This window comes from Phreatobacter sp. GW821-FHT04C01, from assembly GCF_059420385.1.
Map to the genome: position 1 here is coordinate 841,968 of NZ_JBWKTP010000002.1, position 56,322 is coordinate 898,289.

General features: G+C 67.4%; 50 protein-coding genes (2 of these 50 running past the window's edge). 31 read left to right on the forward strand and 19 right to left on the reverse strand.

The window, feature by feature from the left end:
• From AC07WJ_RS11025 to AC07WJ_RS11035, 3 genes are all read left to right on the forward strand, one after another.
• Positions 1-259: the 3' end of a long-chain-fatty-acid--CoA ligase gene (locus AC07WJ_RS11025; protein ID WP_494934607.1), read on the forward strand. 1,298 nt of this gene lie to the left of the window's left edge; 259 of the gene's 1,557 nt are visible here — the last part of the coding sequence; its start codon lies off the left edge, out of view; the stop codon is at positions 257-259.
• 17 nt (positions 260-276) lie between these two features.
• Entirely contained in the window at positions 277-1,812 is a 1,536-nt protein-coding gene (locus AC07WJ_RS11030; RefSeq protein WP_494934608.1) for an acyl-CoA synthetase, read from the forward strand.
• A gap of 174 nt (positions 1,813-1,986) precedes the next feature.
• On the forward strand, positions 1,987-2,340 hold the full coding sequence (locus tag AC07WJ_RS11035; RefSeq protein ID WP_494934609.1) for a DUF1428 domain-containing protein: 354 nt from the start codon (positions 1,987-1,989) through the stop codon (positions 2,338-2,340).
• A gap of 71 nt (positions 2,341-2,411) precedes the next feature.
• Here the strand turns inward: AC07WJ_RS11035 and AC07WJ_RS11040 are convergent, their stop codons facing one another.
• Positions 2,412-3,497 (reverse strand): IclR family transcriptional regulator, encoded by a 1,086-nt coding sequence (locus AC07WJ_RS11040; protein ID WP_494934610.1) that lies wholly within the window; start codon positions 3,495-3,497, stop codon positions 2,412-2,414.
• A 291-nt stretch (positions 3,498-3,788) separates the two neighbouring features.
• Here AC07WJ_RS11040 and AC07WJ_RS11045 point away from each other — a divergent pair, with 291 nt between their 5' ends.
• A complete protein-coding gene (locus AC07WJ_RS11045; RefSeq protein WP_494934611.1) occupies positions 3,789-4,649 on the forward strand; it encodes a MaoC/PaaZ C-terminal domain-containing protein in 861 nt (286 codons plus the stop codon).
• A 294-nt stretch (positions 4,650-4,943) separates the two neighbouring features.
• Positions 4,944-6,080, forward strand: coding sequence for a hypothetical protein (locus AC07WJ_RS11050; RefSeq protein ID WP_494934612.1), 1,137 nt, complete (start codon positions 4,944-4,946; stop codon positions 6,078-6,080).
• A 15-nt stretch (positions 6,081-6,095) separates the two neighbouring features.
• Here AC07WJ_RS11050 and AC07WJ_RS11055 read toward each other — a convergent pair whose 3' ends face one another.
• Complete coding sequence (locus AC07WJ_RS11055; protein ID WP_494934613.1) at positions 6,096-6,701, reverse strand: class I SAM-dependent methyltransferase; 606 nt, start codon at positions 6,699-6,701, stop codon at positions 6,096-6,098.
• Between the two features lie 168 nt (positions 6,702-6,869).
• Between AC07WJ_RS11055 and AC07WJ_RS11060 the strand changes: the two genes are divergently transcribed.
• Complete coding sequence (locus tag AC07WJ_RS11060; protein WP_494934614.1) at positions 6,870-7,364, forward strand: GNAT family N-acetyltransferase; 495 nt, start codon at positions 6,870-6,872, stop codon at positions 7,362-7,364.
• A gap of 4 nt (positions 7,365-7,368) precedes the next feature.
• Here AC07WJ_RS11060 and AC07WJ_RS11065 read toward each other — a convergent pair whose 3' ends face one another.
• The gene (locus tag AC07WJ_RS11065; protein ID WP_494934615.1) at positions 7,369-8,757 is read right to left on the reverse strand and encodes a hypothetical protein; all 1,389 of its coding nucleotides are present in this window, start codon (positions 8,755-8,757) and stop codon (positions 7,369-7,371) included.
• 264 nt (positions 8,758-9,021) lie between these two features.
• Between AC07WJ_RS11065 and AC07WJ_RS11070 the strand changes: the two genes are divergently transcribed.
• The 8 genes from AC07WJ_RS11070 (at position 9,022) to AC07WJ_RS11105 (ending at position 16,175) form a co-directional block, all read left to right on the forward strand.
• On the forward strand, positions 9,022-10,122 hold the full coding sequence (locus AC07WJ_RS11070; RefSeq protein ID WP_494934616.1) for a CaiB/BaiF CoA transferase family protein: 1,101 nt from the start codon (positions 9,022-9,024) through the stop codon (positions 10,120-10,122).
• Between the two features lie 26 nt (positions 10,123-10,148).
• Positions 10,149-11,405, forward strand: a complete 1,257-nt coding sequence (locus AC07WJ_RS11075) for an ABC transporter substrate-binding protein (RefSeq protein ID WP_494934617.1) — start codon at positions 10,149-10,151, stop codon at positions 11,403-11,405.
• A gap of 67 nt (positions 11,406-11,472) precedes the next feature.
• Positions 11,473-12,192 (forward strand): ABC transporter ATP-binding protein, encoded by a 720-nt coding sequence (locus AC07WJ_RS11080; protein WP_494934618.1) that lies wholly within the window; start codon positions 11,473-11,475, stop codon positions 12,190-12,192.
• The gene (locus tag AC07WJ_RS11085; protein WP_494934619.1) at positions 12,185-12,889 is read left to right on the forward strand and encodes an ABC transporter ATP-binding protein; all 705 of its coding nucleotides are present in this window, start codon (positions 12,185-12,187) and stop codon (positions 12,887-12,889) included. Before AC07WJ_RS11080 ends, AC07WJ_RS11085 begins: the two co-directional genes overlap by 8 nt.
• A 14-nt stretch (positions 12,890-12,903) precedes the next feature.
• The gene (locus AC07WJ_RS11090; protein ID WP_494934620.1) at positions 12,904-13,770 is read left to right on the forward strand and encodes a branched-chain amino acid ABC transporter permease; all 867 of its coding nucleotides are present in this window, start codon (positions 12,904-12,906) and stop codon (positions 13,768-13,770) included.
• A gap of 1 nt (position 13,771) precedes the next feature.
• The gene (locus AC07WJ_RS11095; protein ID WP_494934621.1) at positions 13,772-14,800 is read left to right on the forward strand and encodes a branched-chain amino acid ABC transporter permease; all 1,029 of its coding nucleotides are present in this window, start codon (positions 13,772-13,774) and stop codon (positions 14,798-14,800) included.
• A gap of 74 nt (positions 14,801-14,874) precedes the next feature.
• Positions 14,875-15,564, forward strand: coding sequence for a glutathione S-transferase N-terminal domain-containing protein (locus AC07WJ_RS11100; protein ID WP_494934622.1), 690 nt, complete (start codon positions 14,875-14,877; stop codon positions 15,562-15,564).
• Complete coding sequence (locus AC07WJ_RS11105; protein WP_494934623.1) at positions 15,561-16,175, forward strand: 2-hydroxychromene-2-carboxylate isomerase; 615 nt, start codon at positions 15,561-15,563, stop codon at positions 16,173-16,175. Before AC07WJ_RS11100 ends, AC07WJ_RS11105 begins: the two co-directional genes overlap by 4 nt.
• A 282-nt stretch (positions 16,176-16,457) precedes the next feature.
• Here AC07WJ_RS11105 and AC07WJ_RS11110 read toward each other — a convergent pair whose 3' ends face one another.
• Together AC07WJ_RS11110 and AC07WJ_RS11115 are read right to left on the reverse strand one after the other, a co-directional pair.
• The gene (locus tag AC07WJ_RS11110) at positions 16,458-17,618 is read right to left on the reverse strand and encodes an acyl-CoA dehydrogenase family protein (RefSeq protein WP_494934624.1); all 1,161 of its coding nucleotides are present in this window, start codon (positions 17,616-17,618) and stop codon (positions 16,458-16,460) included.
• A 138-nt stretch (positions 17,619-17,756) separates the two neighbouring features.
• A complete protein-coding gene (locus tag AC07WJ_RS11115; RefSeq protein ID WP_494934625.1) occupies positions 17,757-18,893 on the reverse strand; it encodes an acyl-CoA dehydrogenase family protein in 1,137 nt (378 codons plus the stop codon).
• A gap of 154 nt (positions 18,894-19,047) precedes the next feature.
• On the opposite strand from AC07WJ_RS11115, the gene AC07WJ_RS11120 reads away from it, so the two are divergent.
• Genes AC07WJ_RS11120 through AC07WJ_RS11130 form a run of 3 tightly spaced genes read left to right on the forward strand, consistent with a single transcriptional unit; the run spans position 19,048 to position 22,657 of the window.
• Positions 19,048-19,968 (forward strand): SDR family NAD(P)-dependent oxidoreductase, encoded by a 921-nt coding sequence (locus AC07WJ_RS11120; RefSeq protein WP_494934626.1) that lies wholly within the window; start codon positions 19,048-19,050, stop codon positions 19,966-19,968.
• Positions 19,969-19,978: 10 nt separating this feature from the next.
• Positions 19,979-21,439 carry a hydroxymethylglutaryl-CoA synthase family protein gene (locus AC07WJ_RS11125; protein WP_494934627.1) on the forward strand — a complete coding sequence of 487 codons (1,461 nt, stop codon included), beginning with the start codon at positions 19,979-19,981 and terminating at the stop codon, positions 21,437-21,439.
• 12 nt (positions 21,440-21,451) lie between these two features.
• The gene (locus AC07WJ_RS11130; protein ID WP_136958782.1) at positions 21,452-22,657 is read left to right on the forward strand and encodes an acetyl-CoA acetyltransferase; all 1,206 of its coding nucleotides are present in this window, start codon (positions 21,452-21,454) and stop codon (positions 22,655-22,657) included.
• 205 nt (positions 22,658-22,862) lie between these two features.
• Here the strand turns inward: AC07WJ_RS11130 and AC07WJ_RS11135 are convergent, their stop codons facing one another.
• Positions 22,863-23,711, reverse strand: coding sequence for an HTD2 family dehydratase (locus AC07WJ_RS11135; RefSeq protein WP_494934628.1), 849 nt, complete (start codon positions 23,709-23,711; stop codon positions 22,863-22,865).
• Positions 23,712-24,002: 291 nt separating this feature from the next.
• Between AC07WJ_RS11135 and AC07WJ_RS11140 the strand changes: the two genes are divergently transcribed.
• Positions 24,003-24,980 carry an MBL fold metallo-hydrolase gene (locus tag AC07WJ_RS11140; protein ID WP_494934629.1) on the forward strand — a complete coding sequence of 326 codons (978 nt, stop codon included), beginning with the start codon at positions 24,003-24,005 and terminating at the stop codon, positions 24,978-24,980.
• 264 nt (positions 24,981-25,244) lie between these two features.
• Here AC07WJ_RS11140 and AC07WJ_RS11145 read toward each other — a convergent pair whose 3' ends face one another.
• The 3 genes from AC07WJ_RS11145 to AC07WJ_RS11155 form a co-directional block, all read right to left on the reverse strand.
• Positions 25,245-26,582: an ABC transporter ATP-binding protein gene (locus AC07WJ_RS11145; RefSeq protein WP_494934630.1), complete on the reverse strand. Its 1,338-nt coding sequence runs from the start codon at positions 26,580-26,582 to the stop codon at positions 25,245-25,247.
• A gap of 11 nt (positions 26,583-26,593) precedes the next feature.
• Positions 26,594-28,318, reverse strand: a complete 1,725-nt coding sequence (locus tag AC07WJ_RS11150; RefSeq protein WP_494934771.1) for an ABC transporter permease — start codon at positions 28,316-28,318, stop codon at positions 26,594-26,596.
• A gap of 266 nt (positions 28,319-28,584) precedes the next feature.
• Positions 28,585-29,283 (reverse strand): TetR/AcrR family transcriptional regulator, encoded by a 699-nt coding sequence (locus AC07WJ_RS11155; RefSeq protein WP_494934631.1) that lies wholly within the window; start codon positions 29,281-29,283, stop codon positions 28,585-28,587.
• Positions 29,284-29,439: 156 nt separating this feature from the next.
• Here AC07WJ_RS11155 and AC07WJ_RS11160 point away from each other — a divergent pair, with 156 nt between their 5' ends.
• Entirely contained in the window at positions 29,440-30,651 is a 1,212-nt protein-coding gene (locus AC07WJ_RS11160; RefSeq protein WP_494934632.1) for an acyl-CoA dehydrogenase family protein, read from the forward strand.
• A gap of 16 nt (positions 30,652-30,667) precedes the next feature.
• Positions 30,668-31,684 (forward strand): phosphotransferase family protein, encoded by a 1,017-nt coding sequence (locus AC07WJ_RS11165; protein WP_494934633.1) that lies wholly within the window; start codon positions 30,668-30,670, stop codon positions 31,682-31,684.
• Here AC07WJ_RS11165 and AC07WJ_RS11170 read toward each other — a convergent pair.
• Positions 31,674-32,612, reverse strand: coding sequence for a LysR family transcriptional regulator (locus AC07WJ_RS11170; protein WP_494934634.1), 939 nt, complete (start codon positions 32,610-32,612; stop codon positions 31,674-31,676). The two genes, AC07WJ_RS11165 and AC07WJ_RS11170, sit on opposite strands and share 11 nt — an antisense overlap.
• Positions 32,613-32,743: 131 nt before the next feature.
• Between AC07WJ_RS11170 and AC07WJ_RS11175 the strand changes: the two genes are divergently transcribed.
• The 7 genes from AC07WJ_RS11175 (at position 32,744) to AC07WJ_RS11205 (ending at position 39,361) form a co-directional block, all read left to right on the forward strand.
• Entirely contained in the window at positions 32,744-33,271 is a 528-nt protein-coding gene (locus AC07WJ_RS11175) for a flavin reductase family protein (protein ID WP_494934635.1), read from the forward strand.
• Between the two features lie 94 nt (positions 33,272-33,365).
• Positions 33,366-34,589, forward strand: coding sequence for an LLM class flavin-dependent oxidoreductase (locus AC07WJ_RS11180; RefSeq protein WP_494934636.1), 1,224 nt, complete (start codon positions 33,366-33,368; stop codon positions 34,587-34,589).
• 163 nt (positions 34,590-34,752) lie between these two features.
• Positions 34,753-35,895, forward strand: coding sequence for an ABC transporter substrate-binding protein (locus tag AC07WJ_RS11185; protein WP_494934637.1), 1,143 nt, complete (start codon positions 34,753-34,755; stop codon positions 35,893-35,895).
• A gap of 73 nt (positions 35,896-35,968) precedes the next feature.
• Positions 35,969-36,856 carry a branched-chain amino acid ABC transporter permease gene (locus AC07WJ_RS11190; protein ID WP_494934638.1) on the forward strand — a complete coding sequence of 296 codons (888 nt, stop codon included), beginning with the start codon at positions 35,969-35,971 and terminating at the stop codon, positions 36,854-36,856.
• The gene (locus AC07WJ_RS11195; protein ID WP_494934639.1) at positions 36,853-37,863 is read left to right on the forward strand and encodes a branched-chain amino acid ABC transporter permease; all 1,011 of its coding nucleotides are present in this window, start codon (positions 36,853-36,855) and stop codon (positions 37,861-37,863) included. Before AC07WJ_RS11190 ends, AC07WJ_RS11195 begins: the two co-directional genes overlap by 4 nt.
• Positions 37,860-38,636 (forward strand): ABC transporter ATP-binding protein, encoded by a 777-nt coding sequence (locus AC07WJ_RS11200; RefSeq protein ID WP_494934640.1) that lies wholly within the window; start codon positions 37,860-37,862, stop codon positions 38,634-38,636. Before AC07WJ_RS11195 ends, AC07WJ_RS11200 begins: the two co-directional genes overlap by 4 nt.
• Before the next feature lie 5 nt (positions 38,637-38,641).
• Positions 38,642-39,361 (forward strand): ABC transporter ATP-binding protein, encoded by a 720-nt coding sequence (locus tag AC07WJ_RS11205; RefSeq protein WP_494934641.1) that lies wholly within the window; start codon positions 38,642-38,644, stop codon positions 39,359-39,361.
• Positions 39,362-39,382: 21 nt separating this feature from the next.
• On the opposite strand, the gene AC07WJ_RS11210 is transcribed toward AC07WJ_RS11205, so the two are convergent.
• The 6 genes from AC07WJ_RS11210 to AC07WJ_RS11235 all read right to left on the reverse strand — a co-directional run bounded on the left by AC07WJ_RS11210 (position 39,383) and on the right by AC07WJ_RS11235 (position 46,434).
• Complete coding sequence (locus tag AC07WJ_RS11210) at positions 39,383-41,065, reverse strand: omptin family outer membrane protease (protein WP_494934642.1); 1,683 nt, start codon at positions 41,063-41,065, stop codon at positions 39,383-39,385.
• Between the two features lie 446 nt (positions 41,066-41,511).
• On the reverse strand, positions 41,512-42,435 hold the full coding sequence (locus AC07WJ_RS11215; protein ID WP_494934643.1) for an arginase family protein: 924 nt from the start codon (positions 42,433-42,435) through the stop codon (positions 41,512-41,514).
• Positions 42,436-42,508: 73 nt separating this feature from the next.
• Positions 42,509-43,633, reverse strand: coding sequence for an ABC transporter substrate-binding protein (locus AC07WJ_RS11220; RefSeq protein ID WP_494934644.1), 1,125 nt, complete (start codon positions 43,631-43,633; stop codon positions 42,509-42,511).
• 33 nt (positions 43,634-43,666) lie between these two features.
• A complete protein-coding gene (locus AC07WJ_RS11225) occupies positions 43,667-44,461 on the reverse strand; it encodes an ABC transporter permease (protein WP_494934645.1) in 795 nt (264 codons plus the stop codon).
• 12 nt (positions 44,462-44,473) lie between these two features.
• Positions 44,474-45,346: an ABC transporter permease gene (locus AC07WJ_RS11230; RefSeq protein WP_494934646.1), complete on the reverse strand. Its 873-nt coding sequence runs from the start codon at positions 45,344-45,346 to the stop codon at positions 44,474-44,476.
• Positions 45,346-46,434, reverse strand: coding sequence for an ABC transporter ATP-binding protein (locus AC07WJ_RS11235; RefSeq protein ID WP_494934647.1), 1,089 nt, complete (start codon positions 46,432-46,434; stop codon positions 45,346-45,348). The genes AC07WJ_RS11230 and AC07WJ_RS11235 overlap by 1 nt, the downstream gene beginning before the upstream one ends.
• Positions 46,435-46,862: 428 nt before the next feature.
• Here AC07WJ_RS11235 and AC07WJ_RS11240 point away from each other — a divergent pair, with 428 nt between their 5' ends.
• Entirely contained in the window at positions 46,863-47,750 is an 888-nt protein-coding gene (locus AC07WJ_RS11240) for a LysR family transcriptional regulator (RefSeq protein WP_494934648.1), read from the forward strand.
• Between the two features lie 90 nt (positions 47,751-47,840).
• Here AC07WJ_RS11240 and AC07WJ_RS11245 read toward each other — a convergent pair whose 3' ends face one another.
• Together AC07WJ_RS11245 and AC07WJ_RS11250 are read right to left on the reverse strand one after the other, a co-directional pair.
• Complete coding sequence (locus tag AC07WJ_RS11245) at positions 47,841-51,308, reverse strand: AAA family ATPase (protein WP_494934649.1); 3,468 nt, start codon at positions 51,306-51,308, stop codon at positions 47,841-47,843.
• Positions 51,305-52,564: a metallophosphoesterase family protein gene (locus tag AC07WJ_RS11250; protein ID WP_494934650.1), complete on the reverse strand. Its 1,260-nt coding sequence runs from the start codon at positions 52,562-52,564 to the stop codon at positions 51,305-51,307. Before AC07WJ_RS11250 ends, AC07WJ_RS11245 begins: the two co-directional genes overlap by 4 nt.
• Positions 52,565-53,146: 582 nt before the next feature.
• On the opposite strand from AC07WJ_RS11250, the gene AC07WJ_RS11255 reads away from it, so the two are divergent.
• The 3 genes from AC07WJ_RS11255 to AC07WJ_RS11265 are packed head-to-tail and all read left to right on the forward strand — an operon-like array spanning position 53,147 to position 56,228.
• Entirely contained in the window at positions 53,147-54,472 is a 1,326-nt protein-coding gene (locus tag AC07WJ_RS11255) for an ABC transporter substrate-binding protein (protein WP_494934651.1), read from the forward strand.
• Positions 54,469-55,407 carry a carbohydrate ABC transporter permease gene (locus AC07WJ_RS11260; protein WP_494934652.1) on the forward strand — a complete coding sequence of 313 codons (939 nt, stop codon included), beginning with the start codon at positions 54,469-54,471 and terminating at the stop codon, positions 55,405-55,407. The genes AC07WJ_RS11255 and AC07WJ_RS11260 overlap by 4 nt, the downstream gene beginning before the upstream one ends.
• Positions 55,404-56,228 (forward strand): carbohydrate ABC transporter permease, encoded by an 825-nt coding sequence (locus AC07WJ_RS11265; RefSeq protein ID WP_494934653.1) that lies wholly within the window; start codon positions 55,404-55,406, stop codon positions 56,226-56,228. Before AC07WJ_RS11260 ends, AC07WJ_RS11265 begins: the two co-directional genes overlap by 4 nt.
• Before the next feature lie 67 nt (positions 56,229-56,295).
• Here the strand turns inward: AC07WJ_RS11265 and AC07WJ_RS11270 are convergent, their stop codons facing one another.
• Positions 56,296-56,322, reverse strand: the 3' end of a protein-coding gene (locus AC07WJ_RS11270; protein ID WP_494934654.1) for an NAD(P)-binding domain-containing protein. The gene runs 1,776 nt beyond the window's last position; 27 of the gene's 1,803 nt are visible here — the last part of the coding sequence; its start codon lies beyond the right edge, outside the window; it ends in the stop codon at positions 56,296-56,298.

The window sequence follows — 56,322 nt, forward strand, 5'->3', positions numbered from 1 at the left end:
GGTGGCGCAATGCGCCGTCATCGGCATTCCCGACGCCAAATGGGGCGAGGCGGTGCATGCCATCGTCGTGCCGCGCGCCGGCAAGGAGGTCGACGCGGCGTCGGTGATGCGCCACTGCCGCGAGCTGATCGCGGCCTATAAATGCCCGCGCAGTGTCGACGTGCAGCGCGATCCTCTGCCGCTGTCGAGCGTCAACAAGATCAACAAGGCCGTGTTGCGGGCGCCGTTCTGGGCCGGCCGCGACCGGCAAGTGAACTGACGGGCAGGGGGAGCGTCATGAAACTGAGGACAGGCCTGGTCAGCGGCGACCGTCACGTGCCGGTTGCCGAACTCGACGAGCGGGTGCGCCGCGCGGCCGTCGGTTTCGCAGGCCTCGGGATCGGCGCGGGCGATACAGTCGCGCTGATGCTGCGCAACGATTTCGCCTTCATCGAAGCGACCAGCGCGGCCCAGCGGCTCGGCGCCTACGCGGTGCCGATCAACTGGCATTTCAAGGCCGAGGAGGTGCGCCACATCCTGGACGACAGCGCCGCGCGCGTGCTGGTCGTCCATGCCGACCTGCTGGCCGAGATCGCGAGCGGCGTGTCCGCCGGCGTGAAGGTACTGGTGGTCGAGACGCCGCCCGAGATCATCGAGGCCTATCGCATCGCGCCGGCCAGGGCCGCCATGCCCGATGGCGTCGAGCGCTGGGAGCAATGGCTGACGGCGCAGGATCCGGCGCTGGCGCAGCCAACACGCTCGAGCGAGAGCATGATCTATACCTCGGGCACGACGGGGCGGCCCAAGGCCGTCCGGCGCCAGTTGCCGACTCCCGAACAGGCCGCCAAGGTCATCGCCATGCGCACGCTGGTCTACGGCCTGGAGCCGGGCATGCGTACCGCGATGAGCGCGCCGATGTACCATTCCGCGCCCAACAGCTATTCGATGAACGCCGTGCGCCAGGGTGGGCTGGTGATCCTCTTGCCGCGCTTCGATCCCGAGCAATTGCTCGAGACCATCGAGCGCGAGCGGCTGACCCACATGTTCATGGTGCCGACCATGTTCGTGCGGCTCACCAAGCTGCCGGCGGCGGTCAGGGCCCGCTACGACATCTCGTCGATGCGCTTCATCATCCATGCCGGCTCGCCATGCCCGCCCGATGTCAAGGATGCCATGATCGACTGGTTCGGTCCGATCGTTCACGAGTTCTACGGCGGCACCGAATCCGGGCCGGCGGTCTATTGCACGGCAGACGAATGGCTCGCCCATCGCGGTACGGTCGGCAAGGCGATCGACGAGACCACGGTCGAGGTGATCACCGATGACGGGCGGGTGGCGAAGACCGGCGAGACCGGCGAAATCTTCATGCGCATCCACTATTATCCCGAGTTCACCTATCACAACCAGGATGAGAAGCGCCGCGAGATCGATCGGGACGGGCTGATCACCTGCGGCGACGTCGGCTATTTCGACGAGGACGGCTTTCTCTACATTTGCGACCGCAAGCGCGACATGGTCATTGTCGGCGGGGTCAATGTCTATCCGGCGGAGATCGAGGCGGCGCTCGCCGCCATGCCCGGGGTGCGCGACTGCGCGGTGTTCGGGGTGCCCGATGCCGAATATGGCGAGGCGCTGATGGCGCTGGTGCAGCCCTTGGAGGCGGGCACGGTCGCCGTCGATGCGGTGCGGGCCTATCTCAAGGAACGGATCGCCGACTACAAGGTGCCGCGGCTGATCGAGTTCCGCGACGAGCTGCCGCGCGAGGATTCCGGCAAGATCTTCAAGCGGGTGCTGCGCGAACCCTATTGGCGCGACGCCAAGCGGGCGGTGTAGGGGGCAGGACAGGGCGGAATTGACCCTCTCCCTTTGGGAGAGGGTTGATTTCGCAGCGCTTTTCGAAGTCGCGTGGTTGCCTGAAACCAGCCGCCCCAAAAAAATCTCGTCCACCCTGTCGGTTCACCTCCCGCCCGTTCGTCCTCTGGCCAGTGCCAACCAGAGGAGACGTGCATGCCCTATGTCGATGGTTTCGTGGTTCCCGTGCCGAAGCAGAATATCGAGAGCTATAAGGAGCTGGCGCGCCTGGCCGGCAAGGTCTGGAAGGAACATGGCGCACTCGCCTATGTCGAATGCATCGGCGACGACGTTCCCTATGGCCAACTGACGTCGTTCCCGCGCGCGGTGCAGGCCAAGGACGACGAAGTGGTGGTGTTTTCCTGGGTCGTCTACGAAACGCGCGCCAGGCGCGACGAGATCATGGCCAAGGTGATGGCCGATCCGCGCCTGAAGGAGAGCATGACGAACGCGCCGTTCGACGGCAAACGCGCGATCTTCGGCGGTTTCGAGAGCTTCCTGCAGCTGTAGCGGTGCATGGAGCCCGGCTGGCCATCAAGGCCGGCCGGGGACCGGCCCCTGGTTCCGGGCCGGCTCGTGTCCTATTTGCGCGGGCTGCGGGCCGTCATGTCGCCGCCGAGCAGGGCGATGATCTTGCGCGCGGCATCGGCGACCATCGGGCCGACTTCCGCGGTGATATATTCGGGCGAGGCGAGATAGGCCGGCCCGCCGATGCTGAGCGCGTAGAAGCCACGGCCGTCGGGGATCGGGATCGCGGCCGCGGCGCCATTGATGTCCTTCTGCCCGCCGATCGAGATGCAGAAGCCCCGGTCCTCGATCTCCTTGATGCTGCGCTCGATCGAGCGGCGCATGCTCGGCCATTCATCGCCGAACTGGCCGCGCAGGTCCTCGAAGATGGCGGCGCGTTCGCCCTCGCTCACCACGGCGAGATAGGCCCGGCCCATGGCGGTATTGGCGATCGGCATGCGCGCGCCGGGCGATAGCCTGAGGCCGACCAGCGCCTGACCTTCGCAGGTCTCGATATTCAGCATCATCAGCTTGTCGCGCAGCGCCAGGGCCGCGGTCAGGTTGGTCGCGTTGGCGAGCTCCTGCATGAAGGGGCGGGCGACGCGCCGGACGTCGAGATTGGAGAGTGCGGCATAACCGAGCGACAGGGTGGCGCCGCCGAGTTCGTACTGGCTGAGCCGCTGGTTGTAGTTGAGATAGCCGAGCTGGGTCAGGGTGTGGGTGATGCGCGAAATGGTCGGCTTGGGCAGGCCGGTGCGCTCCGCCAGTTCCTGGTTGCCGAGGCGGCCTTCGCCGCGCCGGAACGCGGCGAGCACGTCGAGGCCGCGGGCGAGCGCGGTGACGAACTGGCGGTCGCCGGTTTCCGGTCCGTCGAGGTCGTCCTCGGCACGGGCGCGCGGCCGCCGGATGGCGTGGCGCGAGGCGGCGCGCGCCGGCGCGGCGGCGACCTCGGCAAGCGCCGGCACGGCCTGGACGACCTTGGCCTTGGGGCCGGCCTTGGCGGCCTGCGCGGCGCGCGCGGCCGGCTTTTCCTTGGCGGGAGCCTTGGCCTTCACCCGATCCTTGGCTTTCGCCCGATCCTGGGCCCGATCTTTGGCCGGCGCCTGGGCCAGCGCTTTGGCCGGAGACGGGGAGCGCGGCTTGGAGCTTGGGCGCGGCATCTCAGTTCTTCCTCATGTTGGCGCGGTGCCTGGGCGTCCGGATGGTCATGCGAAGCCTCATGTCGCCATGAGCGAAATTGCCGTGGATCGATGGCGAGACCGTCGTTTCAGACAGATCTCGCCGCGAGATCTATTGACTTCGACGCCATGCCACAAGTCCGCCCATTGTCTCATTGGCCACATTCGCATTTCGTATTGCAGAAATCAATTCCGCATGTCTTAGCTTGGTGAAGGGCGCGACCGGCCGGCCCGGGCAGGCGCCGACGCCAATCACAAGACAAGGGAGCAAGCATGCCGATCGATCGCGAACAGCTGTTGAACTGGCCGTTCAAGGATGTCGAACAGACCTATAGCGAGCGCGACACCATGCTCTACGCGCTGGGTGTCGGCCTCGGCGCCGATCCGCTGGACGAGGCGCAGCTGCCCTTCGTCTACGAGGGCGGGCTGAAGGCCCTGCCGACCATGTCGGTGGTGCTCGGCTATCCCGGCTTCTGGCTGAGCGACCCGGCGACCGGCGTCGACTGGAAGCGCCTGCTGCATGGCGAGCAGGAGCTGGAGGTGTTCAAGCCGCTGCCCGCCGCGGGCACGGTGATCGGCCGCACCCGGGTGGTCGATGTCATTGACAAGGGCAAGGACAAGGGCGCGCTCGTCATCAGCGAGCGCGACATCGTCGACAAGGCGAGCGGCAAGCTCCTGACCCGCCTGTCGTCGACCTCGTTCCTGCGCGGCGACGGCGGCTTCGGCGGGCCCTCGGGGCCGGTCACGGCCCCCCATGTCCTGCCCGAGCGGGCACCGGACCAGACGGTCAGCCTTGCGACCCTGCCGCAGGCCGCCCTGATCTACCGCCTGTCGGGCGACTACAACCCGCTGCATGCCGATCCGAAAGTGGCGCGCGCCGGCGGCTTCGACCGGCCGATCCTGCACGGGCTCTGCACCTTCGGGGTCGCCGGCCACGCGCTGCTCAAGGCGGTCTGCAACTATCAACCGGATCTCCTGCGCAAGCTCCGGGTCCGTTTCACCGCGCCGGTCTATCCGGGCGAGACGATCCGCACCGAGATCTGGCGCGACGGCCCAGTCGTGTCGTTCCGCTGCCTGGTGGAAGAGCGCAATCTCGTGGTGCTGAGCAACGGCCGCGCGGACCTCGCGGTCTGAGCCGGCCGCGGGCCGGCTCAACCGATGCCTTCGCGCGGCCCGCAGCGCGGCGCGAAGGCCGGGCGAACGGCTTGCCGCGGGGCGGCGTCCGCATCGGCGGTGCCGGCTCGTGGCGACGGACCCATTCGGGTCTTTACCGGATTTTATTCCTCTTCGAGATGCGGCAAGGCTTGAGACGGTGAAGTCTCGGGTCCCGCCGTCGTCGGCGGCCCGCTTCTCGAGGGTGGTGCGCCGTTATGCTCCACTTCGCCATGGCCTGTCTTTCGACCTGCAAGCATGGGAAGGGGTGGGCCAGTGAGCGATGCCGCGCCAGATTTCATGGCAGCCCTGGGGGCGCTCGCGGCGCGCTGGGTATCGCCTGATCTGGCGGGCGATTTTGGAGGGCTTGTCACCCTCATTCGCAAAATGCCCTATCCAGGTCAGATCGGCGATGCCCAGCGATTGTCCGCTGTGTACCAGATCCTGGGGCGGTACATGACCTACACGCCGCCGCGTGGTCTTGCACGACCTTCGGTCCATGACGCGGAGCAGTGGGTTCGAACGAGCATCGCCGCACGCATCGAGTCCACTTTTCATTACTTGCCGGAGGATTTCGACTTCCCGCTGGCACGGGATGATCTGGAACGGCTGCTCGGCCCTTATCTCACGTGGCTCGGATCGGAAGCCGAGGATTACCACGTCGATGAGATCCTTCATGGGGCGGCCATAACCGGCAATGTGGTCGGTTCGGTGCTGAAGACCGTCGGCAAGCACCTGGAAGTCGTCGGCAGGCGCGACGAGGGCTGGACCGACGGAATCGACGAGGCATTCGGGCTTCATTACCGCTTCGACCCGCAGTGGCTTTGGGGCTGGGCCGAGCGGGGGCCGGAACTGACCAGGCTGCTGGAACACCGTCATGAAATGGTGCGCGCGAACGCGGCCAGATTCTTCGGGATCAAGATCGCCGACGCCATCGAGGCGCCGGATGCAGAGGAAAACAAGGGCGTTCCCTCATTGGCCGATGCTTTCGAGCTGATTGCACGCCAGGAGGCGAGCCTTGGAAACGTTGCCTGCGGTTTCATTGATGGATTGGGTAGCTTCGAAGAAAATCGCAGGCCATTCGGACCGGGCCCGGACGTGAAGGGGCGAATGGAGAAGCTCGGGTTCGATTTTCGCGCCTGGGCCCTGGAGATCTGCAGAACGGATCCGGAGGCGCGGCGTAGTGCGCCCAATGCGTTCCCATGGTCGACGCACGTTCGAGAATTCTTCCGCGCCGATCCGGATGCGGTCAGGCAGTTGATCGCCATGGGCCAGGGGCGACTCGCATTCATGACGGCCAGCGTCGAGCCGTCCGAGGCGATGATGCCGATGATCGTGCGGCTCGCCATTGGCGATGATCCGGAGCTTGCTCGCGACGCCCGGAATTTCCTGCGCCAGCTCCAGAACGGTTGAGCGCTGCCTGGGCCCCTATCGAAGCCGGGCGAGCCAGATCGTATGGCCGCCGCAGGTCGGATCCTCGGCGACATGCGTGACGACATCGAAGCCGTTGTCGTCGAGCAATTGCCGGTATTCGGCAGGGTCCAGGCTGCCGTGATAGAGCGGCTTGCCTTGGAACGAACCGATAGCCTCGCCATGGGCCGGGCCGCTGGTGAACATCAGCGCCGCGTTTTCGGCGGCGTGAGCCCGGAACACTGGGAACATGCGGCGCTGGTCGTCATAAGCGAGGTGAAAGAAGCTGTCCCAGGCGAGCAAACCGTGGAAGCGCCGGCCGAGTGCCATGGCGCGCATATCCGACGTCAGCCAGTCATGGTCCGGGAAGCGGCTCCGGCACATCTCGATCAAGGACGGCGAAGCGTCGATGCCCGTGACGCGGTGGCCCTTCTCGATGCAGTAGCGCGCCATGGGTTCGGCGGCACCGCAGCCGATGTCGAGGATGGCGGCGGGTGTCGCGGGCAGGGCCGCGAGAAAGCGGTCGAGCCAGGCGGCTTCGAGCAAGCCGCGTCCGCGGCCTCGATCCCAGTCCAGCGCGTGATGCTCGTAGAGTTCTATGATCTGGTCGGCAGGTGAGGGCACGGTGGAACTCTCAAGCTACGGCACGGCGCGACTTGTGCTCCGCGCATCGAAACAGTCATCCTTGGGCACCGGCTTAGAGAGCGACGCGGTCGATTTTGCGGCGGCGCGCGTTGACGCCGGCACGCGCCGGGAGGCCACGCTTCGCCGGCGCAACAGGAGAGAACGACCATGCCGCCTGCCGCGCCGGTTCACCCGATCGATCCGGATTTCGACCGCTTCGATGAGCTGAAGGCGCTCATCCACGAGGCCTTCGCCTCTATGGAGGGCGTCGTCGATCCTCCGGCATCCGGGCTGCGGCTTACCGTTGAGGAATTGCGCGCCAAGGCCCGGGCCGAGACCGGATTGATCGTCTATGACGGCGACCGCATCGTCGGCTGCGCCTTCCTCGCCGAGAGGCATGACCATCTCTATCTCGGCAAGCTAGCCGTCGCGCCCGACCAGCAAGGCCGCGGGATCGGCCGGGCGCTGGTGCGCCATGCCGAGGGGCTGGCGATAGCGGCCGGAAAGCCGGCGATCCAGCTGCAGACGCGCATTGAACTGACGGGCAATCACGCTGCTTTCAGCCGCATGGGTTTCGTCAGGACGGGCGAGACCGCGCATCCCGGTTACGACCGCCCGACCTCGGTCACCATGCGCAAGACGCTTGCGGCCGGCGCCGGTTGAGCCGCTATGACAGCACCAGCCCCAGGCTGAGCAGGCCGAGCGCGATGACGCTGAACACGCCGTTCCAGCGCGGGCCGACCTCCATCGGCGACCGCTCGATCAGCGGCGCGACCATCAGCACGGAATTGCTCAGGGGCGCGACGCCGACCGACAGGGCCCAGCCGCCGGCGAGCGCCACGGCGACGCGGATCGGTTCGAGGCCTGGCAGGCTCGCCTGGCCGAGCGCGGAGGCGAACAGCGCGACCGTCACCATCGGAGTGAGGCCGACAAGGGCGAGGCCGACGACCAGCCAGAGCAGAACGACGAGGAACAGCCCGGAATGGCCGGCGAACTGGCCGACCAGCCAGGGTGCGGCGCCGGCCGGGATCAGGTCGAGCGCGGCGGCGCTGATGAGGCCGGAGGCGGCGAACAGCACGGTCTCGTTGCGCGCCGCAGGGAAGCTGCGACGGGCGGCTCCGGCGATCCGGTCGACCGCGCCGACGACGGCCTTGAGCCCGCGTACGCCGCGGCCTCGCCACTGCACCGAAGCCCAGGCGAAAGTATAGAGCGGGATCACCAGCATGGTGGCGAGCTGCAGGCTCGAGCCGATCAGCCAGGCGGTGCCGACACAGAGCACGGTCAGGCCGAGGATGAGCAGGCCGAGGCCGAGAACCGCCGTCCAGGGGCCGGGATCGGTCTCCGCCGCCAAGGTCGTGCGCGGCCGGAACTGCACGCGGTCGACCACCCAGCCGAGCACGATGAAGGCGGAGGCGAGCGCCAGGCCGACCGGGGCGACGTCGATCCAGTGCAAGGCCGGGTTCGATTGCAGGATGGCGATCAGCGCGATCGAGGTCGGCGACCACAGGGGCATGGTGATGAAGCCGCGCATGACGGCGGTCACCATGCGCCGCTCGCGAATGTCGTGGACGCGCGCGTCGGTCGTGGTGTTCGACTGCTTGATCATGGTGGTCAGCAGGGTCAGCGCGCCGAAGCTCAGCAGCAATCCGATGAGATGGCCGCCCCAGGTCAGCGCCCAGTAGCGCCGGCCGGGCGGCTGGTTGACCAGGTAGCGGCTCGCCCGCAGCATCAGCGGCGAGGTCACGGCGGCCTCGCGCAGCAGCGCCATGGCGACCGGAAAGGCCGAGAAGAACGCGGCGCGGCCGACGGCCTCGACCGCCGGCTGGGCGTTGCCGCGGCTGATCACGGCCGCCACGACGGTCAACACGCCGATGCCGATGAGCAGGCGGGGCATGGCGCGGATGCCGGGCCATTCCCAGGCCGCATAGAGCGCAAGGGCGAGGCCCGCCGGGATGAGCCAAAGGGTCTGGCCGGTCAGCCCCTGCGCCACCACCGCGACCAGCACCAGGGCGAGCGCCGTGGCCGGGACCGGGCTCGGTGCGGGAAGGGCCGTCAAGCTGCCGTCAATCGCCATTCCGAGGTCAGGGCTCCCGCCGTCTTGCATGGTTTCGGCGGATCTTCCCCGACCAGGGACAACAACCGGTTGACGGCGCGACATTGCGTCGCTGCCATGGGGGCGTCAAGTTTGCGAAATCGCGTTTCGCATATTCCCAACGGCCTATTGCGGAGGCTCCGGGCGCTCTGTAGCATCGGTAAAAATAGCGATGGCGAAAAGCCGTTTCGCGGCGTGAGGCGCGGCGGGGGTCGCGACCGGGAGGACATGATGCATTCACCGCTCGCCGACGTGCGCGTCGTCGATCTCTCCGAGCTTTTGCCGGGTCCCTATGCAACGCAGTTGCTCGGCGACCTGGGCGCGACCGTGATCAAGGTCGAGCGGCCGGCGGGCGACAATGCGCGGGCCATGCTTCCCGGCCTGTTCGCGGCGGTCAATCGCGGCAAGCAGAGCGTCGTCATCGACCTGAAGTCGGAAGCCGGACGTCGGCAGTTCCGCGAGCTGGTCGCCGGCGCCGACGTGATGGTGGAGGGCTTCCGGCCGGGCGTCGCGCAGCGCCTCGGCGTCGATTATGCAAGCCTTGCCGAGCTCAACCCGCGGCTGATCTACGCGTCCCTGACCGGTTATGGCCAGGTCGGCGCCATGGCCGACCAGCCGGGCCACGACCTCAACTATCTCGCCGCCAGCGGCGTGCTCGGCCTGATGCCGCCGCCGGAGCCCGGGCGCCCGCACGGCATCGGCCTGCCGGTCGGCGATCTCGCCGGCAGCATGTTCGCCGTCGTCTCGGTGCTGGCCGCCCTGATGCAGCGCCAGCGCAGCGGGCGGGGCCAATATCTCGACGTGTCGATCACCGATGCGCTCAGCCACTGGATGACGCCGAGGCTCGGCATGATCCTGCATGACGGCGCCGGCCAGATGCACCAGCGGCCGGGCTATGGCCTGTTCGCCTGCGCCGACGGCCGCATCCTGGTGCTCGCCGCCATGGAGGATCACTTCTGGAAGCGCCTGGTCGACCTGCTCGACCTCGCCGAATTCGCCGGTCCGGACTTCGCCACCTACCGGCAAAGGCAGGCGCGCTTCGAGACGATCAAGGCCAGGCTCGACCAGGAGTTCCTGGCGCAGCCGCTCGCCGGCTGGCTGCGGCAGCTGCAGGCACACGATATTCCGGCCAATGGCCTGACCATGCCCGAAGAGGCGCTCGACGACCCCGCGGGACGGGTGATCGGGCGCGCCGGCAAGGACCTGATCGCACGGTTTCCGGTGCCCATGCAGGCCTTGCCGCCGGACGAACGCCGGTCGCCGGCTCTCGGCGCGCATGATCTGAAGATCGACAGGGCCATGGCGGCCGAGGTTGAGGCGCGGTCGTGACGCGCGGCGAGGGTGGAGTGATCGACATGAGCGGTTCGAAAATGCCGGGCGTGCAACGCCGGACCTTCCTCGGTGGTGCCGCGGCGACCGCCGCCGCCCTGTCGCTGCCGGCGATCGTCCGGGCCCAGGGCACGCCGACCATCAAGGTCGGCATGATCCAGCCGATGAGCGGCAACCTCTCGGCCTATGCCACCGAAGGACAGCCGGTGTTCGACTACGTGATCCGCAAGATCAACGAGGAGGGCGGCATCAAGAGCCTGGGCGGCGCGAAAATCGAGATCGTGCTGGCCGACGACGCCAGCCAGCCGGCCCGCACCGCGGCGGAAGCGCGGCGCCTGGTCACCGAGCGGCAGGTGTCCATGCTGGTCGGCAGCATCCTGTCGGCGCAAATGCTGGCGCTGACGCCGGTCGTCGACGAATTGCAGATCCCGACCTTGTCGATCTGGGCGGGGGCGGCCCGCTCGAACCACATGTTCTCGCTCGGTTTTCCCTATGACAAGGGTTATGCCGAGACGCTCGCGGCCTTCATCCGGCAATTGGCCAAGGAGCCGGCTTTCCGGGTCAAGACCGCGGTCATGGCCTATTCGAATTACGAGGCCGGCCAGCAGGTCAACAATTTCCTGAAACCCAAGCTCCTGGCCGCCGGCCTGCAGATCATCGGCGACGTGCCGCTGGATACCAAGGCGCAGGACCAGACCGCGGCGATGGTGCGCATCCGCTCGTTCAAGCCGGACGTGGTCACCGGCCTGGTCACGCCGCGCGACGGCATCCTGCTGCACCAGGCCCGGTTCAACCTGAACTATCACGACAGCCTGTTCATCGGCGGCACCGGCGGCTATTCCGACTTCTCGTTGTGGAAGGAGCTCGGCCAGGACATCGGCGCCTCCGTGCTCACCCGCAACACCTTCGGCATGACCGGCTTCAGCCCGGGCGCCAAGCTCGAGTCCATGCAGCAGATCGTCCGCGAATTGCGCGCGGCGGAGCTGAAGGTCGAGATCGGCCAGTCGGCGATCCAGGCGGCACAGGCGGCCCGCGTGCTGCAGCATGCGTTGGAGGCGGCCGGCAGCCTCGACCGCGCGGCGCTGATCAAGGGCCTGAAGGCGGTCGATATCCCCTTCGGCCACCCGCACCTCTATCTGGCGCGGCCCCAGGGCCTGAAATTCGGCGAAGACCGCATGCCGGCCGACAGCACCGCGCTGATGATCCAGTGGCTCGCCAACCAGCAGCAGCAAGTGGTGTTCCCGGCGCAGTTCGGCGACGTCACGCCGCGCGCCCGCGCCTGACCGGACGCGCCGGCGGCCCGGTCGCGGGCCGCTTGCCCGCCTCCTCTCTCCAGCAACAGGCTTCCTCGTGGCTATCCTAGACGTTGACAATGTCAGCAAGCGGTTCGGCGGCCTGAAGGCCGTTTCGGATGTCAGCTTCTCCGTCGAGCCGGCGGAAATCCTCGGCATTATCGGCCCGAACGGCGCCGGCAAGACCACCCTGTTCGGCCTGATCTCGGGTTTCCTGCCGCCGAGCGCCGGCGACGTGCGCTTCAAGGGCGAGTCCATCGTCGGCCTGCCGCCGCATCGCGTGGCCAGGCTCGGCCTGTCGCGCAGCTTCCAGATCGTCCAGGTCTTCGCCGCGATGAGCGTGCTCGACGTGGTGACCACGGCGGCGCTGCTGCGTCATCCCATGCGCGAGGCGATCAAGCGCGCCACCGCCGTGCTCGAACGGGTCGGCCTGAAGGAAAAGGCCGAGGAGACGCCGGGCTCGCTGTCGCTGCAGGACAAGAAGCTGCTCGAGCTCGCCAAGTGCCTGGCCACCGAACCGCAGATGATCCTGCTTGACGAGGTGATGGCCGGGCTGACGCTCGGCGAGGCGCAGGTACCGCTCGCCATCATCCGTGACCTGCGCTCGTCGGGCATCACCTTCGTCATGGTCGAGCATGTCATGCCTGTGATCATGAACACGGCCGACCGGCTGGTGGTGCTGAATTTCGGCGAGCAGGTGGCCGCCGGCACCCCCGACGAGATCGTCGCCAACGAGCGTGTCCGCGAGGCCTATTTCGGTGACGATTCCCATGCTTGAGGTCCGTTCCATCACCGCCGGCTATGACGGCAGCACCGCGCTCGACGATGTCTCGATCGAGATCAGGGACGGCGAGCTGGTCGGCCTGCTCGGCGCCAACAATGCCGGCAAGAGCACGCTGATCAATTGCCTGTCCGGCATCGTCAAGCCGCGCTCCGGCTCGATCCATTTCGAGGGCGAGGACATTTCCGGCCTCGCCCCGCACGAGGTGGTCGAGCGCGGCATCATCCAGGTGCCCGAGGGGCGGCTGGTGTTTCCGCAGATGAGCGTGCGCGAGAACCTGCTGATGGGCGGCGTCGGCCGCCAGGCGCGCGCCCTGCGTGGCGAACGCATGGACAAGGTGCTGGCCACCTTTCCGCGCCTGCAGGAGCGGCTTGCCCAGGATGCCGGCACCTTGTCGGGCGGCGAGCAGCAGATGCTGGCGATCGGCCGCGGCATGATGGCCGGCGCCCGGGTGCTGATGCTCGACGAGCCCTCGCTCGGCCTGTCGCCTTTGTTCGTCCAATATATCTTCGAGACGATCCGCGCGCTGCATGACGGCGGGCTGACCATCCTGCTGGTCGAGCAGAACTCCAACCTGACATTCCGCCACGCCTCGCGCTGCTACGTCCTGGAGCGCGGCCGGGTCGCCATTCACGGCCCGAGCAGCGTGGTCAAGGACGACCCCGCCACTCGCAAGGCCTATCTCGGTCTCTGAACGGAAACCGCACCATGGATACGGACATTCTCCTGCAAGCCATCGTTCAGGGCCTGTTGATCGGCAGCACCTATGGCACCGTCGCCCTGGGTCTCGGCCTGATCTACAGCGTGTCGGGCGTGGTCAACTTCTCCCATGGCGACTTTCTCTCGCTCGCCATGTTCATCAGCTACGCGCTTTACGCCGCCTTCGCGCTCGACCCCTATGTCTCGGTCCTCATCACCTTCCCGGTGCTGGCGATCTCGGGCGGCCTCGTCTACTGGACGCTGATCCGGCCGGTGATCTCGGGCCATCTCCTGATGATCATCCAGCTCACCCTCGGCCTCAACCTGATGCTGCAGAACGGCATGCTGATGGTGTTCGGCGGCCAGCCCCTGCGCGTGCCCTCGATCATGGAAACCAAGCTCCTGATCATGGGCGACGTGATCATGCGCTGGCCGCTGGTGATTGCCTTCTGCGCCTCCATCGTGCTGGCCGGCCTGTTGTTCCTGATGCTCAGCCGCACCGATTTCGGCCGCAGCATCCGCGCCGTGCACCAGAATCCCAAGGCGGCGGCGCTGATGGGCGTCAACGTGGCGCGCGTGCGGATCCTGGTCTTCGCGCTGGGCATCGGCTTGCTCGCCATCGCCGGCGCGCTGCTGTTGCCGGGCACGCCTCTGCATCCGAGCATGGGGCTGCGCTACACGGTCATCACGCTCCTGACGCTGGTGCTCGGCGGCATGACCAATTTCGTCGGCATCCTGCTCGGCGGCCTGGTCATCGGCCTCTCCGAGGCGATCGGCACGATCTATGTCTCGGGCATTCTCGGCATGATCCTGCCCTACCTGATCCTGGTGCTCATCCTTCTGTTCCGCCCTGCCGGCCTGCTCGGGAAAGCCTGACATGAGACCGAATTTCTTCCATGTCGTCTTCTCGCCCCTCTGGTGGCTGGCGATTGCCGCGCTGGCGACCCTGCCGCTCTGGCTGCCGAGCTACTACCTGCATATCGCGACCCTGGCGCTGATCTATGCCGGGCTGGCGGCCGCCTGGAACATCGTCGGCGGGCTGACCGGGCAGATCTCGCTCGCCCATTCGATCTTCGTCGGCATGGGCGCGGTGTTCGCCAGCGCGCTGCTGCTGCAGCTCGGCATCAACCTGTGGGTCGCGGCCGGCATCGCCGCGGCGCTGTCGGCGGCCATGGGGGCGGCGATCGCCTGGATCGACCATCGCTTCCGCCTCGGCCATCTCTCGTTTGCGCTGATCACGCTGGCCTTCGCCGAAATGGCCGAACTGGTCGTGCTCGGCTGGGATTTCGTGGGCGGGGCATCCGGCCAATCGCTGCCGCGCGACGAGGGGCATTTCCTCCTGTTCCAGTTTGGCGGCTCGCATGGCTATTTCTGGCTGGTCATGGCGCTGGCGACGCTGGCGCTGGTGGTCAATCTCGCCATCATCAACGCGCCGCTCGGCTATTTCCTGCGCGCCATCCGCGACAACGAGAATGCCGCCCAGGCGCTCGGCGTCGGCTTGTTGCGCAACAAGATGATGGCCATGGCGATCAGCGCGGTGCTGACCTCGATGATCGGCACGGCCTATGCGCGCTATTCCACCTTCATCGATCCGCACATGTTCGCCTCCCCCGTGCTGACCATCGAGATCGTGCTGTTCGCCACCATTGGCGGGCTCGGCACCGCCTTCGGGCCGATCATCGGCGCCATCCTGCTGGTGCCGCTCGGCGAGATCCTGCGCGGCCATCTCGGCGGCGTGCTGCCGGGCCTGCATTATTTCATCTACGGCACCATCGTCGTGGTGGTCATCCTGGCGCTGCCGCAGGGCATCGGCCCGGCGATCGCCAGGATGGCGCGGCGGTTCAGGGGGGCAAAGCCTGCCGCCGCTCCGCGCGCCAAGACCCTGGCCGAAGGGCAGGGGAGCTGAGGCTTTCCGTCGGGCCGCGGCCCTGAGACAATGCCATGCGCGATACGGCATCGCGCATGGCGGAGGAGTCACGCATGATCGATCTCCATTACTGGCCGACACCCAATGGCTGGAAGATCTCCATCATGCTGGAGGAATGCGGGCTGCCCTACCGGGTGCTGCCGGTGAACATTGGCGCCGGCGACCAGTTCAAGCCGGATTTCCTTGATATCAGCCCGAACAACCGCATGCCGGCCATTGTCGATCATGATCCGCCCGGCGGCGGTGATCCCGTCAGCGTGTTCGAAAGCGGCGCGATCCTCATCTATCTCGCCGAGAAGACCGGCCGGTTCTGCCCCGGCGATCTGCGCGGCCGCCTCAAGGTGACGGAGTGGCTGATGTGGCAAATGGGCGGGCTCGGGCCCATGCTCGGCCAGAACGGCCATTTCAAGCTCTATGCGCCGGACAAGATCGCCTACGCCATCGACCGCTACGGCCGCGAGGCGAATCGCCTCTACGGCGTGCTCGATGCCCAGCTGGCCCGAACCGGGGCTTGCGTCGCCGGCGCTTATTCGATCGCCGACATGGCGATCTTTCCCTGGGTGGTGACGCATAAGCGCCAGGAGATCGCCTTGGAGAGCTTTCCGCATGTCCAGCGCTGGTTCGCCGAACTGCGCGAGCGGCCGGGCGTCAAGGCCGGCATGGCGGTCCGGCGCGATCTCGTTTCCAATGCCGCCGTGGACGATGAAAAAGCGCGCGCGATCCTGTTCGGGAGGCCGTCATGAGCAAGGTTGAGTTCTTCTTCGATCTGTCCAGTCCCTGGACCTATCTCGGCTTTACCAATGTCCAGCCGATCGTCGAGCGATTGGGGGTTCCCATCGTCTGGCGGCCGATCCTGGTCGGTGGCGTGTTCAACGCGGTCAATCAGGAGCTGTACAAGACGCGCGAGAACATGGACACGCCGCGCATGCGCCACGGCACCAAGGTGCTGAAGGACTGGGCGGCCTTCACCGGCGTGACGATGAATTTCCCTTCCGCCCATCACCCCGCCAAGAGCATCCATGCCATGCGCATGGCCTGCGCGCTGGAGGCCGACCAGCCGGCGCTGCAGACTTTCGCCAAGGCCGCCTTCGAGGCCTATTTCGGCCGGGCGGAAAATCTCGACGATCCCGAGGTGCTGATCGCGGCGGCCAATGGCGCGGGGCTGGACGGGGCGGCGATCCGCGCGCGGTCGGTGACCGACGAGATCAAGGCGCGGCTCAGGACCAATACCGACGAGCTGATCGCCCGCGGCGGCTTCGGCTCACCGACGATCTTCGTCGACGGTACCGACATGTATTTCGGCAATGACCAATTGCCGCTGGTCGAGTTCGCGCTGAAGGGTGGGGGAAGGTAGGGACGAAAGTCCCTCCAAGCTTGGCGTCGCCACCGAAAGCGCAGCAAAATCAACCCTCTCCCAAAGGGAGAGGGTGGCGCCGTCAGGCGCCGGGTGAGGGGTCGTCCATCTCCGGATGCGGCGGTGAGCCCGACGCCAGGTCTTGGAATGCGCGTCGTCGGTGGCTGTCGTTCTCGACGCCTACGCCCCTCACCCGGCAGCTGACGCTGCCACCCTCTCCCTTTGGGAGAGGGTTGATTCATCGGCGCTTCTTCTATCGAGGCGCAGCCGCCTCGTACCTCCTCACCCCCTTTGATTGAACCGCCGGCCGACCAGCGCGGAGGCGATGTTGATCTTCTGGATGTCGATGGCGCCGCCCGCGATGCCCCAGCCCCAGGCGTCGCGCATGCGCCGCTCCATGCCGTATTCGCAGGCATAACCGTAGCCGCCCATCAGTTGCATGGCGTCGCCGCAGACGCCGCGCACCATCTCGTTGGCGAAACATTTGGCCATCGAGGCCTCGCGCGAGGAGGGCAGGCCGCTGGAGGCATTGGCAACCGCGCGGTGGATCAGCAGGCGCGCGGCATCGACCCGGATCGCCATGTCGGCGAGCTTGATCTGCACGGCCTGGAAATCGACGATCGCCTTGCCGAACTGGCGCCGGTCCTGGACATAGGCCAGCGCCTGGTCGAGCGCGCTCTGGGCGAGCGCCAGGCTCATGGTGGCATTGCCGCAGCGCTCCAGGTCGAAGGCGGTCATCAGCTTCGAGAAGCCGCCGGCGGGCGCGACGATATTGTCTGTGGGCACCGTGACATTGTCGAGGAAGATGTCGGCGCTGGTGACGCCGCGAAAGCCCATCAGCCGCTCACGCTTGCCGAAGCTCAGGCCCGCCGCGTCCTTGTCGACATAGACGGCGCCGATGCCGCGCGCGCCCGGCTCGTCCGACAGCCGGCAATAAACGACATAGCCGTCGGCATGGCCGGCGCCCGAGCACCAGCGCTTCTGGCCGTTCAGCACGAGCATGTCGCCCTGGCGCACGGCGCGGGTCCTGAGATCGGTCAGCGCCGTGCCGGCATCCGGCTCCGACATGCTGGCGGCGATGATCATGTCGCCCGAACAGACCTTCGGGACCAGCCGCTGCTTCAGGGCATCGGAGGCGAAATGCTGAATGGTCAGGACCGGGCCGAAGCAGGATTCGAAGATCGGGAAGGCGACCGAAGGCGAGATCTTGGCGATTTCCTCGAGCACCAGCACGGCCTCGACATGGCTGGCGCCGCCGCCGCCCAGCGCCGGATCGAGATTGATGCCGAGATAGCCGAGTTCGGCGAAACGCTTGACCAGGGCGTGCGACGGCGGCTGGTCGTTGTCCTCGATCTCGCGTGCCGGCTGAACCAGTTCGCGGGTGGCGAACTGGCGGGCGCTGTGCTGGAGGGCGAGCTGTTCTTCGTTGAGCGTGAAATCCATCGCGAGGGGCTGCCTTTCGGGCAAGCCGGATCGAACGCGCTCGCGATTGCCGCCGCGCGGGATCCGGAGCTGATGACGGGATAAGGTCCCGGGAGCGGCGGAAGGCGGGCAGGGGCGCCGCCTTCCGCCACCGGGGTCTTAGAGATTGCGGGCGATCAGCTCGCGCATGATCTCATTGGCGCCGCCGAAGATGCGGCGCACGCGCGCATCGGCATAGGCCCGTGCGATCGGGTATTCGGTCATGTAGCCATAACCGCCATGCATCTGCAGGCACTGGTCGACGACCCGGCCCTCGAGCTCGGTGATCCAGTATTTGCACATGGCGGCGGTCTCGACATCGAGCTTGCCCTCCAGGTGCAATTCCAGGCAGCGGTCGACGAAAGTCCGGCCGATGGTGACCTCGGTCTTCATCTCTGCCAGTTTGAAGCGGTTGTGCTGGAAATCGGCGATGGCCTGGCCGAAGGCCTTGCGGTTGCGGGTATATTCGAGCGTGACCTCGAGCGCGCCTTCGGCGCCGGCCATGGAGGACATGGCGACCAGCAGGCGCTCCTGCGGCAGTTCCGACATCAGATAGCGGAAGCCACGGCCTTCCTCGCCGAGAATGTTGGAGACCGGCACGCGCACGTCGTCGAAGAACAGTTCCGAGGTGTCCTGCGCCTTCATGCCGAGCTTGTCGAGATTGCGGCCGCGGCGGAAACCGGGGCGGTTGGCCTCGACCAGCAGCAGGCTGACGCCCTTGGCGCCCTCGCGCGGATCGGTCTTGCAGGCCAGGATCACCACGTCGGCGAGCTGGCCATTGGTGATGAAGGTCTTCGAGCCGTTGACGACATAATGATCGCCGTCGCGGATGGCGGTGGTGCGGATGCCCTGCAGGTCGCTGCCGGCGCCGGGTTCGGTCATGGCCAGCGCGAAGATGACCTCGGCCTTGGCCATTTTCGGAAGCCATTTCCGCTTCTGCTCCTCGGTGCCCTGGCGCAGGATGTAGAAGGCGGCGATGTCGGAATGCAGGCGGAAGCCCGGGCCGCTATACATGCGGCGGGCGAATTCCTCGGTCATGATCGCGCTGTGGCGGAAATCGCCGTCGCCGCCGCCATATTCGCTGGGTATGGAGGTGCAGAGAAGCCCGAGCTCGCCGGCCTTCTGCCACAGTTCGCGGCTGACCTGGCCGTCCTTTTCCCACTGGCTGTGATAGGGAGCCACTTCGCGCTCGATGAAGCGGCAGACGCTGTCGCGGAACATCTCGTGATCCGACGTGTAGATCGTCCTCGGCACCATGGCCATGTCCTCCTGAAGTCCGGTTTCTTGCGTGATGACCTATTCCGTAAGGCGGAATTGATTTTCGCACAAGTTTGACTTTTGATAGACCCGTGTACAGGTTCGCCGCGACCAAGCGCGGCCATCATCCGTGTGCCCCAGGAGAGGAAATCAAATGAGCCAGACAACCAGTCTCGACGGCAAGGTGGTCATCGTCACGGGCGCCGGCCGCGGCATCGGTCGCGAGATCGCGCTGCTGGCAGCGGCCGAAGGCGCCCGCGTGGTGGTCAACGATCTCGGCGGCAGTCCGGAAGGCGAGGGCGCAAGCGCCGCGCCGGCCGAAGAGGTGGTGGAAGAGATCCGCAAGCGCGGCGGCACCGCGGTCGCCAATTTCGACAGCGTCGCCGAGCCGGCCGAAGCCAACGCCATCATCAAGACCGCACTCGACACCTATGGCCGGCTCGACGGCATCGTGAACAATGCCGGCATCCTGCGCGATGCCATTTTCCACAAGATGAGCGTCGCCGATTTCGAACTGGTGATCAAAGTCCACCTGCTTGGCAGCTTCTATGTCTCGCATGCGGCCGCCCGGCTGTTCCGCGACCAGAACAGCGGATCGATGGTGCATTTCACCTCGACCTCCGGCCTCATCGGCAATTTCGGCCAGGCCAATTACGCCGCCGCCAAGCTCGGCATTGTCGGCATGTCCAAGTCGATCGCGCTCGACATGGCGCGCTTCAACGTCCGTTCGAACTGCGTCTCGCCTTTTGCCTGGAGCCGGCTGATCGGCACGATTCCGACCGAGACCGAGGCGCAGAAGGCGCGCGTCGCCAAGATCCAGGCCATGGGGCCGGAGAAGATCGCGCCTTTGTCGGTCTTCCTGCTCGGCGATGCCGCCAAGGACGTCACCGGCCAGATCTTCGCCGTGCGCATGAACGAGATCTTCCTGATGGGCCAGTCGCGCCCCATTCGCTCGATCCACCGCTCCGAGGGCTGGACCTGCCAGTCGCTTGCCGAACACGGCATTCCGGCGCTGAAATCGTCGTTCTATCCGCTGGAGCGGTCGGGCGAGGTGTTTTCCTGGGACCCGGTCTGAGGAGCGCGCGATGTCGATCGGAATTCTGGCTTATGGCGCGCATGTGCCGCGCCTGCGCCTGCAACGAAAGGCGGCGGCGGAAGCCAATGCCTGGTTCAATCCCGGCCTGAAGGCCCAGGGCAAGGGCGAACGCGCCATGGCCGGTTGGGACGAGGACCCGATCACCATGGCGGTGGAGGCGGCGCGCGACTGCCTCGCCGACCTGCCGCGCGAGACGATCCAGGCGGTGCATCTGGCCTCCACCACCTTGCCTTTCGCCGACCGCTCGAACAGCGCGGTGGTGGCTGCCGCGCTCAACCTGCCGCAGGCGGTCCGCACGCTCGACCTTTCCGGTTCGCGCCGGGCGGCGACCTCGGGATTGATCGCGGCGCTGCAGGCGGTGGCCGGCGGCGCCGGCGAGACGCTGCTGCTGGCGGCCGACAAGCGCAAGGCCAAGGCCGGCAGCCCGCAGGAAATGCATTATGGCGACGGGGCCGCGGCCCTGATCGTCGGCGCGGGCCGGCCGATCGCCAAACTGATCGCCTCGCATACCGAGACCGTCGATTTCGTCGACCAGTTCCGCGCCTATGACCGTGACTTCGATTACGGCTGGGAAGAGCGCTGGATCCGCGAGGAAGGCTATCTGAAGATCGTGCCGCCGGCGGTCAAGGCGGCGCTCGCCAAGGCCGGTATCGGGGCGGACGGCATCAGCCATTTCTGCATGCCCGGCACCTTGCCGCGCATCGCCGCCCTGGTGGCGCAGAAATGCGGGCTCGGCGAAACCGCCGTGCGCGACAATCTCGCAGGCGTCTGCGGCGATACCGGTGCGGCGCACGCCATCGTCATGCTGGTGCACGCCTTGGAAAGCGCCAAGGCGGGCGACCGCATCGTGGTTGCCGGTTTCGGCCAGGGCTGCGACGTGCTGGTGCTCGAGGTGACCGAGGCGATTACGTCATTGGCGCCCCGGCGCGGCGTGACCGGCAGCCTGGCGCGCCGGCGCGAGGAGACGAGTTATGCCAAGTTCCTCGCCTTCAACGACCTGATCCCGCTCGATCGCGGCATGCGCGCGGAGCTCGACAAAGCCACCGCCATGACCGCGCTCTATCGCAACAACGAGATGGTCCACGGCCTGGTCGGCGGCCGCTGCACCGAATGCGGCACGCTGCAATTCCCCAAGAGCAAGATCTGCGTCGGGCCGAATTGCCATGCGTTCCACACGCAGGTCGACCACCCCTTCGCCGAAATGACCGGCGAGGTGATGTCCTATACCGCCGACATGCTGACCTACAGCCCGGAACCGCCGCAGCATTTCGGCATGGTGCAGTTTCGCGACGGCGGCCGCATGATGATGGACTTCACCGATGTCGATGTCGGCAAGGTCGCGGTCGGCATGCCCATGCGCATGGTGTTCCGCATCAAGGATCAGGACCAGCAGCGCGGTTTCACGCGCTATTTCTGGAAGGCGGCGCCGGTCGGCGCGGCTCAGGGCTAGAGGAGAGGCACCATGGCTACTGGCATTCGTGACAAGGTCGCAATCCTCGGCATGGGCTGCTCCAAGTTCGGAGAGCGCTGGGATTGCAACGCCGAAGACCTGATGGTCGAGGCCTATGAGGAAGCGCTCGGCGACGCCGGCATCGAGACGAAGCAGATCGAGGCGGCGTGGTTCGCCACCGGCATCGAGGAGCAGCATGTCGGCAAGTCCGGCGTGCCGCTCGCGGTGGCGCTGCGCCTCGGCTACATCCCGGTGACGCGGGTCGAGAACTATTGCGCCTCCGGTTCTGAAGCCTTCCGCGGCGCGGCCTATGCGGTCGCCTCCGGGGCCTGCGACATCGCGCTGGCGCTCGGCTGCGAGAAGCTGAAGGACACCGGTTATGGCGGCCTGCCGCAGCGCGGCCGGGGCGTGGTCAATTCGATGTATTGGCCGAACCTGTCGGCGCCCGGCGTGTTCGCCCAGCTCGGCGCCGCCTATCGCGCCAAGCACGGCGTCGATGCCGGCGACTTCAAGCGGGCGCTCGCCCATATCTCGGTGAAGAGCCATGACAACGGCTCGCGCAATCCGAAGGCGCATCTGCGCAACAAGATCACCGAGGACACGGTGATGAACGCGCCAATGGTGGCCGAGCCACTCGGCCTGTTCGACTGCTGCGGCGTGTCGGATGGGGCGGCCTGCGCCATCGTCACCACGCCTGAAATCGCCCGCAGCCTCGGCAAGCACGACCTCGTCACCATCAAGGCGCTGCAGCTTTCGGTGTCGAACGGCACCGAGGCCCAGCATAATTCCTGGGACAGCACCTATTTCGCCACCACCCGGATCGCCTCGAAGCGGGCCTATGCCGAAGCCGGCATCACCAATCCACGCGAGCAGATCTCCCTGGTCGAGGTGCATGACTGCTTCTCGGTGACCGAATTCGTCACCATGGAAGACCTGCACATCTCGCCCGAGGGTGGCGCGCTGCGCGACGTCATGGACGGCTTCTTCGACGCCGACGGCAAGGTGCCGTGCCAGATCGACGGCGGCCTGAAGTGTTTCGGTCATCCGATCGGCGCCTCGGGCCTCAGGATGATCTACGAGATGTACCTGCAGATGCAGGGCCGGGCCGGCGAGCGCCAGCGCAAGACCCAGCCGGTCTTCGGCGTCACCCATAATCTCGGTGGCTTCCCGCACCAGAACGTCTGTTCGGTGGTCGTCGTCGGTCTCGACGGCGCGTGAGCAAGGGGATTTGGGGATTGATCGACAGGCCTGCTCCCTTCCGAGGGGGCAGGCTTTTTTGTGGGTCCGAGTTTGAGTGCCCTTCGAATTAAGCTTGGCCAGCGTCAGGCCGATGGCTTCAGGCTGAACGATGCGCTCGCCGGGGGTGACGTCGGTGCTTCTCGCGCGTGCTCACGTCGGAGCAGCACTGCGACGTCGCTCCGCCTCAGGCGAAAATCGCAGACGCACTCATTGCCGTTGCCCCGCCAGGCCCGATCGCCTTCAACTGCGCCCCGGCCTGGCCATCCGCCCGCCCCATGACCTCGAAAGGCGCCGAAACGAACAGCGGTGCCTCGGCGCGGAACTTGAAGGCCTTCAGGTTCTTGCCGGCTTCGACCCGCAGGATGTCGGCGAGGCAGACCGCGATCAGTGGGCCATGCACGACAAGGTCGGGATAATGCTCGACCTCGGTCGCATAGGGCCGGTCGTAATGGATCCGATGGCTGTTGAAGGTCAGCGCCGAAAAGCGGAACAGGAGGACCGGGTCGGGTGTGATCCGGCGCGACCATGTGATGTCGAGCGGCGGCGCCTTGACCTCGCCTGCCGCGGCTTGCGGCCGGCCGGCGTCCTTGTAGACGATCGACTGGCGCTCGGTCAGGCAATGCCGGCCGTCCTGGTGGAATTCATAATCGACGGTGACGAAGACCAGGGCTCCGCTCTTGCCGGTCTTCGGCGTGACGTCGCGGATGATGCCGCGGCGCGTGGCGTCGAGACCGAAGCGCAGGGGCGCATGCACGGTCATCTCCGAGCCGGCGAACATGCGCTGCGGCAGGTCGACCGGCGGCAGGAAGCCGCCACGCTTCGGATGGCCGTCCGGCCCGATCTCGCCTTGCGGCGCGCCGGGCAGAAAATAGAGCCATTGCCAGCAGGCCGGCAGCGCATCGCCGGCGGCGAAGCGGGCTTGCCGGTCGTCGAGCGTCGCCGCCAGCAATCGTGCCGGGGTCAGCCCGAGGTGGTCATGGCTCGTCTCTTCACGGCCGATCCAGGCCTTCAGGTGGTCGTTGGCATCGCTCATCGAAGAAGGCCTTTCAGCGGGTCGCCACCTGCCGGCGCGGGGTGAGCCAGGAAATCGCCTGGAACCGCATCAAAGTCCATCCTGGCCGAAGGGACCCGAAAAGCGGGGCAGGGGTGCATGGCCGGCGTAGCGGATCGGTCGAAAGGATGATGTTATTTCCGCTGTGCGGAAATATATTTCATATTCCGATGGTGCGTCCCCATGCGCGGTGCATCGGTTGTTCAATCGGGAGATTCGGTCTTGTTGGCGCAGGCGGCTCAGGCTCCTTCAACGGCGGCGGCACCAGGCATCGTGCCGCAGCCGATCGCCGCCGGCCTGTTTTCGGTCAAGCTGCCGGTGCCCTTCGCGCCCTGGCACGTCAATGCCTGGCTGATGGAGGATGGCGACGGCTGGACCGTGGTCGATACCGGCACGGGTGACACCGCCACCAAGGCCGTGTGGGAACAGGTCTTCGCCCATCACCTGGCCGGCCGGCCGGTGACCCGGGTCATCGTCACCCATTTCCATCTCGACCATGTCGGGCTTGCCGGCTGGCTCTGCGCGCGTTTCGGCGCGCCGCTCTGGATGGCCAGGACCGAATGGCTGCAGGTGCGCGGCGCGCTCGGCGAGGACGCCGGGCAGGCGTTGGCGCAGCAGCAGAAGCTGCACCGCATGGCCGGCTGTTCCCAGGCGTTTCTGGGTTATCTCGCCGAGAACAACGGCTTCTACAGGCGCGGCGTCGGGCCTCTGCCGGCTTCGTTCATCCGTCTGCGCGACGGCGACGACGTGATGATCGGCGAGACCCGGTGGCGGGTGCTGGTCGGCGCCGGCCATGCGCCCGAACAGATCTGCCTGTTCGATGCCGAACGAAACCTGCTGATCGCGGCCGATCACGTGCTGGAGACGATTTCGCCCTATATCGGGGTCGTCGCATCCGAACCGGAGGGCGACCCGCTCGGCGACTATCTGATGGCGCTCGAGCGGTTCAAGGCGCTGCCGGTGGAGACGCTGGTGCTGCCCTCCCATGGCGCGCCGTTCCATGGGCTGCATGAGCGCATCGAGGCGCTGCTCGCGGGCCACAAGCGGCGGCTGGAGCAGGTCGTCGGGTTTTGCGAGGAACCGCGCACGGCGGCCGATATCGCGGGCCGGCTGTTCCGCCGCGCGCTGGAACATCGCCAGATGAAATTCGCTGTCGGCGAGACCCTGGCCCATCTGAACCTGCTGGTCCGGCAGAAGCGGGTGGTGCGCAGCGGGATGGGCGAGGGGGCGTATTTTTACGCGGCAGTTTGAGCGCGGCGCGCAACGCGACGAGAACCCTCTCCCAAAGGGAGAGGGTGGCGCCGTCAGGCGCCGGGTGAGGGGGCGTCCATCTCCGGATGGGGCTGCATGCTCGACGCGCGCGGGTGTCAGTCCTGAACGCCTACGCCCCTCACCCGGCAGCTGACGCTGCCACCCTCTCCCTTTGGGAGAGGGTTGATCGCGTTGAGGTTTTGGCCTTGAGGGCGGCCTGCGTGAAGGTTCAGCTCCGTCCCTTGCAACTCTATTTCTTAGGCCTCAATCCGGGTTCTCCAGGCTGAACATGCCAGTGGCCTGGTCGAAGGCGAAGGCCTCGGCGTAGCGGGCCCAGGAGGTGACGCCGCCGAGCGTCTGTTCGGCGAAGCTCTCCGACATGTGGTCCTCCAGCTCGTCCTGGAAACGGGCGGCGGGAGCCCGATGGCTCGGGCGTTCGTCGAGCACGCGGCGGATATGGGCGGCGAGCGGCACATAGGCGATGAGGTGCTGGGCGAACAGGTTCTTGCGCGCGTCGACCTCGCCGGCGGCGAAGCGCTGGCCCTCGTCGGTCAACCGCACGACGCCGGAATCGAGTTCGGCGAAGCGCAGCAGCTGCAGCGTTTCGGCGATCGGGAACAGCTCGTCGACCTCCAGCTGCAATTCGGAGGCGAGCACCTGCAGCGTCGCGCGGCCATGGTGCGGCGGCCCAGAGACCGCCTCCATCAGGCCGGACAGCACGTTGGTCGAGACATGCGGCAGCACCATGCCGAGGCCGCTGCCGAGGAAGGTGCCGCCACGCTGGGCCGGCGACGTCGTCCTGGCTGTCATGCGGGCATAGATGTCGTCGACGATCTGGCGGAACGCCGGGTCGAGGCGGTTGCGCGGTTGCGGCAGATCGACCTTGATCTCGGCGATGACCCGGCCGGGATTGGACGAGAACACCAGGATGCGGTCGGACATCAGCACCGCCTCCTCGATATTGTGGGTGACCAGCAGGATGGCGCGGATCGGCATGCGGCCTTCGGCCCAGAGATCGAGCAGGTCGGTGCGCAGGGTCTCGGCGGTCAGGACGTCGAGCGCCGAGAAGGGCTCGTCCATCAAGAGCACCTTGGGGTGGACGACCAGGGCGCGGGCCAGCCCGACCCGCTGGCGCATGCCGCCGGACAATTCCTTCGGGTAGGCGCTCTCGAAGCCGTCGAGGCCGATCAGGTCGATGGCGGCGAGCGCGCGCTTGCGCCGCTCGGCCCGTGCGATGCCCTGGGCCTCCAGGCCGATCTCGACGTTCTCCAGGACGGTCAGCCAGGGAAACAGGGCAAAGGACTGGAACACCATGGCAACCTGGCTCGCCGGCCCCTTGACCGGCTGGCCGTCGATGGTGACCGTGCCGGCGCTCGCCGGCATCAGGCCGGCGATGATGCGCAGAAGCGTCGATTTGCCCGAGCCGGAGCGGCCGAGCAGCGAGACGATCTCGTTGTCGTGCAGCGCGACCTGCACGTCGTCGAGCACCAGGAGGTCGCTGGCCGAGCCCTTCCGGTAGAGGTGGCGCAGGTTCTCGACCGAGACCAGGGCGTTGCGGTCGGCGGCCGGCGCGGGCGGGGCCATCACGGTGTGGTTCAGCATCGGTGCCTCCGTCAGTTCAGGGTGAGACGACGCTCGGCAAAGCGATAGAGCGGCCGCCAGAGCACCTGGTTGAAGATCACGACGAACAGCGACATGACCGCGACGCCGAGCACGACGCGCGGATAGTCGCCCGCCGTGGTGGCGTCGGCGATATAGGAGCCGAGCCCGGCGGCCTTGAGCCTGGTGTCGCCCCAGGTCGCGACCTCGGCGACGATGCTGGCGTTCCAGGAGCCGCCCGAGGCGGTCAGCGCGCCGGTGACGTAATAGGGGAAGATGCCGGGCAGGATGACCCGGCGCCACCATTGCCAGGTCCTGAGCCGGAACAAGGTGGAAACCTCGCGCAGGTCGGTCGGAAAGGCGCTGGCGCCGGCGATGACGTTGAACAGGATGTACCACTGGGTGCCGAGCACCATCAGCGGCGACAGCCAGATATTGGCGTCGAGCCCGAACGAGACGATCAGCACGACCGCGAAGGGGAACAGCACATTGGCCGGGAAGGCGGCGAGAAACTGGGCGATCGGCTGGATCTTCTGGGCCACCGCCGGCCTGAGCCCGATCCAGACGCCGACCGGCACCCAGACGAGGGAGGCCAGCGCGATCAGCACCAGCACCCGGGCCAGCGTGATCAGGCCATAGCCGACCGCGGTGACGAGATCGGTGACGGCGAGCGTCGCCGAGAGATAGCCGACCATGTGCCAGAGGCCATAGACGACCGCGGCGCCGACGAGCGCGAACCAGGCGCCGCCGGCGATTGGTCCGGCGAGCCGGGGCATGGCGACGGGGGCGCGGCCGCCGGTCCTCGCCGCCAACCGGGTGACCTGGCCGATCAGCCAGGCGGCCGGCTGGAACATCCGCTTCATCAGCCGGGTCTTGCGCACGAGGTCGAAGACCCAGGATTGGGGCCGCTGCTGGGCGGCGGTCGTCTCGAAGCGGAACTTGTCGGCCCAGGCGACGATCGGCCGGAATACCAGCTGATCATAGATCAGGATGGTGACGGCGATCGCCACGACGGCGAGCGCCACCGCGGTCATGTCGCGCTTGTCGATGGCCAGCGCCAGCCAGGAGCCGATGCCGGGCAGCGCGACCGTGACGTCGCCGACCGAGATCGCTTCGGAGGCGACCACGAAGAACCAGGCGCCCGACATGGACATCATGGCGTTCCAGACCAGGCCCGGTACCGCGAAGGGGGCTTCCAGGCGCCAGAAGCGCAGCCAGGGCGAGAACTGGAACTGCCGGCTGACCTCCTTGAGATCGCCGGGCACGGTGCGCAGCGACTGGTAGAAGGAAAAGGCCATGTTCCAGGCCTGGGCGGTGAAGATGGCGAAGATCGCCGCGCATTCGGCGCCGAGCTGGCTGCCCGGGAACAGGCGCAGGAAGAACACCACGGTGAAGGTCAGGAAGCCGAGCACCGGCACCGACTGGAGAATGTCCAGCGTCGGGATGATCACCATGGCCGCTCGGCGGCTCTTGGCGGCCAGCGTCGCGACGATGAAGGTGAAGACCAGCGAGGCGGCCATGGCGGCGAACAGGCGCAGGGTCGTGCGCGCGGCATATTCCGGCAGCAGCCATGGATCGAGGCGGACCGGCGTGATGTCGAGGGCAGCCAGCGGCGCCCGCATGTCCTGCACCGAATGGGCGATCAGGCTCAGGACGCCGATCACCAGGATGAAGGCGACGAGATCGAACAGATTGGGGGCATAGGCCCCGAGACGCAGACCGAGCGGCGCCTGCCGCATGGCCTCGAAGATCGGGCGGGAAGTCATGGCTCACCTTGTCGGCGTGATCGTCGGCCGCGACGGTCACGGGTGAGCCGATCTCAGGAGATCAGGCCGGCACCTGCGCCGCCGACGGCTTGGACAATCGACTGCTACTGTCGCTGGGCATCGTCGTTGAAGTCTCTGAGGTCCGGCGCCGAACAGGACAGGCGCGCCGTTGCGCGCCCAATGCTCCCGCCCGGCGTCCAAGTCAAATAAAAATCCGGTAAGGGGCGAGGTTGCCGGGTTCAGGCGCCTGGACGCTTCAGGATCGTGGTTTCGACGAAACCGATAAGCGAGGCCGCGAAGGCTTCCGGACCGACATTGCGCTTCCGGTATTTGGCGCGCTTGACATACCAGTCCTGGATCATCGGCTTGATCAGGGCCGCCGTCATTTCGACGTCGCCGACGCTGAAACGCCCCTCGGCACGGCCAGCCTCGAGCGCTGTCGCGATCATCGCCTCGGTGCGCTGTTCGCTGGCGGTCGCCTTCCTGCGCTCCCTGGGCGGAAAGGCCTTGGCCTCCATATAGGAGAACACGAACCAGGGCAGCATGGTCTCCGACAGGAAGACATGGCTGCGGATGAACCAGGCGAGGCGCGCTGCGGGGTCCGCCGCGACGGCCGATGGCGGCTGCTCCAGGACCTCGGTGACGACATCCGAGACGGTGTCGAGGATCATCGCCAGCAGCGTGTCCTTGGTGTCGAAATAGGCATAGAGCGCGCCCATGCTGAGCCCGGTCTCGCCGACCAGGTCGCGTACCGTCATCGAGTGGAACGAGGTGCGGTTGGCAAGCTTCAGCGTCGCGTCGATGATGCGGGCGAGATTGGCGGTGGCGACATGCGGCTTCTTGACCCGGATGGCGTCGCGGTGGCGCGCCAGGATGCGGGTGCAGAGCGCCTCGGTGGTCAGGTCGTGGCGTGCCTGAAAGGTCGAGAGCCGGTCCAATGCCAATCCTTCCGCCGCAAGATTATCAGCATGTTCCAGAGTCTTGCACTGCGGTTGGCCGTGCCGCAGGACCCGCCATTCGTACCATTGCCCGACAACAAACCGCAATTTATAAAGCGAGCGCTCGCTCGGAATTTGACGGAAAGAGGTTGGCTGATGGATTTCACGATTTCGCCTGAACTCGAGGCGCTGCGCTCGCGCATCGCCGCTTTCGTCGACAAGGAGATCCTGCCGCTGGAGGCCGATCCCACCTCCTATGACGCCCATGAGAATATCGAGCTCGGACTGCTCGACCGGGTCAGGGCCAAGGCGCGCGCGCAGGGGCTGTGGTGCCTCCAGCTGAAGCCGGAGACCGGCGGGCTCGGTGTCGGGCGCATGGGCATGGCGGTCTGCTACGAGGCGATGAACCGTTCGATCTTCGGGCCGGCGGTGTTCAATTCCGCCGCCCCCGACGACGGCAACATGATGGTGCTGGAGGCGATCGCCACGCCCGACCAGAAGAAGCGCTGGCTCGACCCGATCGTCGACGGCCAGGTCCGCTCGGCCTTCGCCATGACCGAGCCTAATCCGGGCGGCGGCTCCGATCCCTCGATGATCCAGACCACGGCGGAAAGGCAGCCCGACGGCTCCTACCGCATCCGCGGCCGCAAATGGTTCATCACCGGCGCCGAGACGGCGGCCCATTTCATCCTGGTGGCACGCACCTCCGACAATCCGCGCAGCGGCCTCACCGCCTTCCTGTTCCACCGCGACCAGCCGGGCTGGAGCATCGTCCGGCGCATCGGCATCATGGGGCCGGAGGAACATGGCGGCCATTGCGAGCTCGAATTCGACGGCCTGACCGTCCAGCCCGAGGACGTGCTGATGGGCGAGGGGCAGGGCATGAAGATCACCCAGATCCGGCTCGGCCCGGCCCGCCTGACCCATTGCATGCGCTGGCTCGGTCTCGCCAAGCGCTGCGTCGAGATCGCCAACGACTATGCCGCGGTGCGCCACGGCTTCGGCGTCAGGCTCGCCGACCGGGAAAGCGTGCAGCTGATGCTCGGCGGGCTGGCCATGAATATCGAGATCGGCCGGTTGTTGGTGATGAAGGCCGCCTGGGAGCTCGATCGCGGCAATTTTGCCCGCAAGGAGGTCTCGATGGCCAAGATTCAGGCCGCCAATACCTTGCACCAGGCGGCCGACGTGGCGATCCAGATCAACGGTGCGCGTGGCTATTCCAAGGATACCGTGCTGGAATGGATCTATCGCTACGCGCGCCAGGCCAGACTCGTCGACGGTGCCGACGAGGTGCATCGCATGGTGCTGAGCCGGGCGCTGAGCGGCGAGGGTTCCGACTTCTGGCGCTGGCCGGTGGCGCAGGCGTGAACGGACAGGGCAGGCCATGACGGACGACAAGACGGTCGAGTTCGATGCCAACCGGCTGGATGGCTATCTGAGGCAGGCGCTCGGCGTATCGGGCGGCCGGCCGGAGATCGCGAGGATCTCCGGCGGCCAGTCGAACCCGACCTTTTTCGTGAGCTATGACACGCGGCGCCTGGTGCTGCGCAAGCAGCCGCCGGGCGATCTCCTGCCCTCGGCCCATGCGATCGACCGGGAATACCGGGTCATTTCGGCGCTGGCCGGCACCGATGTGCCGGTGCCGCCGGCGCTTCTCTATTGCGACGACCGCAGCATCGTCGGCACGCCCTTCTACGTGATGGAGCGGCTCGAGGGCCGGGTGTTCCACGATTGCGCGCTCGACGGCGTCGCGCCGGACGAGCGCCGGGCCATGTACCGTTCCATGGCCGAGACGCTGGCGGCCCTGCACAATGTCGATCCGGCGGCGCGTGGGCTTGGCGATTTCGGCCGGCCCGGCGACTATTTCGCCCGCCAGATCGGCCGCTGGTCGAAGCAGCTGCTGGCGGCTGGCAGCGACAAGGATCCGCATTTCGCCCGGCTGATGGCCTGGCTCCCGGCCCATATCCCGCCGGACGACACCTCGGCGATCGCCCATGGCGATTATCGGCTGGGCAATCTGATGTTCCATCCGAGCGAACCGCGGATCATCGCGGTGCTCGACTGGGAGCTTTCGACCCTTGGTCATCCGCTCGGCGATCTCAGCCATTGCTGCATGACCTGGCAAACCGCGCCGGACGAGTATGGCGGGCTGGCGGGTCTCGATCTCGCCGCCCTGGGCATCCCGACCCAGGCGGGCTTCGAGGCCGACTACTACGCCCTGGCCGGGCATGCCGCGCGGCTTCAGCCCTTCCACATGGCCTATGCCATGTTCCGCTGGGCAGCGATCTTCGAGGGCATCGCGGTGCGCGCAAAGGCCGGCACCGCGGCCGCCGACAATGCCGAGGCGGTCGGCCGGCTGGCCGGAGTGTTTGCCAAGCGGGCGGCCGAATTCACCGGATGACCGGAGCCGCCGTTTCCCCGGCGACCAGAGGGGCCCACTCGTCCTGGCATTCGGCGAAGGCCTGTTCCAGACGCTGGACGAACAGGGCCGCCGCCGCCGACAAGGCGCGGCGGGCCGGGTGGATCAGATAGAATTCCAGGTCGACCGGCGGGTCGGTGCGGCGGGCCGCCAGCTCGCCGCGTTCGAGCTCCCTGAGGATCGAGGTGATCGACAGCAACGTCACCCAGTCGCTGCGCTTCACCACCTCCAGAATGCCATGCAGGCTGTCGATCTCGATCAATCGCTCGATCGGCAGGTTCGCGGCGTGAATGTAGCGATCGAGCATGGTGCGCAAGCCGTTGCGCGGCGAGGGCAGCACCAGCTTCAGGGGCGGCATGGCGGAGAGCGGCCCCGATGAGGTGGCGGCCAGGCCGTCGGCCGCCGAGATCAGGAAGATCGGATCGGGAGCAAGCCGGCGGATCACCAGACGGCGGTCGGCCGGCGGCACGGCGACCACGGCGAAATCGACGTCGCCCGACAGCGTCCATTCGGCGAGCGGGCCGGAAAAGGCTTCGGCGACGCGCAGCTGGACATCGGGATAGTCGGCGAGATAGCCGGCGATGAAGCGCGGCAGCAAGCCCTTGGCCACCGTCGGCGCGAGCCCGATATGGACCGGCCCGGCGATCCGGTCGACGCCGCTCATCACCGATTTGCGCGCGGCATCGACCTCGGCCAGCACACGCAGGCAATGTTTGTAGAAGGTGTCGCCGGCACTGGTCGGGCGGGCGCCGCGCGCCAGGCGCTCGAACAAGGGACCACCGATCTCGACCTCGAGGTCGCGCAGGATGCCGCTGACGCTCGGCTGGGCCAGGTTCAGCCGCTGGGCCGCCCGGTTGATGCTGCCCTCCTCATAGGCCGCGACGAAAGCCGTGATGTGACGGAGGTCCAAAGGGTTATATCTCCAGCCTATAACTGGCATCGTCCCTTATCGCATTCTCAACAGGAGTGGAACCTCTAGCCTTCGATCGTCGCCGCGGCCCCGGGCTTTGTCCGGGACCGGGCCGTCGGCCGGAGGTCGCCATGGGATATGCCGTTTTGAAGGACGAGACGCTCGCCCAGCCCTTGGACCAGCGCGCCTTCCGCGATGCGCTCGGCCGTTTCGTCACCGGGGTGACCGTGGTGACCAGCCGGACCGGCGCGGGCAAGCCCTGCGGGGTCACGGTCAACTCGTTCAGCTCGCTGTCGCTCGACCCGCCGCTGGTGCTCTGGAGCCTGGCGGCGAGTTCATCGAGCCATGCCGCCTTCGACGCGGCGAGCCATTTCGTCGTCCATGTCCTGGCCGAAGGCCAGGAGGCGCTCGCCCGTCAGTTCGCCCGCTCGGGCATCGATCGCTTCGCCGGCATCGAGACCGTGGAGGGACCGCAGGGCATTCCCATGCTGGCCGATGTGGCGGCGCGCTTCGAATGCCGCACGCTCTACCGCTATTGGGGCGGCGACCACGTGATTTTCGTCGGCCGGGTCGACGGCTTCGCGCAGGCCCCCGAGCGCGCGCCGCTGGTGTTTCATGCCGGCGCCATGCGGCGGCTGGAGGCCGGCGAACGCCTATAGCTCCAGCCGATAACAGCCATAGCCCCACCCTTGATCTCATGCTGGGAGGGGCGGGCTAAGCTTCTTTGAAAAACAGATGGAAAGGGAGGCTCGCATGGCGCGGCCGAAGGTCATTCTCCAGCTTTATCCGATGTTTCCGAGCGACGGTTTCGACGATCGCGTCAAGCAGCGGCCAATGGGCGTCGATCGCGACATGTACCAGCAGATCGTCCATGAATGGACCGAGGTGGTGCTGGCGGCGGAAGCCATGGGCGTCTGGGGCGCGTCCACCATCGAGCATCATTTCCATTCGGAAGGGTATGAGGTCGGGCCCAATCCGGGCATCCTGAACGCCTATTGGGCGGCCAAGACCTCGACCATCAATGTCGGCGCCATCGGCTACGTCATGGCGACCCAGGACCCGATCCGGGTGGCCGAGGAAACCGCCATCATCGACCACCTGAGCAAGGGCCGCTACTGGGTCGGGCTTGCCCGTGGCTATCAGTCGCGCTGGGCCAACGTGCTGGGCCAATGGGCCGGTTCGGTCGCCACCGTCTCGGACGGCAGCGCCTCCGACCAGAAGAACCGCGACGTGTTCGAGGAACGGGTCGACCAGCTCATCGCCTGCTGGACCCAGGACGCCGTGGTGCTGGACGGCCCGACCTACAAGGCGCCCTATCCGATCACCGGTATCGAGGGCTATCCGGCCGCCCATACCGCGCGCGCCGCCGGCGTCGAGGGCGAGGTCGACGACCAGGGCCGGGTCGCCAAGATCGCCGTCGTGCCGAAGCCCTATCAGCGGCCGCATCCGCCCTTGTTCGTCGCCACCACCAAGAGCCGCGAGAGCGTCGAATTCTGCGCGCGGCGCGGTTTCCACCCGACCTATTTCTCGCCGCTCGCCCAGGTCGCCGAGGGGGTCCGGCTCTATCACGACGTCGCCCGCCGCTCGGGCTTCGACTTTCAGCTCGGCGAGCGCCAGAACATCGTGCGCTTTCCGCATGTGACCAGCTCGCGCGCGCAGTTCGACGAGCGTCTGAGGGCTTACGACCTCGACATCTACCGGAACTTCTACGGACCGTTCTTCCCGCAATTGCCGCAGGGCGACGACGCCACCCTGGTCGAGGGCATGAAGAAGAGCGAATTGTTCATCGGCGGCACGGTGCAGGACAACCGCGATGTCTGGGGCCGGATCTACGACCAGGCGCCCTGCGAATATATCACCCTGATCTGGCATTGGGCGCAGTGCCCGAAGGAGGTGATGCTCGAGGAGCTCGACCTGTTCATGCGCGAGGTGCTGCCGCAGCTCGAGACGCCGGAATATCGCGCCGCCGCCGAGTGAGCCGCTTTCGAGGCGATGCGGCCGGACCCCGCGCGGGCCCGGCCTCGCATGGCATCCATACCTGAGCCGAAGAGGGGAATGGGTCGCTTTGGCCCATAGTCCGAGACCAGCAACACATGTTCAACGCGGCCAGAGACGCCGCGGCGTTTTCCGGGAGGAAACCATGACGAAACTTATTCAGACGCGACGCGGCGTGATGCTCGGCGCGGCCGGTGCGCTGGCATTCGCCAAAGCACCCTTCGTTGCCCATGCCCAACAGGCCGAGCCGATCAAGATCGGCGCCGTGCTGTGTCTCACCGGCCCGGGCGCCGGCCTCGGCCAGGCCGAGCGCTCGGCCATGCAGCTCGCCGAAAAGGTGCTGAACGAAGCCGGCGGCATCGGCGGCCGGCCGATCAAGGTGCTGATCGAGGATGACGGCTCGAAACCGGACATCGCCAAGAGCAAGGCCGAGGCGCTGATCTTCAACGACAAGGTCGCCGCCATGATCGGCGGTTCGCTGACCGCCAGCACCGGCGCCATCGCCGCGCTCGCCGACGGCGAGAAGATGGCCCAGGTGGCGCTGACCGGCCTCGGCCCGGCGATCGAGCTGACCTACAAGTCGCTTTATCACGTGCTGCCGCCGCAGCCGCTGAACGCCAAGGCCATGCTCGAATATACCAAGGCGCAGAACTTCAAGAAGATCGGCGTGCTGCACGATTCCGGCTACGGCCAGCTGGTGTTCAACAGCCTGCGCACCATGGCGCGCGACTATGGCGTCGAATTCGTCTCGGTGGAGAAATTCGAGGTCGGGGCGACCGACGTCTCGACCCAGGCCGCCAAGGTGCGCGCGGCCAACCCCGAAGCGGTCTATGTGGTGGCGACCTCGCCGGTGCCGTTCCGCGGCGCCCGCCAGGTCAAGATCACCCAGCCGATCATCTCGGCGATCGGCTCCTCGCCCTATGACTATGTCCGCGGCATGGGCGAATTCGCCGACGATATCGTCTTCCCGGAATTCCTGGTGGGCGAGGACCCGGAGCCGCATCAGAAAGCCTTCGTCGAGCTCTACCAGAAGGCTTATGGCTCGCTGCCCAAGAACTACGAGGCGGCCGGCTGGGATGCGGTGCATATCGTCGCCGACGCCCTGAAGAAGGCCGGTCCGACCGACAAGGCGGCGATCGCCCAGGCCATGCGCCAGCCGTTCAAGGGCGTCATGGCGAGCTATGATTTCTCCAAGGACGACCTGACCGGCATCGATCTCTCCAGCTATGTCTATTCCAAGCTGGTCAAGCAGCAGTTCACCCGGCTGCCGTTCAAGGTGGCGCGCTGACGCTCGGCCTGTCGATCTCCAGCGGGCGCCGGCAGGCGTCCGCATTCCGCCATTTCCTGTCGCGAACGGGCCAATGACGACAACCCTTCTGATCCAATCGCTGTTGTCAGGTGTGACCAACGGCTTCGTCTACGGCCTGATCGGGCTCGGCATATCCGTGATCTATCGCGGCACCCGCGTGGTCAACGCCATGCAAGGCGACTTCGCCCTGGTCGCCGGCATCGTCTCCTATCTCGCCATCGAGCGGCTCGGCGCGCCGGTTCTCGTCGCCTTCATCGGCGGCACCATGGCTGGCGGCATGGTCGGCTGGGCGGTCGAGCTCCTGTTCGTCCGTCCGACCAAGCGACGCGGCGGCACCGAGGATTCCTTCCTGCTGGTGACGCTCGGCGGCGCCTTTGCCGTTTCGGCCTCGACGCTCTTGTTCTTCGGCCGCGATTCCCACCCCGTGCGAGGCCTCGGCGGCAATGGCTCGCTGGATGTCTTCGACGCGGCGATCCGCGTCCACGCGGTCTGGCTGATCGTGTTCAGCGTGCTGGTCGTCGCGGCGCTCAGGCTGTTCTACACCAAGACCTTCATCGGCAAGTCGATCATGGCGGCCTCGATCGATGCCGACGGCGCGGCGACCATCGGCATCAACGTGCCGATGATGCGCACGCTGACCTTCGTGCTCGGCGGCGCGGTCGGCGGCATCGCCGGCGTGCTGGTCTCGCCGCTCATCACCATTCACTACGAGATGGGCCTGCTGCTGACGCTGAAGGGCTTCACCGCCGCGATCATCGGCACGCTCGGCAATCCCTTCGGGGCGGTCATCGGCGGCCTCATGCTCGGCCTGGTCGAGGCGCTCGCCATCGTCTTCGTCTCGTCCGGCTACAAGGACGTCATCGCCATGGCCTTCCTGATCCTGATCATGATCGCCATTCCCAACGGCATTCTCGGCCGCAAGGGGCGGGCCGGCGGATGAGCATCGAACACATCCCTTTGGCGCCGGCCGCGGTTGCCCCGGCTCGCGCGCGCGCCGTCGTCATCACCGTCCTGGCGATCATCGGCCTCGCCGCCTGGGCGGCGGTGCCGCTCGTCGCCTCGCGCGGCACGGTCGACCTCCTGGTGTTCACCGCGCTTTATGCCATTGCCGGGCTCGGCGTCGCCTTTCTGCTCGGCCAATGCGGCATCATCTCGCTGGCGCAGAGCGTGTTCTACGGCATCGGCGCCTATGCCACGGCCTATGGCGCAACGGCGCTCGGCTGGCACTGGCTCACCGGGCTCGGCGCCGGCATGCTGGTCAGCGGCGCCACCGCCTTCCTCATCGGCTGGCCGATCCTGCGCCTCTCGGGCCATTTCCTGGCGCTGGCCACCCTGGCGCTGGCGACCATCGGTCACGTGCTGTTCCTGGAATGGGACTGGCTCACCGGCGGCACGCTCGGCATCGGCGGCGTACCGCGCATCACCCTGTTCGGCTTTTCGCTGAACACGCCGCAGCGCTTCTATTACTTCGTCTGGCCGGTGGCGGCCCTGGTGTTCTGGCTGCACTACAATGTGTTGAAGTCGCGCGCCGGCTACGCGATGCGGGCCATGCGCGATGCGCCCCAGGCCGCCATGGTGCTGGGTGTCGACGTGCATATGCTGAAGGTCAAGGTCTTCGTGCTCAGCGCCATGGTCGGATCGCTCGCCGGAAGCCTGTTCGCCAATTACGTCTCCTTCGTCAGCGTCGACAGTTTCGGCATCGACAAGGCCGTCAGCTTCCTGTTGCTGGCGGTCATCGGCGGCGTCCAGACGGTGGCCGGCGCGGTGTTCGGCGCGGCCTTCATCACCATCGCGCCGAACCTCTTGAGCAAGCTCGGCGACGTTCATCCGCTCTTGTTCGCCGGGGCCCTGGTGCTGGCGGTGATCTTCCTGCCGCAGGGCATAGGCGGGCTGGCCCGGGATGTCCTGAAGCGCCTGCTGCCGCCGGTCCGGGAGCGCCAGCCATGACCGCCGCCGGCATCGATCACAGCGCCATGCTGCGGCTCAGCCATATCTCCAAGGGCTTTTTCGGCCTGTCGGTGCTGCGCGACGTCAGTCTCGACATCGCCAGGGGCCGGATTACCGGATTGATCGGGCCGAACGGCGCCGGCAAGAGCACCTTGTTCAACATCGTCTCCGGGTTCCTGACGCCGGACCAGGGCGACGTGGTTTATCACGGCGCCAGCATCGCCCGCGCCTCGGTCGCCCAGCGCAGCCGCCAGGGCCTGGTCAGGACATTCCAGACGCCGCAGGTCTTCGCCCATCTGAGCGTGTGCGACAATCTCATCGCCGGCTGCCACAAGCGTGGCAGCTCCGGCTTCCTCGCCAATCTCCTCGGCCTGCCGTCATCCCGCGCGGAACTCCGCCGGATGGAGGCCATGGCGGATGCGACGCTTGTCCGCTTCGGCCTGGCCGGCATCGCCGACATCCGGGCCGGCGACCTGCCGGTCGGCCAGCAGCGCCTCGTCGAACTCGCCCGCGCGGCCGTCGGCGAACCCGACATCCTGTGCCTCGACGAACCCTCCTCGGGCCTCAATGCCGAGGAGACCGAGCAATTGCGCCAGATGCTGGTCAAGCTGAACCGCGAGGGCATGACCATTTTCCTGGTGTCTCACGACATGGACCTGATGAGCGTCTCCTCCGACGTCAACGTGCTGTGTTTCGGCGAGATCATCGCGCGCGGCGATTTCGCCGCCATCCAGGCCGACCCGCGCGTGCGGGAAGCCTATCTGGGAGCCTGAGCGCCATGCTGTCGGTCGAGACCATCACGGCGGGCTATGGTGCGATCACCGTGCTGCGCGACGTCAGCCTGACCATCGGCGCCAATGAGGGCGTGGCGGTGATCGGACCCAATGGCGCCGGCAAGAGCACGCTGGTGCGCGCGCTTTGCGGGATCAATCCGGTCCGCGCCGGGCGCATCGTCAAGGACGGCCGCGAGATCCACGCCACTCCGCCGCACCGGCGGGCGGCGGCGGGCATCGGCGTGGTGCTGGAGAACCGGCGCCTGTTCGGCGAACTCACCGTGCGCACCAATCTCGATCTGGCCGCGCGCGAGGGCGACAGGCGAGGCGCCGGCCAGCGGCGTTTCACCCTCGACAGCATCCTGGCGCTGTTCCCGTTCATGGCGCTGCGGCTGGACGCCCATGTCGAGCTCCTGAGCGGCGGCGAGCAGCAAATGGTGGCGATCGGCCGGGCGCTGCTGCTGCAGCCGGATCTGCTGATCCTTGACGAGCCCTCGACGGGCCTCGCGCCGAAGATCGTCAAGAACCTGGTCGGCATCATCGCCAGGATCCGTGGCGAAGGCGTCAGCGTGCTCCTGATCGAGCAGAATGTGCAGCTCGCGACGGAAGCCGCGGACCGCGCCTATGTGATGAAGCTCGGCCGGGTGGTCAGCGAGATCGGCCCGGAGCACTGGCGGGGCGCGGCCAAGGACGAGAGCCTGACGCGCGCCTATCTCGGCGCGTGACGAGGCCGGCGCCGACGACGCTCAGTAGCGATAGCCGATCGCCAGGCTGGCGCGATGGTCGGCCTGGCTGACCCTGACCGAAAAGCTGTCGGCCGGGCTCGCGGTGAAGAAGGTGTGGCTCAGCGTCGGGAAGGCCGAATAGCGATATTCGGCGCGGGCGAACCAGTTGTCGGCCAGCGCCGTTTCGACACCCGCACCCACGGTCCAGCCAGCCTGGGTCTCAGCGAAGCTTTCATAGAGCGGGAGGCTGCAGGCATAACCGTTCGTGCAGCTCGCCCGGACGGTCGCGCGCTGGAAGGCCATGCCGGCGGTGCCGTAGACCATGAGATTGGGCGCGACGACGGCGCCCAGGCGGCCGCGCAGGCTGGCGTCCCAGCCGTGCAGCACGGTGGTCTCGTCGCCGCTGGCGTTGAGCATGGCCGGCGTGCCGGATCCCGGGATGCCTCTGCGGCCACGATTGGCATTGGCAAGCCCGATATCGGCTTCGATACCGTAGAGCCAGTTGCCGGCCTGCCAGAGATAGCCGGCGAACAGGCCGGCCCGCGGCGCGCCGGCATTGTAGGGACGGGAGGCGGAGCTGGTGTCGACCGGGCCCGGCGGGGTGCCGTGGCCCGTCGTCGTCCAGCCGGCATCCTGCCAGAGGCCGCCAAGCGCCGCGCCGCCATAGGCGCCGCTCCACGAGGCCGGCACGACGATGCCGGCCTCGGCCGAGGCGCCCCCGCGCGCGGCGAGGGGAGCGAAGCGCAGGCCGACCGAGACGGTATGGGAATGGTTGCTCGCGCCGCCCGCCTTGCCGCCGGAAACGATCGGCGGGTTGCCGTTCATCCGATCCTCGGTCGACGGTCCCTGGGCAATGCGCCAGGCCTGGTAGCGGTAGTCGGCCGTGAGGGTGATCGTATCGTTCAGGCGGTAGCCGAGGCCGAGTTCGGCGGCCATCATCTGGCTCGGGCCGAGCCGGTCGGTGAACAGCAGCGCGCGGTTGTGGTGATTGTCGACGCCGGTGACGCTGGCCCAGACCGAGGCGATGAACCGGCCACGCAGGCTCCAGCGGCCGAATTCCGCCTGCACGCCGAGACCGAGATAGGGCGCCCGCCACATCTGCGCGTAGCTGATGCCGTTGCCTGGCGTGGGGGCGGCATAGTTCAAGGTCCCGCCGATCGCCTGCCAATAGTAATAGTCGGCCTTGTAGCCGGCGATCGCGCTGAGTTCGACCGGGCCGAGCTTCAGAAAGCGGGCGGCGGCGAAAGCATCGATCAGGACGGCGTTGCGCAGCGTCGTATCGGGATGGCTCGAATGGCACTCGGTGCCGCCACCCGGCGCCGGCGGGCACCACGCCAGATTGTAGTCGTAGTCATGCATGAACGAGGCGCCGGAGAGGTTGGTCGCGCCTTTCAGGCCGAGCGTCAGCCAGTCGAGCGGGCGATAGGCGAGGCCGGCCTGGACCATGGCGACGTTCTTGATGTCCCAGGTCAGCTTGCTGAGCATGCTGCCATTGGGGTTCAGGACATATTCCCGGCCCGTGCCGTTCATGACGCCGATCGAGGCGTCGACGGTCAGGCTTTCGCTGCTGGCTTGCCAGGAGCGCAACGGCGTCTGGGCCTGGGCCAGGCTCGCGCCGATCAGGCAGGCGGCAAGCGCGGTCCCGGAGCGCATGGTGGCGCGGCGGAGGTTTGCGTGGCGCCGCGCGGTCGCGGTGTCGAGCATGCACTGTTTCATCTGTCACGGCCGTCCGGATCGCGTGCTGGGCAGGCGCATGGTCCAGCGTCTTGAACCTGCATTGCGAAAGGAGCGGGGATTCGCGCCCTGGCGCAACAGCCCATCGTCACGGCCGGGCCTCCGGCTGGGGACAAATCGCGGCCTGGCGCCGGATGGTCGCCATGCCCGTGGTCATGCGTCAGGAGGCTGAAACGAGCAGCGGCTGAGCAGGGGGCAACGTGAAAAGCGCAGCGCAATCAACCCTTTCCCAAAGGGAGAGGGTGGCAGCGTCAGCTGCCGGGTGAGGGGTCGTCCATCTCCGGATAGAGCTGCATGCAGCGCAAGCATCGGCATCAGTTCTCGACGCTTACGCCCCTCACCCGCCGGCTACGCCGGCACCCTCTCCCTTTGGGAGAGGGTTGATTGCGTTGAGCTTTTCAGGCGCCCCAGCTCACTCACCCCCCAACCGGGGTCTGATGCTGGCGCGCGATCAGTTGCAGGCTGTTCAGCGTGATGGTCGCCGCCAGGAAGGCGGACATGCCGCCGACATCGTGCGGCGGGCTGACCGTGTTGATGTTGACGCCGACGAGGTTGAGGCCGCCGCAGGCTTCCAGCACGGCGAGGCCTTCGCGGGCCGAGGCGCCGCCCCAGGTCGGGGTGCAGACGCCGGGCGCGACCGAGGGATCGAAGAAGTCCATGTCGTAGGAGAGATAGACCGGCCGGTCGCCGATCGCCTGGCGGATCTCGGCGAACACCGCCTCGATGCCGCGTGCCAGGAGCTCGGCCATCGGCACGACATTGTAGCCGAGCGACAGGCCGTGGCCATGCACGCCGGGCACCATGGTCGAGCCGCGCATGCCGACCTGGTAGGAGCGCTTGACGTCGACCAGGCCTTCCTCGACGGCGCGCGAGAAGGCGGTCGCGGTGTTGTAGCCGGGGATCGGATAGGCGTCGGTATGGGCATCGATATGGACGGTGACGAGGTCGGGATAGACCCGGTGCAGCGCCCGCATCTCGGGGAGCGCGATGGCGCCGTCGCCGCCGAGCGAGACCACCACGGCGCGTTTCGAGGCGATCGCCTCGACCGCGCTTTCGATCGCCGCGTAGGACGGTTCGATCTCGCCCGAGGTCACCCGGGCATCGCCGACATCGATGACGCCGAGTGCTTCCAGGGGATTGATGCCGGTCGTCCAGTCATAGGCGCGCAGCAGTTGCGACTGTTCGCGGATCGAGGCCGGTCCCAGGCGCGAGCCGATGCGGTGCGGATGGGTGCCGCAGTCGAAGGGCAGCCCCAGGATCACCGCCTTGGCGTCGCCGATCTCGGTGCGATGGGGCACGCCCATGAAGGTGGGGGCGAACGCGAAGGGAGACGCGGTCATGGAAGGTCCTGCTGCCTGGAATGAGGGATGCGCGGGCCGGCGATCACGCCGGCCCGCCTGTCGGGCCCGATGATCAGGAGGCGATCACGTCCATGTAGCGGTTCAGCGCCGCGGCGTAGTGCTCGGCGTACCAGTCGCTGTCGACCGCCACCTGCTTGGCGAAATTCTCCGGCGAGCCGCAGTCGAGCGCCTTCATGTCGGCCGGAACCAGGGCCGCGGCCGCCGGATTGATCGGGCCGTTGCCGACGCGCTTGAACAGTTCCACCTGGCTCTGCGGATCCTGGGCCGAGGCGACGAACTTCCAGGCGAGCTTGCCGGCCGGGTTGCCCTTCGGCACGATCCAGGCGCCGGCGAACAGCACGCCCTGGTCGAAGGTGAACTGGATGCGGTCGCCGACCTCCTTGGCCAGCAGCATGGAGCGGGTGTGCCAGAGATTGCCCATCACCACCTCCTTGTTGCGGAACAGCTGCTGGCTCTCCGCGCCGGTGGCCCAGAAGATGGTGTGCTGCTTGATCTGCTTGATCTTGTCCAAGGCGCGGTCGACATTAACGGGATAGATCTTGTCCGGCGCCACGCCATCGGCCATCAGGGCGGCTTCCAGCATGCCCTCGATATTGTTGCGCAGCGTCCGCTTGCCGGGGAAATCCTTGACGTTCCAGAAGTCGGCCCAGGTTTTCGGCTGCGCGCCCTTCAGGGCCTGCCGGTCATAGGTCAGCGCGAAGGAATAGAGATAGGCACCGACGCCCCAGTCGGAGCGGTGGGCCCGGCGCAACTTGTTATGCGCGACGATGGTCCAGTCGACCTCCTCGAGCAGGCCCTGGCGGCCGAGTTCGACGGAGGCCGGCATGGTGCGGTCGCAGACGTCCCAGGTCACCGCGCGGCTTTCAACCATCGCCTTGATCTTGCCCGAGGTCGGGCCGGCGCCGTTGATGACCGCCTTGATCTCGGCATTGGCCGCGTTGAAGGGTTTGGCCCAGATCTCGTCATAGGCCGGCACCGCGTCGCCGCCCCAGTTGACCACCACCAGCTCGCTCGGCGCGGCATGGGCGACCGGCGTGAATTTGAGCGTGGTGGGGATGACGCCGAGCGCCGCGATCGCCTGCAGGAAACGGCGGCGATGGACACGCTTGCCCTCGGTCTGCTCGCGCAGGATGGCCAGGCAATCGTCACGGAATTCCTGATGGTCGGTCTTCGACATGCTGCTCTCCTCTGTGTCGTGAATGGCCCGATTTCAGGCCTTGGCTGGGGTCCGGATGGTCTTGACGGTGACGATGGCGATGGTCACCAGGATCATCAGCGTCCCCACGGCGGCGATCGCCGGGTCGATATTGTCGGCGAGCCCCTCCCAGATCCGGCGCGGCAGCGTGGTGACGCGCCGGCTGGTGACGAAGAGCGCGACCACCGTCTCGTCCCAGGAGGTGATGAAGGCAAAGGCGGCGCCCGAGACCACGCCGGTCATGACCTGCGGCAGGATCACCCAGCGCATCGCCTGGGACGGCGTGGCGCCGAGGCTGCGGGCGGCCTGTTCGAGCTTGTGATCGAGATTGGCCAGGGACCCGGCGACGGTGAGCACGACGAAGGGCAGGCCCTTCATGGTGTGGATCAGCACGAGGCCGAGATAGCTGTCGAGCAGGCCGATGACCGCCCAGGCCTTGTAAAAAGCGATGGCATGGACGATCGGCGGCACGATGATCGGCGCCAGCATCAAAAGCCGCAGCCGCCGGGCGAGCGGCACGCCGAGCCGCCAGGCGCCGACCGCGAAGGCGGTGCCGAGCGATACCGCGAGAACCGTCGCGCCAAGGGCGACCAGGAAGCTGTCGGTAATGCTTTTCGACCAGCGTGGATCGTTGACCAGGCTCGCATAGTGGCGCAGCGACAGGCTGTCCGAGGGCAGCGACAGATAGCGCTCGGGCGTGAACGATATCGGGATCACCACCAGGATCGGCAGGATCAGGAAACAGGCGGTCGCCCAGGCCAGGATCTTGGCGAAGGACGGGCCGCGCGGGCGTTCAGCTTGCAGTGCCATCATGCCCTCCCGTCACTTCTTCAACGCCGCTTCGACGTCCATGAAGCGGCTGAGCCAGAAGACCAGCAGCAGGACGCTGGCGAGCAAGGTGGAGGCGAGCATGGCGGCGAGGCCCCAGCGCAGGGTCTCGGAGATCTGCACGCTGACATATTCGGCGACCATGATGGTCTTGCCGCCGCCGAGAATGGCCGGCGTGATGTAGAAGCCGAGCGAGAAGATCAGCACGATGACGCCGGCGCCGATCAGGCCGGGCAGGCTCATCGGCACGAATACCCAGCGGAACGCCTGGAACGGGGTGGCGCCGAGCGCGCGGGCCGCCGGCACCAGGCTTTTGTCGATGCCGCTCATATTGGCGTAGAGCGGCAGGATGGCGTAGGGCAGCATGTAATGGACCATGCCGATCATCACGCCGAGCTCGTTGCGCACCAGCTGCAGCGGGCTGTCGATCAGGCCGAGCCCCATCAGGGCATTGTTGATCACGCCCTGGGACTGCAGGATCGCCACCCAGGCGAAGGCGCGGATGAGCGCACTGATCCAGAAGCTCGCGAGCACGATGGCGAGCAGGATCTGCCTTTCGCGCTGGCCGCATTGGACCAGGGCATAGGCCACCGCATAACCCAGCGCCAGGGTGATCGCCGTGGTGATCGCGCCGATCCTCGCCGTCGTGATCAGCACGCGCTGGACCGCGCCATTGTTGGCGAGCTCGGCGTAATTGGCGAAGCCCGTCTTCGGCACGGTGACGCTCATCACCAGCACGTTGATGACAGGCACCACGTAGAACAGGCCGAGGAAAAGGCAGGGCAGGATGAGCAGCAGCCAGTAGAGCCGTTCGCCGCTGGCCGCCGGCCCCGCAGCCTTCGGCTCCTGTGTCGCGACCGCCGCCATCACGCCGCCGCCTGTTTCGGCTGGACCAGGATCGCGGCATCGGGGGCCCAGGAGGCGACGATCTCGTCGCCCTCGGCGAGCGCTATGGCACCCGCCGGCATGGTCGCGGTCAGCCTCGTCTCGCCGACGGCGAGTTCGACCTCGACGCTGGCGCCGAGATAGGTGAGTTCGGTCACCCGGCCGCGTGCCGAACAGGCATCGCCCGAGGGCTCGGTGCGGTGCAGCCGGATCTTTTCCGGCCGGAGCGCGGCAACGGCATGGTCGCCCATGCCGGTCCCGGTCTGGCCGCCGACCGAGGCCCAGCTCGCCAGATCGGCCGTGCCGAGCTCGGCCAGGCCGTCGGCGCACCTGGTGATCCGGCCGCGCAGGAAGTTGCTCTTTCCGAGGAAGCCCGCGACGAATTCGGTCGCCGGGCGCTCATAGAGCTCGCTCGGCGGCGCGCTCTGCAGGATCCGGCCCTTATCCAGGATGACGATGCGGTCCGACATGGTCAGCGCCTCCTCCTGGTCATGGGTGACATAGATGAAGGTGGTGCCGACCTTGCGGTGGATCGCCTTGAACTCGGACTGGAAATCCTTGCGCAGCGACCGGTCGAGCGCGCTCAACGGCTCGTCGAGCAGCAGCAGTTCCGGACCGAAAACAAGGGAACGGGCGAGGGCGACGCGCTGCTGCTGGCCGCCGGACAATTGCCGGGGAAAGCGTTTGGCGAAGGCGCCGAGCTGCGCCATCTCCAGCGCCGCCTCGATCTTCGGCCGCGCCTGATCGCCGCGAATGCCGCGGGCGCGCAACGGGAAGCCGACATTGTCGTAGACGCTGAGATGCGGGAACAGCGCATAACCCTGGAACACCACGCCGAAATTGCGCTGCTCCGGCGGCAGGCCGGTGACGTCCTGGCCGTCGAGCAGGATCCCTCCCGAGGTCGGCGCGACGAAGCCGGCAATGCTCATCAGGATGGTGGTCTTGCCCGAGCCGGAGGGGCCGAGCAGCGTGACGAATTCGCCGGCCTTGATGTCGAGATGGGTCTCGTGCAGCGCGACGAAATCGCCATAGCGCTTTTCCAGACCCGACAAGACCAGATTGTGTTTCACGACGCCGTCCCGTTCCCCATGGCCCATGCCGGGCGCTTGCCGAAACTGTTGGTCAGGTGGGGCAAGAGGTCAAAACGAAATATGTGCGAAAGATATAAGGTTGGATTATAACAGAGGCGCTGTCGCGAGGAGCAGGAGATTTTCGGTCACATTGGACAACGACCGGCTTCAAGACAAAAAGCTGAGCTGAATCAACCCTCTCCCAAAGGGAGAGGGTGGCAGCGTCAGCTGCCGGGTGAGGGGCGTGAGCTCACAGCACTGATGCAACGCGAGCATGCCGCCCTCTCCGGAGATGGACGACCCCTCACCCGGCGCCTGACGGCGCCACCCTCTCCCTTTGGGAGGGGGTTGAGCGGTGGTTCCCGCGCGTGTCCGAAAGAACGGACGCGCCAAGCACCACCTCACTCCCTCTCACCGCGTGAAGCTCCATGGACACCCGCCACCTCGAAGCCTTTCGCGCCGTCATCGAGACCGGCTCGATGACCGCCGCCGCGGCGCTGACCGGCAAGTCGCAGCCGGCGGTGAGCAACCTGATCACCCGGCTCGAGGACGAGCTCGGCCTGGCGCTGTTCAAGCGGCGCAAGGGCAAGCTCGAGGCGACGCCGGAGGCGGCGCTGTTCTACGAGGAGGCGCGCCGCGCGCTCGGCGTGCTCGAGCGCACCGTCCAGGTGGCGCGCGACCTCAAGCGGGTGAAATCCGGCACGCTGGCGCTCGCCAGCCAACCTGGGCTCGCCACCTATGTGCTGCCGCCGATCATTGCCGAACTCCTGAAGCGCTGGCCCGATGGCACGGTGCGCTTCATCACCCGCTCGTCGCCGACCGTGCGCGACCTCGGCCGGATCGATGCCTTCGACATCGGTTTTGCCGAATTGCCGATCGACAGCCCGGCGGCGATCATCGAGGTGTTCGAGATCGAATGCGTGGCGGTGCTGCCGGCCGGCCATCCGCTCGGCCGCCACGCGGTGATCACCCCGGCGCTGCTCGACGGCGTCCCGTTCATCTCGCTCTATGCCGACCACTTCCTGCACGAGGCGATCGAGCGGGCCTTCGCGGAGAATTCGGCCCAGCTGAAAATGGCCGCCCATGTCGAGTTCTTCGGTTCGGCCTGCGCGCTCGTCATGGAAAATCTCGGCGTCACCATTGTCGACGCGTCGACCGGCGCGCATTTCGACAAGGTCGGCCTGGCGATCCGGCCGTTCGAACCGACGCTGTTCTACAAATTCGCCATGTTCCGGCCGACCAACCGGCCGCTGTCGCGCATCGCGCTCGATTTCGTCGCCGAGTTCAAGCGTATGTCGACCGCCAAGCCGGCTTGACGCAGGACGCCGTTCCGGTGGGGCCTACCTAATCCCCTGTTTTTCTTCACCGGCCTCCTGCGGCCGGCAATCGCACCCCGCCGCCGGCCCTCAAAGCCGCAGAATACGAACGGCTTCGCCCAGCACGCGCTCGGCGCAGGTGACGACATATTCGTGGTGGGTGAACACCAGCACCTGGGTCACCGCGCCCATCTCGCCCAGCAGGGCGAGGCCCCGCTCGGTCCTGCCTTCGTCGAAGGAGATGAAAATGTCGTCGCAGACGAAAGGCAGCGGCGTCGCCCGGCGCGCGTGTTCCTCGATGGCCGCAACGCGCAGCGCCAGGAACAGCTGATCCGCCGTGCCTTCGGACAGCGCCTCGACGCCGAGCAGGCGGCCGTCGCGCTGCGCCGCCAGGCGCGGCGGCTCCTGGTCGTAGTCGACGCCGATGCCGGTCCAGCGGCCGCCGGTCAGCGTGGCGAAGGCACGCGAGGCGCGTTCGATGATCGGGTTCTGGTGGCGCTCGCGATAGATCTCGATGGCGCTCGACAGAAGCCGCTGGGCGACATGGTCGCGGGTGAAGCGGTGGACCGCCTCGGCGATCTCGGCAAGCGCGTCCTGTTCGTCCTGGGCAGCCCCGGCGGCGCCGGTCGCCTGCTCGACCTCGCGCAAGGCGCCTTTCGCCGCCGCGTCCGCCTCGATCGCGGTGTCGCGGGCAGCGCGCGCCGCTTCCGCCGCGGCCTCGGCCTCGGCGACCTGGCGGACCAGCGCCTCGTCGTCCAGGCTGGCGAGGTCCGTCCGCAACTGTTCCTCGCCGCGGCCACCACCGACCGTCGTCAGGCGACGGCTCGCCTGGGCGAGTGCCTGGTCGAGCCGTGCCGCGGCGTCGAGCTGCCGCAGCAACGGAGCGAGGTCGGCGATGTCGCCGAGGCCGGCCGCGGCGAGCAGGGGCGCGAGCGCCGCCTCGCTGCCGGCGAGCCCCTGGCGCGCTTCCACCAGGACCTGCCGCCGGCGATCCAGCGCCTGGTGGGCCTGGTCGGCGCGCGAACGGGCCTGCTGGGCGGCGTTCAGCCGGGCGCGGAGCTTCCTGGCGGCGGTGAAGGGGTCGGCGTCGGTCACCGCGACGCCGGGGTGCCGGCAGAGGTCGGCGACCTGCGCGACGAAGCGATCCCGGTCCTTCTCGATGCCGCCGATGCGCCGCTCGGCGGTCTTGAGGCTCTCGGCGAGACCGGGCACTTCGGTCCAGAGATCGAGGGCGGCGCGGGCCTCGTCCGCCGTGGCCTCGGCCCGGATCGAGAGAGGCGGAAACACCGCGGCGGCTTCGCGGGCGAGATCGCCGGCGAGCTTTTCGAGCCTGCCGGCACGTTCGTCGAGCCCATGGGCCTCCGCGGCGATCTGGCCGAGGTCGCGTTGGTGGGTCTCGACCGCGCGGTAGCGGCGTTCCATGGCGTCGACCGCCTGCCGGAGGTCGGCCACCTGCAGCGGGCCGTCGCCGACCGGGGCAAGGTCGAGCGCGACCCGCAGCGTCTCGATCTCGCGCCGCTCGACGGCCAATGCCGCACGGGTTTCGCGGGCCTCCGCCTCGGCGCGCAATGTCTGGGCACGCCGTTCGAGGATGGTGCCGACCTCGCGGAGGAAGCCGAGCATGGGCTCGCCTTCGGCCGGGGCGATCCGGCTCGGCGCCCAGAGTGCCTGCCAGTCGCGTTCCGCGGCCAGGAACGCGGTCTGCGCCGTCGCCAGGCGCTGCGCGCCGAGCCGCCGGCTCACCTGGAGGTCGGCCAGCGCGAGTTCGGCATCCGACAGGCCGACGAGACGCGCCGTCTCGGTCAGCCGTTCATCGGCGAGGCGGTCAGCCGAGACGATCGCGGCGTCGAGGCCGCGGGCGGCCTCGGCGTCGGCGCTGTCGGCGGCACGCTCGCCGCCCGCCAAAGGCTTCAGTTTCGCCCACAACCCGTCGCGAAGATCGCGGGCGCCGGCGATCGCCGCGGGCGTCGGCGCGATGCCGCCGGCGTGAAGGGTCACCAGGCGCGCCTCGGTCCGGGCGACCTGTTCGTCGATCCTTGCCAGCGCATCGGCCTCTTTCGCCTGGAGGCTTGACGCCTCGTTCAGCCGCCGCAGCGCCGCCATTGCCGCATCGAGTCCGGGCAGCGGCAAGACCGCCAGGGCGTCGCCGTCGCCGACGGCGAAGGGCAGCCGCCGCAAGCGCTCCGACAGGTCCTGGGCGGCGGCCGACAATGCGGCCGCCTGCGCCCGGGCGGCCCGGTCGCGTTCCTCGGCGCCGTCGAGCGCGTTGAGCCGGCGCCGGGCGTCGGCCGGATCGGCGGCCTCGCCGAGACGGGCCTGGGCTTCCTCGGTGAGGCGCCGGCGCGTGGCGAGCTTCTGCTGCTCGTCGCCGAGCGCCCGGGACCGGGCCACGAGGTCGCGAAGCTGGTCGATCAGGCGTCCCGCCCGCGCCAGCAGCGGTGGGCCGGGCAGGGCCTGCGAGAGCGCGCCGGCGTCGGCCATGCCGAGGCCGGCGGCGATCCGCGCGAGGCCGCCACGGGCAAGGCTGGCTTCCTCATGGCGCCGGGGCAGTGCCTCGACCTCCTTGGCGACGGCCGGCCGGGCCTCGTCGGCCAGCTCGATCGCCTCGGCGAGGCCGAGAACGGCGTCGTCGACGCTGATCGCCGCGGCCTCGGCCGTCGCGCGTTCTTCCTCGGTCGCGGCGAGCGCCGCGGCCACGGATGCCGCGCCCCAGGCTTCGAGGGCGTCATGCGTGCGGCTGGCAAAGCCGTCGGCGAGATGCGGCAGGATGCCGAGGCCAGCCCTGTCCGCGCGCAGCTGGTCGATGGTCCGGATTTCGCCGGCCGCCGCCGCCAGCCCCTGGCAGCGGGTGAGATGCGAGCGCGCCTCCGCTTCCGCCGCGACGGCCTGCCGGCGCGTGGCTTCGGCTTCGTCGGCGGCGGCCCGTGCTGCCCTGACGACCTCGACGCGCAGTTCCTGCGCACGGATCGCCGCCCGCGCCCGGTCACGCCTTTCGAGCGCTTGGTAGAGCGCGTGGGAAGCGACCTTGCGTTCGGGATTGAAGATCTGCGCGGCGCTGGCCTTCAGCTGGTCGCGCAGGGCCGCGACCTCGCTCAGGCCCGGAGCCGCGGCGAGCAGGGTCTGCGCCAGATCGCCGCCGCCCGACAGCAGCTTCCGGCCGCCGTCGCGCAGCCGCGCCTGGTCCAGGCCGAAGATCTCGAGAAAGGCCTGCCGGTCATGGGCGCCGACGAAAGGCGTCAGGCTGTCGTCATGCAGCACGTCGCCGCTGTCGGGATCGACCAGGGTCGCGCCGCGCCGCTTCAGGCGCCGGAAGGCCAGCGTCTGCCCGTCGCGGCCGGCGACCCGGGCGCCGAGATGCATGGCCTTGTAGTCGTGCAGGAAATTGAAGCGGGAGCGCTCCTCGATGCCGAAGAGAACATCGGTGACGGCGGCGAGCGCCGTCGTCTTGCCGGCTTCGTTGCCGCCATGGATGATCGTCACCGGCACGTCCGCGTCGAAGTCCAGCACGCGGTCGGTGAAATGGCCGTAGCGTTCCAGCGCCAGCGACAGGATCTTCATGGGCTGTCCGCCTCGGCCGTGCCGCCGCCGAGGGCTGCCTGGACGAGCTCTTCCGCCGCGCGAATGGCGGCGTCGGCAATGGCCGCCGATATGCCGTCGCCGACGTCCATGAGCCCGAGTGCCTCGGCGGGAATCTTGGCGTGCAGGCCGGAGAGCGTCGCGGTGATCTCGGCCCGGAAGGCGGGGTTCGCCGCCGCGCTCGCCAGCGCCGCCTCAAAGCCGGTGACGGCCAGGACGCCGGTGCCGCCGCGCGGCGCGGTCGTCGTGTCGACCACCTTTTCGATCAGCAGGTCGTCGGCCGCCTCCCAGGCGAGCGCCTGCAATTCCTCGCGGGTCTGCTCGGGATGGGCGGCGAGGCCGTCATGCAGCCCGGTTTCGCCGGCCAGGACCAGCCGCAATGCCAGCGGGCGGCCGTCGGCCTTGTCGCGCGCCTCGCCAATGGCGCGGCGGGCCTTCTCGACAAAGCCGGCGCGGCCGGCGACCTCGGCGAGGTCGAGCACGACCTGGTCGAAACGCGCGGCATCGAGCGTCAGGGCCTCCATCGCGGTGATCCGTCCGTCGGCGACGCTGACCAGCGTCGCGCCCTTCGGGCCGGTCTCGCGGGCATGGCGTCCCTGCAGATTGCCGGGAAAGACGATCGCCGGCGTCTCGGCGACGACCTGGCGCTCGTGAATGTGGCCGAGCGCCCAGTAATCGTAGCCGGCGCGGCGGAGATCGTCGACCGAGCAGGGCGCGTAGACATCATGGCCTTCCTGGCCCGTCAGCGAGGTGTGCAGGATGCCGATGTTGAAATATCCAGGCTCCGCCGGTGGATAGGTCAGCGCGACATTTTCCGCGACATGGCGATGGGCGAAACCGCGGCCGTGCAGGGCGACGCGCAAGTCCTCGATGCGCAGGGTCTCGACCACGCGCACCGAGAAGGCATGCAGATTTTCGGGCGAGGGCAGGGCGCGGGTGATGACGGTTTCAGCGTCGTGATTGCCACGGATGGTGAAGACCCGAATGCCGGCACGGGCCAGCTGTCCCATCTGGCGCATGAAGAACTGGCCGGTGGCATAGTCGCGCCAGTCGCCGTCGAAGACGTCGCCGGCGATGATCAGGAAGGCGACCTTCTCCTCGATCGCCGCCGCGACGAGGTTTTCCAGCGCCCGGCGCGATGCCTCGACGAAGGGACTGGCCGCCTCGCCACGGCGCAGCAGGCCGCGCAACGGGCTGTCGAGGTGAATGTCGGCTGCATGCAGAAAACGAAACGACATGGCATGCCCTGGGACGCGCGCCGATTCGCGCTCGCCGGTTCGGCTTGCACGCTCATTGCGACACGCCGGGCGACTTGTCCAATGCTGGGAGGCCGCCGCGATCAACCCTTGCCGGAAGGCTCCGCGGCGGATCCCGGCCGGCGTCGCTCACCCTGGCCAGCGGGATGGTGAAAGCGGCATCCCGATCGCGCCCGGCGCCGGGATCACGCCGGGGCGATCAAGCTCCCGGCACGGTCGCGCCCGGGCGGGCTTTCTCGCCAACCAGGCGCCAAGGCATGACCAAGCGACTGGAACGCCGCGGCGCCCGCCATCCCGCGCAAGCCCGACCGCCCGCGATGGGCATCAGGGGGCGGCTGGACCGTGCGGGCCGTTGGCCGGGTTCGGGAGAACCGTCCGGCATCAGCAAAGGGCGGCGGGGAGACCTGTCCGGCGCGACCGGAGACTGCGTCCCAATCGTCGTCTTCGTCCTTCGCTCGCATGGCTACGTAGTCGTCCGGCGCAGCGACTTGGCGCTTGCAAGGGCGAGGGCAAGCCGTAGTCTTCCCTAAAACGGGGGTCATGCCCCAGGGAGGAACAACAATAATGACCTATTCTTTGATATCACGGCGCGACATGCTGGCCGGCGGCGCGGCCGCCGGTGTCCTCGGCCTGTCCGGGTTGCCCGCGCGCGCCGAACCGCAATGGCGGAAATATGCAGGCACGACCCTCGAGGTGAACCTGGTCAAGGGGCCGCGCGGCGATCTCTTGCAGCGCACCGCCGGCGAATTCACCGAGCTCACCGGGATCAAGGTCGGCTCGGAGGTCATCCCCGAGCAGCAGCAGCGCCAGAAGGCCGTGATCGAGCTGACCTCCGGCCGGCCGAGCTTCGACGTGGTGCATCTGAGCTACCACGTGCAGAAGCGCCAGTTCGAGAAGGCCGGCTGGCTCGCCGACATGTCGCCCTTCCTCAAGGATCCGGCGCTGACGACGGCCGATCTGACCGAAGGCGATTTTTCGGCGGCCGGCCTGCAATATGCGAGGAACGACCAGGGCGCGCTGCATTCGCTGCCCTGGTCGGTCGACTATTTCATCCTCTACTGGAACAAGGAGATCTTCCAGAAGAAGAATGTCGCGCTGCCGACCACTTTCGACGAGATGATGCGGGCCGCCGAGACCCTGCATGATCCCGCGGCCGGCATTTCCGGCTTTGTCGGGCGCGGTCTGCGCAATGCCAATATGGCGCTGTGGGGCAATTTCTTCCTGAACTATGGCGGCGAGTTCCTCGATGCCAGGGGCAATATCCTCACCGACGGCCCGGAGGCGATCGAGGCGACCAAATATTTCCAGCGGCTGATGACCAAGACCGCGCCGGCCGGCGTGGTCGGCTTCAACTGGATGGAATCCATGGCCGCCTTCACGCAAGGGCGCGCCGCCATGTGGCTCGACGGCGTCGGTTGGGCGCCGCCGCTGGAAGATCCCAACGCCTCGCGCGTCGTCGGCAAGGTCGGTTATGCCGTGGTGCCGAAAGGGCCCAAGGGCGGCTATTCGGCGACCTATGGCGACGGCATCGGCATCGCCCAGACCAGCAAGAACAAGGAAGCGGCCTTCCTCTATTGCCAATGGGCGGTCAGCAAGGTGCAGGGCGCGCGCCTGCTGCAGGCCGGCGGCGGCGTGCCGTTCCGCAATTCGATCCTCAATGACGAGGACGTTCGCAAGGGCGTCAAGATGCCGCCGGAATGGCTGGGCTCGGTGATCGACTCCTCCAAGATCAGCAAGCTCGGCCTGCCGGTGGTGATTCCGGTGGCGGAATTCCGCGACATCGTCGGCGCGGCGGTCACCGCCACATTGTCGGGCGCCGACCCCGCCACCGAGCTGAAAAAGGCCACCGATCAGTTCCGGCCGATCCTGGAGCGCAGCGAGCGGACGTGAGCGAGACATCCTTGACCGGGGCGGCCGAGACCGCGCCGGGCGCCGCCGCCGGGCGCGGTTTGCGGCGCCCGTCCTACTGGCCCTTCGTGCTGCCGGCGATGGTCGTCGTGCTGGCGATCATCGTCTTCCCCTGGGTGTTCACCGTCTGGATGAGCGTCAACGAGTGGAAGATCGGCTCGCCGACGACCTATGTCGGCCTGGCCAATTATCTGCGGCTGCCGACCGATCCGCGTTTCGTCGAATCCGTCGTGACGACCCTGGTCTATACCGCGCTGTCGGTGATCCTGCCGCTGATCCTCGGCACCTTCGCGGCGGTGCTGTTCAATATCCGGTTTCCGATGCGCGGTTTCCTGCGCGGGCTGTTCATCCTGCCGATGATGGCGACGCCGGTCGCCATCGCCCTGGTCTGGACCATGATGTTCCATCCCCAGCTCGGCGTGCTCAACTATCTCTTGTCGCTGGTCGGGCTGCCGGCGCAGCTCTGGGTGTTCCATCCCTCCACGGTCATTCCGTCCCTGGTCCTGGTCGAGACCTGGCAATGGACGCCACTGGTCATGCTGATCGTGCTCGGCGGTCTGGCGGCTCTGCCGACCGACCCCTATGAAAGCGCCTTCATCGACGGCGCCACCCAGTGGCAGGCGTTCCGCTACATCACCTTGCCGCTGGTGACGCCGTTCCTGTTCATTGCCGCGATGATCCGCATGATCGACGCGGTGAAGAGCTTCGACATCATCTTCGCCATCACCCAGGGCGGGCCCGGCACGGCGTCGGAGACGATCAACCTCTACCTCTACAGCGTCGCCTTCGTTTATTACGACGTTGGTTATGCCTCGGCGATCGCCGTGGTCTTCTTCGCCATCATCGTCGGCCTGTCGGCGGTCATGCTCTATCTGCGCGGCCGGATGCACTGGAACGAAACCGGCGGTGAATCATGAATGCCAGATCCATCCTCGGCCGTATCGGGCTCGCCTTCGCGCTGTTCGTCATCGTCTCGCCGGCGATCCTGTTCTTCGTCTGGATGGCGTCGCTGTCGGTCAAGTTCGAAATCGACAACGCGACCTATCCGCCGATCCTCATTCCCAGCCGTTTCGCCTGGGAGAATTACGCCACCGTCCTCTCGTCCAACCGCTTCACCACCTATTTCTTCAACAGCCTGATCGTCACCGGCACGGCCACCCTGTTCGCCCTGGTGATCGGCGTGCCGGCCGGCTACGGCATTGCCCGCATGCGGGCGCACAAGGCGGCGATCGTCATCCTGATCGCCCGCATCACGCCGGGCCTGTCCTATCTGATCCCGCTGTTCCTGGTGTTCCAGTGGCTCGGCCTGCTCGGCACGCTCTGGCCGCAGATCATCATCCACCTGGTGGTGACCGTGCCGATCGTCATCTGGATCATGATCGGCTATTTCGAGACGACGCCGATGGAACTCGAAGAGGCGGCCTTCATCGACGGCGCCAGCCGCTGGCAGATCTTCCGCCACGTGGCGCTGCCGATCGCGCGACCGGGCATCGCGGTCGCCTTCATCCTGGCGGTGATCTTTTCCTGGAACAATTTCGTCTTCGGCATCGTGCTCGCGGGCCGCGAGACCCGCACCTTGCCGGTGGCGGTCTACAACATGATCTCGTTCGACCAGCTGAGCTGGGGGCCGCTCGCCGCGGCCGCCCTGATCGTCACGCTGCCGGTGCTGCTGCTCACCGTCTTCGCCCAGCGCCAGATCATCGCCGGCCTCACCGCGGGCGCGGTCAAGGGGGGATGAGCGCGGCCCGGCGACCTTGCCGGCCGGCGCCCGGATCGCAGCGCGCGACCCGGGCGGCTTGATCGGCTCACGACAGATGGTGCACCGTCTGAAG

What these genes read in the sequence shown, in the direction of transcription:
- AC07WJ_RS11030 (WP_494934608.1), top strand. Translation starts at nt 277, where the DNA reads ATGAAACTGAGGACAGGCCTGGTCAGCGGCGACCGTCACGTGCCGGTT.
- AC07WJ_RS11035 (WP_494934609.1), top strand. Translation starts at nt 1,987, where the DNA reads ATGCCCTATGTCGATGGTTTCGTGGTTCCCGTGCCGAAGCAGAATATC.
- AC07WJ_RS11040 (WP_494934610.1), bottom strand. Translation starts at nt 3,497, where the DNA reads ATGCCGCGCCCAAGCTCCAAGCCGCGCTCCCCGTCTCCGGCCAAAGCG.
- AC07WJ_RS11045 (WP_494934611.1), top strand. Translation starts at nt 3,789, where the DNA reads ATGCCGATCGATCGCGAACAGCTGTTGAACTGGCCGTTCAAGGATGTC.
- AC07WJ_RS11060 (WP_494934614.1), top strand. Translation starts at nt 6,870, where the DNA reads ATGCCGCCTGCCGCGCCGGTTCACCCGATCGATCCGGATTTCGACCGC.
- AC07WJ_RS11070 (WP_494934616.1), top strand. Translation starts at nt 9,022, where the DNA reads ATGATGCATTCACCGCTCGCCGACGTGCGCGTCGTCGATCTCTCCGAG.
- AC07WJ_RS11075 (WP_494934617.1), top strand. Translation starts at nt 10,149, where the DNA reads ATGAGCGGTTCGAAAATGCCGGGCGTGCAACGCCGGACCTTCCTCGGT.
- AC07WJ_RS11085 (WP_494934619.1), top strand. Translation starts at nt 12,185, where the DNA reads ATGCTTGAGGTCCGTTCCATCACCGCCGGCTATGACGGCAGCACCGCG.
- AC07WJ_RS11090 (WP_494934620.1), top strand. Translation starts at nt 12,904, where the DNA reads ATGGATACGGACATTCTCCTGCAAGCCATCGTTCAGGGCCTGTTGATC.
- AC07WJ_RS11095 (WP_494934621.1), top strand. Translation starts at nt 13,772, where the DNA reads ATGAGACCGAATTTCTTCCATGTCGTCTTCTCGCCCCTCTGGTGGCTG.
- AC07WJ_RS11100 (WP_494934622.1), top strand. Translation starts at nt 14,875, where the DNA reads ATGATCGATCTCCATTACTGGCCGACACCCAATGGCTGGAAGATCTCC.
- AC07WJ_RS11105 (WP_494934623.1), top strand. Translation starts at nt 15,561, where the DNA reads ATGAGCAAGGTTGAGTTCTTCTTCGATCTGTCCAGTCCCTGGACCTAT.
- AC07WJ_RS11110 (WP_494934624.1), bottom strand. Translation starts at nt 17,618, where the DNA reads ATGGATTTCACGCTCAACGAAGAACAGCTCGCCCTCCAGCACAGCGCC.
- AC07WJ_RS11115 (WP_494934625.1), bottom strand. Translation starts at nt 18,893, where the DNA reads ATGGTGCCGAGGACGATCTACACGTCGGATCACGAGATGTTCCGCGAC.
- AC07WJ_RS11120 (WP_494934626.1), top strand. Translation starts at nt 19,048, where the DNA reads ATGAGCCAGACAACCAGTCTCGACGGCAAGGTGGTCATCGTCACGGGC.
- AC07WJ_RS11125 (WP_494934627.1), top strand. Translation starts at nt 19,979, where the DNA reads ATGTCGATCGGAATTCTGGCTTATGGCGCGCATGTGCCGCGCCTGCGC.
- AC07WJ_RS11130 (WP_136958782.1), top strand. Translation starts at nt 21,452, where the DNA reads ATGGCTACTGGCATTCGTGACAAGGTCGCAATCCTCGGCATGGGCTGC.
- AC07WJ_RS11135 (WP_494934628.1), bottom strand. Translation starts at nt 23,711, where the DNA reads ATGAGCGATGCCAACGACCACCTGAAGGCCTGGATCGGCCGTGAAGAG.
- AC07WJ_RS11145 (WP_494934630.1), bottom strand. Translation starts at nt 26,582, where the DNA reads ATGCTGAACCACACCGTGATGGCCCCGCCCGCGCCGGCCGCCGACCGC.
- AC07WJ_RS11150 (WP_494934771.1), bottom strand. Translation starts at nt 28,318, where the DNA reads ATGCGGCAGGCGCCGCTCGGTCTGCGTCTCGGGGCCTATGCCCCCAAT.
- AC07WJ_RS11160 (WP_494934632.1), top strand. Translation starts at nt 29,440, where the DNA reads ATGGATTTCACGATTTCGCCTGAACTCGAGGCGCTGCGCTCGCGCATC.
- AC07WJ_RS11165 (WP_494934633.1), top strand. Translation starts at nt 30,668, where the DNA reads ATGACGGACGACAAGACGGTCGAGTTCGATGCCAACCGGCTGGATGGC.
- AC07WJ_RS11175 (WP_494934635.1), top strand. Translation starts at nt 32,744, where the DNA reads ATGGGATATGCCGTTTTGAAGGACGAGACGCTCGCCCAGCCCTTGGAC.
- AC07WJ_RS11180 (WP_494934636.1), top strand. Translation starts at nt 33,366, where the DNA reads ATGGCGCGGCCGAAGGTCATTCTCCAGCTTTATCCGATGTTTCCGAGC.
- AC07WJ_RS11185 (WP_494934637.1), top strand. Translation starts at nt 34,753, where the DNA reads ATGACGAAACTTATTCAGACGCGACGCGGCGTGATGCTCGGCGCGGCC.
- AC07WJ_RS11190 (WP_494934638.1), top strand. Translation starts at nt 35,969, where the DNA reads ATGACGACAACCCTTCTGATCCAATCGCTGTTGTCAGGTGTGACCAAC.
- AC07WJ_RS11195 (WP_494934639.1), top strand. Translation starts at nt 36,853, where the DNA reads ATGAGCATCGAACACATCCCTTTGGCGCCGGCCGCGGTTGCCCCGGCT.
- AC07WJ_RS11200 (WP_494934640.1), top strand. Translation starts at nt 37,860, where the DNA reads ATGACCGCCGCCGGCATCGATCACAGCGCCATGCTGCGGCTCAGCCAT.
- AC07WJ_RS11205 (WP_494934641.1), top strand. Translation starts at nt 38,642, where the DNA reads ATGCTGTCGGTCGAGACCATCACGGCGGGCTATGGTGCGATCACCGTG.
- AC07WJ_RS11210 (WP_494934642.1), bottom strand. Translation starts at nt 41,065, where the DNA reads ATGCTCGACACCGCGACCGCGCGGCGCCACGCAAACCTCCGCCGCGCC.
- AC07WJ_RS11215 (WP_494934643.1), bottom strand. Translation starts at nt 42,435, where the DNA reads ATGACCGCGTCTCCCTTCGCGTTCGCCCCCACCTTCATGGGCGTGCCC.
- AC07WJ_RS11220 (WP_494934644.1), bottom strand. Translation starts at nt 43,633, where the DNA reads ATGTCGAAGACCGACCATCAGGAATTCCGTGACGATTGCCTGGCCATC.
- AC07WJ_RS11225 (WP_494934645.1), bottom strand. Translation starts at nt 44,461, where the DNA reads ATGGCACTGCAAGCTGAACGCCCGCGCGGCCCGTCCTTCGCCAAGATC.
- AC07WJ_RS11230 (WP_494934646.1), bottom strand. Translation starts at nt 45,346, where the DNA reads ATGGCGGCGGTCGCGACACAGGAGCCGAAGGCTGCGGGGCCGGCGGCC.
- AC07WJ_RS11240 (WP_494934648.1), top strand. Translation starts at nt 46,863, where the DNA reads ATGGACACCCGCCACCTCGAAGCCTTTCGCGCCGTCATCGAGACCGGC.
- AC07WJ_RS11245 (WP_494934649.1), bottom strand. Translation starts at nt 51,308, where the DNA reads ATGAAGATCCTGTCGCTGGCGCTGGAACGCTACGGCCATTTCACCGAC.
- AC07WJ_RS11250 (WP_494934650.1), bottom strand. Translation starts at nt 52,564, where the DNA reads ATGTCGTTTCGTTTTCTGCATGCAGCCGACATTCACCTCGACAGCCCG.
- AC07WJ_RS11255 (WP_494934651.1), top strand. Translation starts at nt 53,147, where the DNA reads ATGACCTATTCTTTGATATCACGGCGCGACATGCTGGCCGGCGGCGCG.
- AC07WJ_RS11265 (WP_494934653.1), top strand. Translation starts at nt 55,404, where the DNA reads ATGAATGCCAGATCCATCCTCGGCCGTATCGGGCTCGCCTTCGCGCTG.